At 48.0% G+C, this 57671-nt stretch carries 36 protein-coding genes (1 of these 36 running past the window's edge); 8 read left to right on the top strand and 28 right to left on the bottom strand.

The window, feature by feature from the left end; translation table 11 throughout:
• The 10 genes from ACTTKA_RS04580 to ACTTKA_RS04535 all read right to left on the bottom strand — a co-directional run.
• On the bottom strand, positions 1–223 hold the beginning of the coding sequence (locus tag ACTTKA_RS04580; RefSeq protein ID WP_442714242.1) for a glycerophosphodiester phosphodiesterase. Its footprint begins 605 nt before the window's first position; the window shows 223 of its 828 coding nt (coding positions 1–223); its start codon is at positions 221–223; its stop codon lies beyond the left edge, outside the window.
• An 11-nt stretch (positions 224–234) separates the two neighbouring features.
• Complete coding sequence (locus ACTTKA_RS04575) at positions 235–1836, bottom strand: GumC family protein (protein WP_442724143.1); 1602 nt, start codon at positions 1834–1836, stop codon at positions 235–237.
• Positions 1837–1844: 8 nt separating this feature from the next.
• On the bottom strand, positions 1845–2654 hold the full coding sequence (locus ACTTKA_RS04570) for a polysaccharide biosynthesis/export family protein (RefSeq protein WP_442724142.1): 810 nt from the start codon (positions 2652–2654) through the stop codon (positions 1845–1847).
• A gap of 312 nt (positions 2655–2966) precedes the next feature.
• The gene (locus ACTTKA_RS04565; protein WP_442714245.1) at positions 2967–3428 is read right to left on the bottom strand and encodes a V-type ATP synthase subunit K; all 462 of its coding nucleotides are present in this window, start codon (positions 3426–3428) and stop codon (positions 2967–2969) included.
• A gap of 42 nt (positions 3429–3470) precedes the next feature.
• The gene (locus ACTTKA_RS04560) at positions 3471–5354 is read right to left on the bottom strand and encodes a V-type ATP synthase subunit I (protein WP_442724141.1); all 1884 of its coding nucleotides are present in this window, start codon (positions 5352–5354) and stop codon (positions 3471–3473) included.
• Positions 5351–5971, bottom strand: a complete 621-nt coding sequence (locus ACTTKA_RS04555) for a V-type ATP synthase subunit D (RefSeq protein WP_046825207.1) — start codon at positions 5969–5971, stop codon at positions 5351–5353. Before ACTTKA_RS04555 ends, ACTTKA_RS04560 begins: the two co-directional genes overlap by 4 nt.
• A gap of 31 nt (positions 5972–6002) precedes the next feature.
• Positions 6003–7328, bottom strand: coding sequence for a V-type ATP synthase subunit B (locus ACTTKA_RS04550; protein ID WP_060827305.1), 1326 nt, complete (start codon positions 7326–7328; stop codon positions 6003–6005).
• Between the two features lie 6 nt (positions 7329–7334).
• The gene (locus tag ACTTKA_RS04545; RefSeq protein ID WP_442724140.1) at positions 7335–9092 is read right to left on the bottom strand and encodes a V-type ATP synthase subunit A; all 1758 of its coding nucleotides are present in this window, start codon (positions 9090–9092) and stop codon (positions 7335–7337) included.
• A 3-nt stretch (positions 9093–9095) separates the two neighbouring features.
• Positions 9096–9965, bottom strand: coding sequence for a DUF2764 family protein (locus tag ACTTKA_RS04540; protein ID WP_442724139.1), 870 nt, complete (start codon positions 9963–9965; stop codon positions 9096–9098).
• Complete coding sequence (locus tag ACTTKA_RS04535; RefSeq protein WP_097530792.1) at positions 9965–10555, bottom strand: hypothetical protein; 591 nt, start codon at positions 10553–10555, stop codon at positions 9965–9967. Before ACTTKA_RS04535 ends, ACTTKA_RS04540 begins: the two co-directional genes overlap by 1 nt.
• Before the next feature lie 632 nt (positions 10556–11187).
• On the opposite strand from ACTTKA_RS04535, the gene ACTTKA_RS04530 reads away from it, so the two are divergent.
• Together ACTTKA_RS04530 and ACTTKA_RS04525 are read left to right on the top strand one after the other, a co-directional pair.
• Positions 11188–14349, top strand: coding sequence for a ligand-binding sensor domain-containing protein (locus tag ACTTKA_RS04530; protein ID WP_442724138.1), 3162 nt, complete (start codon positions 11188–11190; stop codon positions 14347–14349).
• Positions 14350–14557: 208 nt separating this feature from the next.
• Positions 14558–15199, top strand: coding sequence for a response regulator (locus ACTTKA_RS04525; protein WP_442724137.1), 642 nt, complete (start codon positions 14558–14560; stop codon positions 15197–15199).
• 485 nt (positions 15200–15684) lie between these two features.
• Here ACTTKA_RS04525 and ACTTKA_RS04520 read toward each other — a convergent pair whose 3' ends face one another.
• The 18 genes from ACTTKA_RS04520 to ACTTKA_RS04435 form a co-directional block, all read right to left on the bottom strand.
• Complete coding sequence (locus ACTTKA_RS04520) at positions 15685–17688, bottom strand: fibronectin type III domain-containing protein (RefSeq protein ID WP_442724136.1); 2004 nt, start codon at positions 17686–17688, stop codon at positions 15685–15687.
• A gap of 36 nt (positions 17689–17724) precedes the next feature.
• On the bottom strand, positions 17725–18198 hold the full coding sequence (locus ACTTKA_RS04515) for an endonuclease domain-containing protein (RefSeq protein ID WP_081094361.1): 474 nt from the start codon (positions 18196–18198) through the stop codon (positions 17725–17727).
• 272 nt (positions 18199–18470) lie between these two features.
• On the bottom strand, positions 18471–27758 hold the full coding sequence (locus ACTTKA_RS04510) for a TANFOR domain-containing protein (RefSeq protein ID WP_442724135.1): 9288 nt from the start codon (positions 27756–27758) through the stop codon (positions 18471–18473).
• Positions 27759–27834: 76 nt separating this feature from the next.
• Positions 27835–29538 (bottom strand): hypothetical protein, encoded by a 1704-nt coding sequence (locus ACTTKA_RS04505; RefSeq protein ID WP_442724134.1) that lies wholly within the window; start codon positions 29536–29538, stop codon positions 27835–27837.
• A 948-nt stretch (positions 29539–30486) separates the two neighbouring features.
• Positions 30487–31431 carry a TapB family protein gene (locus ACTTKA_RS04500; protein ID WP_442724133.1) on the bottom strand — a complete coding sequence of 315 codons (945 nt, stop codon included), beginning with the start codon at positions 31429–31431 and terminating at the stop codon, positions 30487–30489.
• Positions 31432–31506: 75 nt separating this feature from the next.
• Complete coding sequence (locus ACTTKA_RS04495; protein ID WP_442724132.1) at positions 31507–31911, bottom strand: hypothetical protein; 405 nt, start codon at positions 31909–31911, stop codon at positions 31507–31509.
• Positions 31912–32358: 447 nt separating this feature from the next.
• Positions 32359–34155: a leucine-rich repeat protein gene (locus ACTTKA_RS04490; RefSeq protein ID WP_442724131.1), complete on the bottom strand. Its 1797-nt coding sequence runs from the start codon at positions 34153–34155 to the stop codon at positions 32359–32361.
• Between the two features lie 217 nt (positions 34156–34372).
• A complete protein-coding gene (locus ACTTKA_RS04485; RefSeq protein WP_385994818.1) occupies positions 34373–34951 on the bottom strand; it encodes a hypothetical protein in 579 nt (192 codons plus the stop codon).
• A 434-nt stretch (positions 34952–35385) separates the two neighbouring features.
• Positions 35386–37143 carry a RagB/SusD family nutrient uptake outer membrane protein gene (locus ACTTKA_RS04480; protein ID WP_442724130.1) on the bottom strand — a complete coding sequence of 586 codons (1758 nt, stop codon included), beginning with the start codon at positions 37141–37143 and terminating at the stop codon, positions 35386–35388.
• An 11-nt stretch (positions 37144–37154) separates the two neighbouring features.
• Positions 37155–40325: a SusC/RagA family TonB-linked outer membrane protein gene (locus ACTTKA_RS04475; protein WP_442724129.1), complete on the bottom strand. Its 3171-nt coding sequence runs from the start codon at positions 40323–40325 to the stop codon at positions 37155–37157.
• A 1093-nt stretch (positions 40326–41418) separates the two neighbouring features.
• Entirely contained in the window at positions 41419–41676 is a 258-nt protein-coding gene (locus tag ACTTKA_RS04470) for a hypothetical protein (protein ID WP_046825220.1), read from the bottom strand.
• Positions 41677–41696: 20 nt separating this feature from the next.
• A complete protein-coding gene (locus ACTTKA_RS04465) occupies positions 41697–42698 on the bottom strand; it encodes an SPFH domain-containing protein (RefSeq protein WP_442724128.1) in 1002 nt (333 codons plus the stop codon).
• 39 nt (positions 42699–42737) lie between these two features.
• Entirely contained in the window at positions 42738–44066 is a 1329-nt protein-coding gene (locus tag ACTTKA_RS04460; protein WP_442724127.1) for a hypothetical protein, read from the bottom strand.
• Positions 44067–44212: 146 nt separating this feature from the next.
• Positions 44213–44851, bottom strand: a complete 639-nt coding sequence (locus tag ACTTKA_RS04455; protein WP_314695129.1) for a TatD family hydrolase — start codon at positions 44849–44851, stop codon at positions 44213–44215.
• Between the two features lie 19 nt (positions 44852–44870).
• Entirely contained in the window at positions 44871–45095 is a 225-nt protein-coding gene (gene yidD / locus ACTTKA_RS04450; protein ID WP_442714522.1) for a membrane protein insertion efficiency factor YidD, read from the bottom strand.
• Entirely contained in the window at positions 45077–45490 is a 414-nt protein-coding gene (locus ACTTKA_RS04445) for a ribonuclease P protein component (protein ID WP_442714521.1), read from the bottom strand. Before ACTTKA_RS04445 ends, yidD begins: the two co-directional genes overlap by 19 nt.
• Positions 45477–46247: a uroporphyrinogen-III synthase gene (locus tag ACTTKA_RS04440; RefSeq protein WP_442714527.1), complete on the bottom strand. Its 771-nt coding sequence runs from the start codon at positions 46245–46247 to the stop codon at positions 45477–45479. The genes ACTTKA_RS04445 and ACTTKA_RS04440 overlap by 14 nt, the downstream gene beginning before the upstream one ends.
• Complete coding sequence (locus ACTTKA_RS04435) at positions 46244–46975, bottom strand: DUF4271 domain-containing protein (protein WP_442724126.1); 732 nt, start codon at positions 46973–46975, stop codon at positions 46244–46246. Before ACTTKA_RS04435 ends, ACTTKA_RS04440 begins: the two co-directional genes overlap by 4 nt.
• A 218-nt stretch (positions 46976–47193) precedes the next feature.
• Here ACTTKA_RS04435 and nadB point away from each other — a divergent pair, with 218 nt between their 5' ends.
• The 6 genes from nadB to ACTTKA_RS04405 all read left to right on the top strand — a co-directional run bounded on the left by nadB (position 47194) and on the right by ACTTKA_RS04405 (position 57498).
• Complete coding sequence (gene nadB / locus ACTTKA_RS04430; protein WP_442724125.1) at positions 47194–48762, top strand: L-aspartate oxidase; 1569 nt, start codon at positions 47194–47196, stop codon at positions 48760–48762.
• 28 nt (positions 48763–48790) lie between these two features.
• Positions 48791–49363: an RNA polymerase sigma-70 factor gene (locus ACTTKA_RS04425; RefSeq protein WP_442724124.1), complete on the top strand. Its 573-nt coding sequence runs from the start codon at positions 48791–48793 to the stop codon at positions 49361–49363.
• 92 nt (positions 49364–49455) lie between these two features.
• Complete coding sequence (locus ACTTKA_RS04420; protein WP_442724123.1) at positions 49456–50454, top strand: FecR family protein; 999 nt, start codon at positions 49456–49458, stop codon at positions 50452–50454.
• Positions 50455–50650: 196 nt separating this feature from the next.
• Positions 50651–53971: a TonB-dependent receptor gene (locus ACTTKA_RS04415; protein ID WP_442724122.1), complete on the top strand. Its 3321-nt coding sequence runs from the start codon at positions 50651–50653 to the stop codon at positions 53969–53971.
• A 41-nt stretch (positions 53972–54012) separates the two neighbouring features.
• Positions 54013–55704, top strand: a complete 1692-nt coding sequence (locus ACTTKA_RS04410; protein WP_442724121.1) for a RagB/SusD family nutrient uptake outer membrane protein — start codon at positions 54013–54015, stop codon at positions 55702–55704.
• A gap of 81 nt (positions 55705–55785) precedes the next feature.
• Entirely contained in the window at positions 55786–57498 is a 1713-nt protein-coding gene (locus tag ACTTKA_RS04405) for an FAD-dependent oxidoreductase (protein ID WP_442724120.1), read from the top strand.
• The last annotated feature ends 173 nt before the right edge of the window (positions 57499–57671 follow it).

The raw sequence follows: 57671 nt of genomic DNA, 5'->3' as shown, positions 1-57671 counted from the left end.
CCCCATCTTTCGACATTCGGATATCTATTTCCATCGCATCCACCCCGGCCCTAATCGAACCTTCAATTGCTTTCAGGCTGTTCGGCGGCCCATACGGCCCTCCCGCATGAGAAATCACGGCAATATGCGCCATCGATTGCTCAATATCGACATACGTCGTATGACAACTATTCAGAAGAAAGGCAGCAAATAAAAGCCCTACGAGCCCACCTCTTTGCTTCATCGCTCACACCCTCATTGATCCGTCTTGTCTCCACGCCGATATTCTTCCTTTATGGAAGCATATATGTCGCGGCACTCTATCCATACTACAGGGATGATCAAGGTCATTATAAATATTGCGATTACTGCATACAATTTGCGGGGCCCCACTGACTTCTGCAGCATATACGCCTTATCTACTACACGGGCACGCTCTGTTTGTTGTCCGATAGCCAATTCTATTTCCTCACGCTTTTGCAAAAGAATCAGATATACCCCCTGAAGAATTTCCTGTTGACGTTTAAAATCTACATATTCCCGCTCCAAGGCCGGTATACTGCGCATTTTATCAAGCAATTGTTTCTCTTTACCCTTCAAGTCCTGTAAGACGATCTGATAGCCTTTTTTCGAGTTGTCAATCATTTGATACACCCCTTCACGCAGTTTATCTACCTGATCGCTCACGCTCCGAAAGGCGGGGTTCTTTTCATTCGAATTCTTCAAGAGACGATTACGCTCCACGATGGCTTCATTATAAACGGAAATTGCTCCTCCTTTTTCACCATCAGCAGACAGCAGTGAAGGAATCACATTATACTTATTATTCGGATTTTTAATATAATCGTCCATCATCTTTATCACTTGCGACTCAGCCTCCACTTCGATGATCTTCACCTGTAATTCCCTCATCTGTTCGGCATAAAACATCACATCAGATTCCAGAAGCGTCATTCTGTTTTTCGTCTTATACCCTTCGATATTAGCTTCAACCTGTTGAAGTTCAGCCATGATATTATGAATCCGACCATCGATAAACGTCAGAAGTTTCATATTTTCCGTTTGCTTGAATGATCCGGCATCCTTATTGTATTCACGAATCAGGGTAGTCAACATGTCCTTTCCACGTTCTTTTTCATGATCCCGACAAGTAATCTCAATGATGTTCGAAGTCTTCGAATAATCTTCCACAAGGAATCCGTCGATCATTTCTTCGGCAAGCCAGCTGGGCGGCAGACAACGTATTTTCAAACCGAAAGACTCATTTTTTTCTTTCGCATTCTTATTGTAATCGAGCACAAAATGGCTTCTCCCGATCGTTATCTCGGCGGGTAATGATGTGAATGTAAACTTCCTGCTATCAGCATTACTTGCAGCTTTCACCTTAATCTTCCCGGGCTTGACCGACACCGAGAAACGGTATTCATCGTCCAGACCGGCCAACGTGGCTGAGTCGGGTGTAAGGATGAGCGGTGCATCTTGATACATCTTATAGAAAGAATATGGTTCCGTATATTCCACATATAGCCCCATGTCGAGAATCATTTTGCAGAAGAGCTGATTAGACGATAGAATCGACATCTCATCATCAATACTGATACTCCCGGCCGATCCTCCGCCGATACCGAACGATTTCATCAATCCGGCCGCTTCGCCCATAGCCAAACTCGCTCCGCCTAAAGATTGATCTTCCTGTATTTGAATACGTGTCTTAAATTCATAGGTACGAGGATAAAAAACCAAATACAATATTGCCGGGATAAAAGAAAGAATAAAGACGATCAGGAATAATTTCCAATGACGCAGATAACGTACAATGATTCCTTTTAATCCGATTACTTCATCGTTATTTTCCATAAGTTCATTCATTTTCTTCTAACAGCAACTACAATGGTGGTAATAACCGATACTGCGGTAAGTATGGTAGAAAACATCGTCAACGTATATTGTTGTGCCGAGCTGAAATTGGCATTCCGCTTCTTTGCTTTATTCGGCTCTACGTAAACAACATCATTTTGTTGCAGATAAAAATAAGGCGAAGCAAAAATATTCGGATCGGCAATATTCAAACGTACAATCTCTTTTTTACCGTCATTATCCCGAATCAGGAGAATATTTTCACGTCGGGCATTAATCGTTAAATCGCCGGCCATGGCAATCAAATCCAATATTGAAACCCGGTTATTCTTGATCATATAAATGTTGGTTCGGTTGACTTCTCCCATGATCGCCACCTTAAAATTCACGATCTGCACATTGACAAGTACCTCTGGGAGTCCTTCTCTGATCATCTCCTGCAACTTTTCGTTCGCTTCGTGAAGTGTCAAACCGGCCAGATGGACACGCCCCAACTCCGGAAAGATGATATATCCTTCCTTATCGACCAAATAGGTATATACGTTTTGTACGGTGGCAGTATTTACCTGCTGTTCTCCCTGCGTGTAATAGCTGTATGCAGGTGGATTATAAGGAGCTGCGACCGAAGGGTCTTTGGATGACACATTAATGGTCAGCAGATCATCTGCACAGATTCTCGGATTATACGTCTGCGTCATCAACTCCCGCTGTTTCGCCGTCAATTCATCTATCCCCTGAAAGTATGCGACATCCCGAGGCGTACTACATGCCCCCAACAGCACCATCAGGCTCAAAATCGATAAAAGTTTATAATTCATAGCTATTCTTCTTAACAAGGGCACAAAGATACAACATAAAGTTTATTCAAAAGAGGTTTCAGGCTTCATTCATTCGATTTCTTTTCGTATAAAAGCTCATATAGAATCATAAAAGATTTGTTCAACCTTAAATGTGCTTCTCAAGATTAGAAAAAGAAACCAAGTTGAAATATGGAAAGAAATAAATCAGAATGAGATGTACCATACATCAAAAGTCCTATGGCACACCTCATTCACATTGTTTAAAAGAGGGGCTATAAGTAGAACAAAAATAAGAGAATATACTCTTTTTGCTCTACTTTTTACTCAATGTTAAGCGATTGCACTACCCATCAGGTATACCCCGGCCAATGCCACAATCGCATATAACTCGGGGAATACCGCTAAGATCAACGTGTTTGTAAACACGTTATGTCCCTGTCCGATCGCGGCAATCCCATTGGCGCATACGCCTCCCTGACGCAATGCTGAGAATAAAGCAACAAATCCCAACGATAAGCTGGCTCCGAATACGGCTGCAGCCTGAAAAGCCGTGATCTGAGGAGTCAACACGCCGAAAATAGTTTGGAACATGAAATAACCGGCAAACCCGTACAGTCCCTGCGTACCGGGAAGAGCTGTCAGTACGATAAAGTTACCGAACGCCCCGTCATTTTTTTTCAATGCGCCCACAGCCGCATTTCCGGCAATGGTTACCCCATAGGCACTTCCGATTCCCGACAAGATAAGCATTACTGCGATGCCTACATAAGCTAATAATAAATTTGCTTCCATTACATTTTAAAGAATTAGTTATTTTAAAGAATTAGTTTTTATTTATTCGTTCACCATTTTTTTGAATGGCTTGTATTCCAATCCTCCTCCTTCATAGCCCGAATTTTTGAAAAATTCCACAAAGGTAAGACGCATCGGATGAACAAGCGCGCCCAATACATTCATGAAAATATTGATGGCATGTCCGATAACAAATATCAGCACCATCACTACCGGTCCGAACACAACATGATCCGGACTCATCCCGACAGCCAAGCTATTGAATACACCCGCCAAAATACCTCCCGACAATCCTAATGCAAATAAACGTACATAAGAAAGTACATCTCCGAGCAAGCCGGTGGCCATATTGTATGTATCCCATAATCCCAGCCCCACGTTGAGCAGAAGATTCTTTCCGGGCGAATTAACAAAAAAGATCAAGAGTCCCGACAGCCCCATAACGATCAAGTGAATCGTTCCGAACATCGGCATGACCTGTGGACATAAAAAGGCAACTCCCATACTGACCAACAGGATAATCCATCCAATGGTAGACAGACTGTAGACCACCCCAAACTGTTTGGCTTTGTTCACTGCCTTAAGACACATCCCGAAAATAATTTGGATAACCCCCAATATCAAGGATAAAGAGAACATCTTATTATTATCAAAATAAATCTTCTCTTTCAAGGTATCGAAAAGAGGAATGCCCCAATCATATAAATTAGCACCGAAGAACGTACCTGTCAGCAGTCCGCAGAGGAATGTAGCCATCCCCAACAACTGCACTAATGATAAGATTCCCTTCACGGACGGTTTCAATGTCTTCCCTTTTATCATCTTTACAGCTGTTGCTACAACAAGAAGAAACAAACCGTATCCGGAATCTCCCAGGCAGAGCCCGAAAAAGATCATAAAAAAAGGAGCGAAGAAAGGAGTTAAATCTAACTCATTATATTTAGGCAGCATATAAAGTCGGCTAATCGATTCAAACAACCGACTGAACCAATTATTTTCCAGGTCTATCGGAATATTGTCCTCAGGAGTGATATCCAATTTCCGGAAATAGTAGTTATTTCGATCCAGTTCATTCTCAAGGCTCTGCTCCTGTGCTGCCGGTATCCACCCTTCGAGAAGCATCAGTCGATCGTCGGCCTCACGGTTTGTCTGCACCTTGGCATTGCCCCATGCATATTCGTTCGACAGCAAACGGTCGTATGCCTCCAATGTCTTGTAGTCGTTGGTGGCGATTTGGAGCATCTCTTCGTTCAGTTCCACCTTTTCCTGTCGTTGTGCCAGAAGATCAGCCTGCAATTCTTTCAACCCTTTTTCCGGCATCTTCACTCGCTCAGCGTCGATCTCCAACACCGTTCCAACAGGTGTAATCGTGACAAAATACGCTACCGACTGTACCACGCTGATCGGAACAGCGTTATAGGCCTCTCTCCAATCTTCATCGTAGCGAGATGCCGGACATGAAAAGAATGTTACCTTATAGCCTGCATCGCGTAATCGATCGAGATTGGCATAGTCAAACTCGCCCCAAACCGCCATGGCAGCCATATCTTTTTCCACCGCTTGTTCAGCAGCTTGTGCCTTTTCGATACGGTTGCGCAAGTCTTCAATACGGTTTAGCAACGTACGCCCTTCCTCCACGGTTACGGGCCGCTCGGGTGCGATCTCCAGCTCCGGTTTCAGCTTGCTTTTCGTGCTCTTGGCCTCATCCTTGAGTTCCTTGAGCCAATCCTCCTGCACTCGCTTCAGATAACGCAGTTCATTCTGCAAACGTTTTCGTTCGGCCAGCAACTGTTGCAAACCGTCATCCTCTTTCTCCGAACGTTTTTCCTGAATATGCACCACGCCCATACCACGCAATCGCTCAAGAAATTCGTCGTATTCCTTATGATACACCATAAAGGCGTATTTGCTCATTTTTACGATCATGCTTCTACCTCCTTTTCTTTCTGCGCATTCCGCTTTTCCTGATTGTTACGCATGATTTTCTGTGATGATTTAGAGAGACTTTCCTCGTCTTCCATAAACCGTTTGACCTTCCGGATGGCATCTTTATAGCCGGGGATCTGTACCTTTTCGAACAAGTTGAGTTTCTGCGTCGTCTTACGCCGGGCTCGTTCGAGCATATTCAGTTTGAGGTAGGTAAACTCCACCTCGATACCGGTTGTAGCCAGCGTCTTTAATAATTCGATCCCGTCGGCAAACCACGATGGCATGTTAAACAGGCTGTATTGTGCCGTTTCGAACTCGATCCCGTCCAGCACCGGCACCAATACACCGGCGATTTTCTTGGAAGAGAGTCCGACGTTCTTCACCGAAATCAGTTCCGGTCTGAACTCGTTCCAAAGAGCCATCATGAAATCGTACGTACGGATTTCCTTTTCCAGCCGGTCTTCCTGCACCGCGATTTCATCCTTCGTCCGCTTCACCTCCATACGCAAGGCGCTCTCCTTACTTTTTATGGTAGGGAGCGCACGTTCACGCACTTTCAACTGTTTATTGAGCGTGTGAAGCGAAGTCTTGTTGTATTGAAATTTAATCGCCATATCGTTTTTCGTTCATCTCCTGCACAAGGCCTCAACGGGCATCGCGCCAATACTTATCTACCAGCTCCTGCTTGATGTTGACTTCCGTCTGTTTGAAGTGTTTCGCAAACAGCGTCCATGCCACATCCAACATTTCCGTCGTGTCGAGATTCACGTCAATCGCCAGCAATCTCTCCGAATAATCTTTGGCGAAAGCCAGCGCACGTTCGTCGTAATCGGTCAGATCGAACCCGTTCTCCATTTTCGTCTTGGCATCAGCTGCATCGGCATAGAGACGTACGGCGGCATTCATCACCTGCGGATGATCCTCGCGTGTCTTTTTACCGGTAACGAGCTGTTTCAGACGCGACAGTGAACGGAACGGATCGACGATAACCTTACCCACATCGCTGTCACGACGCAAGTAAAGCTGTCCTTCGGTGATGTATCCCGTATTGTCCGGCACAGCGTGAGTGATATCGCCTCCGGAAAGGGTTGTTACGGCAATGATCGTAATGGATCCGCCTTCGGGGAACTGCACCGCCTTTTCGTAAATTTTCGCCAGATCGGAGTAGAGCGATCCCGGCATGGAGTCTTTCGACGGAATCTGGTCCATACGGTTCGAGACGATGGAAAGCGCATCGGCATAGTTCGTCATGTCGGTGAGCAGCACCAAGACTTTCTCGTTCTTTTCGACTGCGAAATATTCGGCCGCCGTCAGTGCCATATCGGGTACCAGAATACGTTCTACCGAAGGGTCTTCCGTTGTGTTGATAAAGCTGACGATGCGATCGAGCGCTCCGGCATTGCTAAACGTATTTTTAAAGAACAAATAGTCGTCGTTTGTCATTCCCATGCCTCCCAATACGATTTTATCGGACTGAGCACGCAAGGCAACCATCGCCATCACCTGATTAAAGGGCTGGTCAGGATCGGCAAAGAACGGAATCTTCTGTCCGGTCACGAGTGTATTGTTCAGGTCAATACCGGCAATCCCCGTAGCGATCAGTTCCGACGGCTGTTTACGTCGTACAGGGTTCACCGAAGGGCCACCGATTTCAACCTCACGACCTTCGGGAACGGGACCACCGTCTACCGGATCTCCGTATGCGTTAAAAAAGCGTCCGGCCAACTGATCACCCACCTTCAGCGAAGGAGCTTTGCCCATAAATACGACCTCCGCATTGGTACGGATACCCTCGGTACCGGAAAACACCTGCAGGGTCACTTCATCGTCGACAATCTTTACAACTTGCGCCAATTTCCCGTCGACCGTAGCCAGTTCGTCATATCCTACGCCTGTGGCTTTCAGAGAGCAGGTAGCCTTGGTTATCTGTGTGATTTTCGTAAATATCTTTTGAAATGCTTTTGTTGCCATAATGGATTATTGTTTATTTTTTTCATCGACCAATGCTTCTATTTGCCTGTCATATTCGAAGAACTTATCGCTCTTGTACTCCGCATAGTTCATCTGCTTAAAGAGGTTAATCATCCGTTTGAAATATTCGGAGACTTGCAGGAAGTCTTCAAAAGCAAAGTCGGTGCGACAGATATTGATGACTCTTTTCAACATGTATTCCTGCCGTTCGAGCGGACAGACGGAGTCTATCGCATCGAAAGCATCCTGTTGCAGGATGACGAAGTCGATCAGCTCCGATTTCCAGAAAGTCACGTGATAATCGACCGGAACCCCATCGTCACCGAGAATATCGATTTGTTCCGAGATTTCTTTTCCGCGCAACATACGCGTTTTTACTTCATTGACCATGCCGATCCAGTCGTCCGAAATATGCTTTGAGATATATTCGCCGAACTCCGGATATTCGAGATATTTCGAGTAGCTGTCGATCGGATTGACGGCCGGATAACGTTTACGGTCAGCACGCGCCTGCTCAAGGGCGTAAAAGCAACGGGCTACTTTCTTCGTATTTTCCGTTACCGGCTCTTTCAGGTTTCCTCCGGCAGGCGATACGGTTCCGATAAAGGTTACGGAGCCGGTTTGGTGATTATTCAGCACCACCATCCCGGCACGAGCGTAGAAGTTGGCTACGATGGCAGACAAGTCCATCGGAAAAGCATCGGGTCCGGGAAGTTCTTCCAACCGGTTCGACATCTCACGCAACGCCTGCGCCCATCGCGACGTAGAGTCAGCCATAAGCAGCACTTTCAGTCCCATGCAACGGTAATATTCGGCGATCGTCATAGCCGTGTAAACGGATGCTTCACGTGCGGCGACAGGCATGTTCGACGTATTCGCGATAATAATCGTACGCTCCATTAACTTGCGTCCCGTATGCGGATCGATCAGCTCCGGAAATTCGACGAAGATTTCCACCACCTCGTTGGCACGTTCGCCACAAGCTGCAATAATCACGATATCGGCTTCGGCCTGCTTCGATATGGCGTGCTGCAACACGGTTTTTCCCGTACCGAACGGGCCGGGAATAAAGCCCGTCCCCCCTTCTACGATCGGATTCACCGTATCGATGATACGCACGCCTGTCTCAAGCAGCTTATAGGGGCGCGGCTTTTCTTTATAGCACACGATCGGCTTCTTCACCGGCCATTTCTGTATCATCGTAACGTCATGATCTTGCCCCGCCTCATCGGTCACGACAGCGATCGTATGCGTTACCCGATATTGTCCTTCGGGAACTACCGATTTTACTTTATATTTTCCTTCGAAAGTGAAGGGCACCATGATACGGTGCGGCTGCGAGTTTTCATCCACTTCGCCGAGCCACGAGCCGGCCTCTACCGTATCACCCGTATGTGCCAACGGTTTAAAATCCCAAAGCCGCTCGTCATTCAGCGGATACGTATATTCACCTCGTTTGAGGAACACCCCGGTCATCTTGTCGAGGTCGTTCTGCAATCCGTCATAGTTACGCGAGAGCATACCCGGTCCCAGCGTTACCTCGAGCATGTGCCCCATAAATTCGGCCTTATCGCCGACCTTCATACCGCGCGTGCTTTCAAACACCTGCACATACGCATTTTTTCCGATTACCTTAATTACCTCAGACATCAGTCTCACACCTCCGACGGTGATATAACAGATCTCATTCTGGGAAACAGCTCCTTCGACTTCGACAGTCACCAGGTTCGATACGATTCCCCTTACAATACCTTTCGTAGTCATATCTTATTTTGTATTATTTCTTTTAAATTCGTCCAGCACTCCGGCACTTTCTTGTTTCATGGTCCCCACCATTTGGCGGAAGGTCTTCTCGCCGGACACCTTATCAAGTGCCGTCCAGCGTTCGATCATCTCGATCCGCAACAGGTAAGCGAAGACGCTCTCGAAATCGAACGTCTTAAAAAATGTATGTTCTTCGAGCCAATTCCATTTCAGGAGGTCAATTTTTCTCTCACGCATAAGCAAATCCGTTTCTTCGGCTATGCGAAGCAACTCCGGAAGATAGTCGAGCGTCTCACTCAACCCGAAGTCGCGGGCATTGGAAGTACGCAGTGTCTCGGCTACTTCATTGTCGCCGACGAGAAACCATTTCCTGTCCAGGTCGTATTTACGACAGTTGATCGCGGCCAAGATATTGCCGATATTCAGGTTCAACTCGAACCATGCTGCCATAAAATCGTTTTTCACCTCCATGGCATACCGGTAATAACGGGCCGACAATCTGTCTTCCCAGGGGATATCGGACGTTTCGCCTTTCTCCATCGCCACTAGATATTCCTTTATAAAATCCCGGATGTATGCAGGAACAGCGGCATGCCGAGGTGGCGTTTCATCTTCTCTCAAGGCCTGATAAAGCTGCTCAATGGCCTCGTACGGGATATTTCCCCGTTCGTCCCACGGTATTTCTTTCTTCTGAAGAAACGACAACACATTCCGGTCATCATATCGGAGAAAAAAATAAGCAAACCGTTTTTGGTCGCCTGCCGACAATATCGGCATGACTTCGCGCTTGAAATCAGCTACCGTATACGTACGCTTACCATCATCGAGCGCGATATCGGGCAGTCCGGCGATTAAGTAGTAGTATTTGCTCATCAGAACAGGATGTCAATGAGTTGAGGGCGCAAAAACTCCTTGAAATAGGCGATAAATTCTTCTTCTCCAAAGCTGATCTTATACGAACCGTCGGCCGGAGCGATGGAGAAAGAGGCCTTCCGTCCGTTCACTTCTTCGATGGTGACACCTTTATTCAGCAGGTCGGAGGCATTGGCTTGGAAGTACGATGTCAGCTCTTTCGCATCGGATGTCTGAATCGAGATCGCCCCGTTCTTGGCCCATTCCCGTGCTATTTCGAGCATCATCTTTTTCATAAATTCCGCATCGGTCGATGCGGCTTTTACATTATCGGAAACGACTTTACCGGTGATCAGATTCGTGACTTCGCTCTTCAACGCTTCCACAGCCTGCGATGCAAACATTTTCAGCTCCGATTCTGTGTTTTTCTTCCATTCGGCCGCCTCTTTGCGGGCTTGGGCTACGATCTCTTCCGCCTCTTTGCGGGCATTGCGCAGCATATTCTGTTCTTCTGCCTTCGCTTCTGCAATAATACGGCCGGCCTCTTCGTTTCCTTTTTCCACGCCTTCCCGATAAATTTTGTCGGTCAGCTCCTGAATTTTAGCATCCATAGATATTGTGATTCATTTATTTAATTGTACGTTCAGGGTACAAAAATAACATTTTTCTTTTAATTCCTTAATAGTTTGCAGGAACGAAAGGCATAAAAAAGTACATTTGTCCCAGATTCCGCAATAGAAGAAATAAAAATGAATTTAATTCAGGCCTTCAGCCCTCCGCTGGGATATGAACATCGATACCCCACCCTTGCGGGATGGGGCTGAAATATGTCGGGCTTTCAGCCCTGCAGGGGTTGAGGGGTTGAATTGTTGAGATGTTTAGTTGTTGAGATGTTTAGTTGTTGAATTGTTTACTAACCGCTGTAAAAGCCCTGAAAGGGCAAGATCATTCAGCCCAATGCGAAGCGTTGGGGAAAAATGCATCGCATCTCGGCGGAGGGCTGAAAGCCTGATGTAACCATTGTCGTACATTCGCACGTCCATTATTAATGGTAAACGCCGAACAGGGTATCGCGTAATTTGGGTTTATAACTATGCGTATCTCAATAAATCCCTGCAAAACAAAATAGAAAAAAAAAATAGCTTATCTTTGCCACAAATATAACAAATACGCCGGAGAAACTGTCAGCCTCTCCATTTATCGGGTAAAGCGCTGTTTTTCGGGCAAGCTAAGAATTGAGCACATGCGATATCTTCTGCACATCTGCGCGTTTGTTATCGACGGAATCCGTTTCCGTCTCGTTCTTTGCATGTACACCGTTTTATGGTTCTTGTCTTTCTTCGTTTCTCCGGCTTTTGCTCAACCTGTTCCCTTACCCCTGAATCCCAAAACCGAAGAATATTTCTTCGAAGAGGTAAAATTGCCGGGCGGTACTCCTATTCGCGACGTGATAGCCCTGCAGGAAGATCGTCAAGGCTTTATCTGGATGGCCAGTAAACACGGCCTGTTCAGGTACGACGGACACGATTTCAAGATATTCCGCCATACGCCCGGCGACGACAAATCGATTGTCGACACCGAACTTTGGTCGCTTTACATGCTGGGTGACTCTTTGCTGTGTGTAGGGACTACCCACGGCGTCTCACTGATCGATATCCGGACAGATCACATTACCAACCTGCCGAACGACACGGAGGGCAATCCGGTCGGCTATGTCAGTTGTTTTTATCAGGATGAGGCGGGAATCCTGTGGATCGGGGGACTGGAAGGATTATACAGTATGAGGCCGGATTTGTCGGGCATCGTCAATCACCACCTTCTCTCCATGACAAAAGAGAAGTCTCATTTTGGCAATCGGGTTTACGATATCGTTTCTCATACGATCGACAGTAACCGGCTGATGTTGGCTACCTTCGCCGGATTGGTCAGTTTTAACAAAAAGAAGAACGCTTTTCACCAATTCCACCCTAATACACAAGCCACATTCCGGCACTCACAACCGGGAGTGTACAAGTTCGTAAAAGAAGGAAATTACCTGTGGGTATTGAGCTGGATATCCGGAATGCCCCGTTTCGACATGGCCACTGAACGATGGGAAAATCTGGCATATCCCAAGCCGGGCGACCGCCTCGAAACCACCTCGAACGTATGGGCGGTAAGTGATTTTATGGAGAAAAACGCAAACGAGTTCTGGATATGCGACTGGGATCGAGGACTTTTTATTTTCGATAAAAACGAAAAACAACTGAAACCACTTGAAGGCAGATCGAATTGTGAGGTCCTCAAGAACCCCCGCATGAGTATATTCATGCAGCGTGACAGTACATTATGGCTGGCCAACTACGATGGTCTGTGGAGGCAGAACCGGAAAAAAAATTGCTTCCGCCGTGTGAACGTTCCTTACAGCCATTCGTGGATCATGCCTGTATGGCATGACAAAACAACCGAGAATTACTATTTCGGGATGGTGCATAACAGCTATGGGATAGCTGATTGGAATCCACTGACTTGTTCATGGCATTTTTTGCAAACGGAAACCGACTGGCGGGAGGAGTTAAGTACCTACGATATTTTTAAGGACCATCGCGGAGATACCTGGATTGGGACATATAGACGGGGCTTGTGGTATGTAGATAAAGACAGCCGGCAACTGAAACGTTTTCTGTTGCCCGACGGCAAGCAACCGGAAGCCATTGGCCGGACAATATACAAGATTTTTGAAGATAGCCGGCACAACCTATGGATAGGGACCGGAAGAAGAGGGGTAGCACGTATTAATGCACAGCGTAACGAGATCTGTTGCTTCAGCCATGTACAGGGCGATTCGACTTCGCTGATAGACGGCACGCACTACAGGGCTATTGCCGAAGATTCATACGGACGGATCTGGATCGGAAACCATCGGGGATTTTGCACGTTCGATCCCCAAACCGGCACATTTTCGCAGGAGATTCCCCGCAAGCTGTATGCGACAGGTATCAAACCCAGTGATACTTATTCGATTGTAACAGATACCACCGGCACGATGTGGATGACCATCGTAGGACAGGGCTTGGTCCGAATCAGAGAAGAGCATAAAGGTATGTTCCGGTTCAAAACGTACCAGACCGACGACGGGCTGAAAGACCTCTCCGTACGGTACATGACCAAAGACAGGGAAGGCAACTTGTGGATCATAAACAACGGATTGCTCTATTTCAACCCCTACGACGAATCGTTTATGTTGACTGACACCCAAAACGGATTGATCGAAAACCTCGGAGGCGACGACCGGATTAGCATTGACAGTTATGGCAACGTCTTTGCCGACAATCAGGTTGGCATCGGATGGACGAAGGAGGCGCAGAGTTTGGCTCGGTCGAACGTGGTGAATCTGCTTATCGAACATGTTTTGGTCAACGGTGAATCGTTCGACCGGAAAATGGAGGACAAGGTGCCGCTCCAACTTTCGTCGATGGAAGACCAGCACAATCTCACCTTCCGCTACACTGCCATCTGCTTCAATGAATACGAGCAAGTACGCTACCGCTATCGCCTCGAGGGGCTGGAGTCGGAGTGGAATCCGCCGACGAAGAGTCTTGAAGCGCGCTACACCAACCTGCCTCCCGGGAAGTACCGCTTCATCGTCGACGTGGCGTACAAAGGCAACTGGCTCGGATACAACCGGACGGTCCGCTTCGAGATACGTCAGGCCTTTTGGGAAACACCCTGGTTTATCACCATGCTGATCCTCGCCGTAGCCGCTATCATAGCAGCTGTTTACCTGAACCGCCTTCGTCATCTGGAGAAACAAAGAAGAATCCGGCTCAAAATCGCCTCCGACCTGCACGACGACATCGGTTCCACTCTCAGCAGCATCTCCATCATGAGCACACTGTTACAGGCGCAACATCCCGATGATGGCAGCTACTCATATACCAGAGACATGCTCCACGAAATCGGGACGAACGCACAAAATATGCTCGAGTCGATGGACGATATCATCTGGTCGGTTCTCCCCGCCAACGACGAGTTTCGCAACCTCATCCTCCGTCTTCGCGAATATGCCATCCCGCTTTTCGAGTCGAAAGATATCCGTTTCAGCATTACGGCACCCGAAGCCCTGTATGCACAGACGATCGTCATGGACAAACGGCGAAATATTTTCCTGATCGCCAAAGAGTCCGTAAACAATCTCATCAAGTACTCCGAATGCACCGAAGCCTCGATCGAATTTGCCTTATCCCGTTCCGTTCTCCGCTTAATTATCAGCGATAACGGCAAGGGTTTCGATACTTCGAAAAAATATTACCGGGGCGGTCTGCCCAATATGAAGTTCCGTGCCGAGAAAATCGGAGGAAAATTGAGCATCCGCTCCGAAGCAGGAAAAGGAACGAGCATCAAACTCACGGTAAAAATAACGTAATGTTCTCTCAATAAATTCCGCCTGACTAATCAAACATCATAAAATTCACCAAATATGTCTACAAATCAACAAAATGGAAAATCAACAGAAACGTTTCACGCCATTCAAAAACAAACCGTTAAAAAAGCAAAAATCATATATTTATATGATTGACAAACGGCCCGAAATGATGTAATATTGCAGAAGCATATCATAATCCCCAAAAACGATGGAAAAGCAGATAAAAGTAGCCGTATACGAAGACAACTACGCATTGCGAGAAGGTCTGACATACCTGATAAAAGGTTCTGAAATGATGCAGTTTGCAGGAGCATGGGGCGATTGTCTTGATATCCTCAAAAACTGTGAGAACGAACGTCCCGATATCATCATCATGGATATTGACATGCCTTACCTCTCAGGCATCGAGGCGACACGATTGGTAAAGGACGCCTATCCCGAAATCAATGTTATGATGCTCACCGTGTTTGAAGACCGGGAAAAGATTTTCGATGCGCTGTGTGCAGGAGCGACCGGCTATCTGCTCAAGAAAATGTCGGCCGTACAAATCATCGAATCGATCATCGAATTAGCTAACGGCGGATCGCCCATGTCGAGCGAGATTGCCCGCAAAGTGCTCGAATTTTTCACACATCCCGGCAAGATGGAAAAAAACACCTACGATCTCTCCAAACGTGAACTCGACATACTCAAGCGACTGATCGCAGGAGACAGCTATAAGATGATTGCGAAAAGCTGTGACATCACCGTAGGCACGGTCTGTTCACATATTCACAGTATCTATAACAAACTGGCAGTAAGCTCCAAATCGGAAGCAATCATCAAAGCGATTAAAGAAAGACTGGTATAGCTGATCCCCCGTGAGATGCGGCGTTCGATAGCTTGAGCGGTCAGTTGCCAGTATTCAGCCGTCAGCTCTGCATTCCCTCTTCCGAAGGGATAACATCCCCTTTCGCTTCGCTCTTCCCCCTTTGAAGGGGGAGGGGGGATGTTCCTCTGCGTTCGGATACCGTGTACCCTGCATAACATAATTCAATTGTTAATGGTCAATTGTTAATTGTTATGCGTGGTACACGCCGAATCATGTACCTGAAAAATAACCATTAACCATTGACAATTAATTTGTCATTCAGAGCGAAGCGATGAATCTTTTCTTTTCCGGGGCGAGATTCCTCACTGTGTTCGGAATGACAAGAGGAGGTGTTCGGAATGACAAAGACTGTTATTTGCGTTGATTCGCGCCCATTTGCGAAATTTGCGTTCGGACAAACCCGACACCACACAAAAAAAGGGCGAACACAGAGGTTCGCCCCTACATTAACGGTCTTTACTTCATCAATTCGCACCCATCCATTGGACGACTTCGCTTTCGACGCCGTTCGTTCCCGTACAGGTGACAGTGTAGAGATAAATCACCTTGTCTTCCTTGACCGTATCGAAGTACGACGTTTCGTTCTTCTTCATCGTAGCCAGCAGTTGAGGCGGCTGGTTTTCCTGCACCCGATAGACCTTATAACTCTCGATGTTTTCCTGCTCTGTCTCTTCCCATGCCAGACGGTAGCCTCCCGTTGTTTTCTGCACTTGCAGCGAAGAGATGGAAAGCGGTTTGACGGCCGGAACAAGACAGCTCGATACGACCGACGGATCACTTTCGATACCGTGAGCTCCCTGCGAGAACAGCCGGTACTCGTACGTTACCCCTTCTTTCACATCGGCATCTTCGTAGTAGTTCATCAACGCATTCTCGGTGTGGACCGTCTCGAAGCGTTGTGTCGTATCCGCCTCGTTGGCCGGGGCGATGCGTCGTTCCAGCCGGTAGCCCATGACGTTCTGATCGAACTCCTCGACCGTGTCCCACGATACCAGCACCCGTCTGTCCGAGTACCGGGTCGCCAGATTCGGCGGTATGGTCAGGCGGACGTTACGCATCGGGGTCACATAGACCCGCTCGGAGAGCGGACTGAGGTTGCGGCTTGCGTTTTTGGAGCATACGGCATAGGTGAGCATCGTACTGTTGACGTTGTCCACCGAGTCGATATACGTCACGAGCACACTGTCGGAAAGAATCGCGTTGCCGATCTGTCGCAGGGTCGTGTCGCGCCCGACGGCACGCATGATGTAGTAAGCCTTCGTATCTTTGTCCGGCCGAGTCCATTTGAGTTCCACCACGCCCATGCGCACTTCGGCGCGCAAGTCGTGCGGCGCCGTCGCCGGATCGTCGCCGTAGTACCAGCCCATCGCGCTCAGGCTGAGCGGACTTTCGCCATAGGCGTTGTTGATCACGACTTTGTACGAATAGATCTCGGCTGAAACGACGTCTTTATCCAGATAACACGTATCCTCGGGCGAGACGCTGAGCAGATAACGATAGTCGATGCTGTCGCGGAAGCCGGTCGCCTTGTAGATGTCGATACTGCGCAGGAACTCCGGTTTGGGGAAGTTCCACGTCAGGCGGATACCCTCTTTATCCGGCCGCGCTTTCAGGCCCGCATAGTTCGTTTCGTCGAGGTCGGTCAGGTTGGTGATCCGTAGCGTATCCGACGGGCGTCCCGGATTGCCGTAGATGTCATACGGCTGCAGGCAGTAGAGGATGATGCCGCGGCGCATGGCTGTCGTGTCGGTTACGATAGCTTTGAGCGTATCGTTATCGTTCCGGAAACCCACATCGATCGACAGCGGGACGAGGTCCGATTGCAGGTAATAGCCGCGCAGCAGTTTGACGGCATACAAATCCTGTTGCCTGTCTATCAGGAAGCTCAGGTTGATATGGTTTTCCTTCACTTCATGTTCGCTCACCTTGATTCCGTAATCGCTTCGCGGGGTCAGCGGATAGGAGATGGCGGCTGTGACCTTCTCTTCGGGCTTACGGCCGGCCTGTTGCGTAACCACCTTATACTCGTACTTCTTCCCTTTCTCGGCCGTACCGTCGTACCACGTGACGCCCAGGGCCTCACGATACATCGGCAGGGCGCCGAAATATGGGATGGAGTCCGTAAACGCCGCCCGCTGCACGAATCTCCAGATAAACCCCTTGGTGCTGTCGCTAGGGAACCGATACACCGGATTATGCACGTTGGCCAGCGTCACCTTGTTAAAGAAGGCGTCGAAATGGTTTTCGCATGCTATCGTGGCCATCTCGTCCCACGTTTTGCTGCCTTTGGCGCGACGAAACACCTGATAGGCGAAGTCGCGCGGGATGCGATTGCCGCAATTCACATAGATTCCCTCCGGACCGGCTACGGCGTTAGGGTATTGTTCCTGTCCTGCCATCGAGGTCGCACCACACAGTACGACGACGAATAGGAGCATTATTTTCTTCATTTTCTTCATCTTCTTCATGTCTTTCTGTTTTTAAATTATTTCTTTATCTGTTTGTTATCTTTTGCGTAGAACATCCCCCGCCCTGTGGGCACCCCCTTCAAAGGGAGGATTGCCGGAGACCTTGTATTCCCCCTTTTGAAGGGGGGAAGGGGGGATGTCCTTTCTCTGCAATAACTCCTCGACTGTTTCTTGGAGTCTCCATAATACATTCGATATATCTTTCTTTATCTCTTCATTCGTAAAGCGTATAAACGTAACATCGTACCTCTCCATGCAGTGTTGCCGTTTCAAGTCTTCTTCCTCCTTGTACCGGTGGATGCTTCCGTCTACTTCGATGGCAAGGCGCAGCTCGTGACAATAGAAATCGACAATATATTCCAATATGGGTACCTGCCGGTGAAACTCGACGCCTAAAGCGCGTCTTCTGATATGCTTCCACAATACGAATTCGCATAGCGTATTTTTACCCCGTAATCTCCGAGCAAGCTCCTTTAATACCGGATTATATGGAATGATTTTGTTCGTCATCGTTTCGTCTTCTACGTTCTGTTATTTTATCTTTCCTTCATCTGTTTCGCACTACCCTACTTACCCGTCCTGCGGAGAGCAATTGGGAGGATAACATCCCCCGCCCTGTGGGCACCCCCTTCAAAGGGGGAATTGCCGGGTACCTTGTATTCCCCCTTTTGAAGGGGGGAAGGGGGGGATGTCTGTCCGAGAAATGTGCTTTCCGGCCGCCGCTGCGGCTTCGGGATGCAAGGTATAGACGCCCCACGGGGCGTCTATACCTCATGCTGCTTTCAATCGCACGGTGAGCCTTCCGTTTTTTTTACGATCGGGCAGTTCGCCTTCGAACCTCCACTGCACGGGCCCCAACCAAAACTAGGATTTAAATTGGGACTGGTCGGCTTCTTTAAATCAAGCGACGCTTCGATACCGGCATGAGCGGTTATACTCTTAGATATTTCACCCGTTAGTAAGCAATTCACTTTCAAACATCCTTTGGCTGTCAGTTCGCCGCATAATCCCAACGTCGCCGTGTAAGGATTGTAGAAGTCAATCATCGCATATCCTTTAATGGAGGCTTGAGCACCCACTCCAAACGTAACGCACGGAACCGTAACAGACGTTTTGATATTGGCATAGAGCATAGCCGAGACGCCTATTTGCGGTTTGTTTCCGAAGCTGCCCCAAAATGCCGCTTCGACTCCTACGTCGAACAGGAACTTATATCCGATGCCAAGGAAGCTTCCTCCTTCATCTATGGGTGAGAAAAGCGGAATGGCCATCGACCCCATGGCATAGAATCCTTTGAACGAATCGCCGGTAAAGCAGCACGGCACTTCTCCCTGGTGTGAATAACTCAATATACGTTCCCAGACGTCTTGCGGTATCTTCTGTTCGTAGTAGCCGAAAATCATGCCACCCTTTATGTTTCCTATCACGGGCACCGAGAATTTTCCCGCTCCCATAAAGTAGAAGCCCGGGCGCCCCACCACCATATGCAAATCGCCTGAGAATTTGGCGCCGGCGATTTTCTTCTCGGTGATGGTCATATCGCCTACCAGTTGCTGATTCGGATAGTCATATCGCAGCACGAAATCCATAAAGCCGTCTTGCGGAACACCTTCTTGCTGCGGATCACGATCGGTACCCACCATTTTGATCTGCTGCTTTTGGGGGTCAATCTCCGTATCCGTTCGCAGATCACCAGCCAGTACGAAGTAGAGAGGCGACGTGCCGAATCCGCTCTTATCGCCATAGGCTCCTGTCGGAACGAGTTTGAGACGCAGGAAATCCCATTTCTCCCCTCCGGGTTTGAGGACCATATCGGCTTTTTCGATAAGGAATTCGGCATCGCCCGATCCGGGGCTGCCTCCGCCGAGACAGATCGACTGTTTCAGCTTGTCCGGGTATTCCAGATCCATCCAGATATTGTAGTTACCGGGTGAGGTGCGCTTTTTCCAGACTACGACACGGATCGGGGCGAGCTTGCCCTGTTCTTCGATGGTACCGTGCAGTTCAACCTTTCCGTCTTCGATGATCTGTACATCTTTACGTTCCATCAGCGATTTGAATGTGCCGACGTTTTCGAATTGCAGGTTGCTGGGCAGCACATCGAGTTTGAGTCCCTTGCCCTTGGACTGCTTCGTGAACATCAATTTATAATTGACGCTGGTGGGGAATTCCGGGATGCCGAAGTCGATCGTACCGTCGAGGTTGAAACCGTCGTCGTACGAGTTGATGGTCAGCGGATGGAAGTCCACCACATCGTAGAGGCGCAGCGCCTTGCAATCGTGAGCGAAGCTGATAATGCTCTCGCCGTTGCTCAGGAGGCTGATCGTTTGGAATCCGAGCGGACGGTCGAAGCACGGCAGGTTTTTGATGCTGCCGGCCGGGTTGCCAATCAGACTCAGTTTCAAGTGAGCACTCCTGTCGCTGCCGCATCTCTCATCGGCGACGAGCTGGAATTCCACGCCGCTCGTAATGTCGATCTGCGACACATTCTTGTTCTTGCCGAGCGGAATCTTCTTCGGATCGAATCCTTCGAGTTTGAAGACATCCTTGTTGAGTACGAACGTCGTTGCCCAAAGGTCGAGCGTACCGGTCCGGATGACGGCTTTGTTCGAGGAGATTCCTCCTTTCGAGGCATCCACCACACAATTTTGCGCTTCGATGGTCCAGTTTTCGAACTTCACGTCGATCTTATCGAGATTCACATCGCCTTCTATCTTGCCGGGGGTGATGGCCACTTCGGGCAGATCGATCCGGATCGTATCGTTCCGATTGAACGGTTTGAACAGCGGATTGATCAACCACACATCGGGTTTGAGACGGATCACGCCGTCGGTTCCGAGGAGGCTCCGGTTGATGGGCGAGGTGGCGTTGAACGTAACGAATTCGAACCTCAGCGGCTGCAGGTTGGCATTGTGCAGCCTGTATTCCTGTTCGCTTTCCGCTTCCGCTTTCCACGCGTTCATCTTGTCTTCGCTCACGTAGCTCTTGAACGAGGTCACCAGTCCGTTCGGCTGTCCGTCCCCCGCTTCGCTGAGGTAGAACTGATCATTCTCGAACCTAAGGTTGGCGCCGGTAAATTTGAACGACTCCGGTTCGATCCGCGCTTTGGAGCGGATCAAGCCGCCCGTCAGGCCGTCTTTGGCGATATTCAGGTACGCGTCGCCGGCATTGACCAGTTGCACCCGATAGGTATGTTTGTCCCTTTTCAGCTCAACGTTCATCAGTTTCAGACCGATGCTGAAGGCTTCGCCCGGCACTTCAAAGTACGGGCGTCCCTTGGCGTCTTTTTCGGAGTTGTTGACCTTTACCTTCAGGTCTTTAAACTCCGGATTCTGACTTATCCCGCCTTCCTTTCCGAACTGTCCAGGCGTCTTGTCTAACTGGATGGTGCCGGTGATCCGGTAGTTATCGCCGCCGTCTTCCTGCACGTCGGTCACGGTCACTTTAAAGCCGTGCAGCGTGCTGATATTGGCTTTGTAGAAGATGTCGAGGTCGAAGTCGACGGTGGCCCGGCCGTCCATGGCGTCGAAGGCGGCCTCCGTATCTTTGCCGAGCAGGTTGGCATACTCCGCGTTATTCTCCGGCGCTCCGCAATGGATCGTAGCGTAATACTTCGCCCCGGTCGGCAGTTTGTTCCCGCCCGCGTTTGCTGACGCATTCTGCTGCTTGCGGGCGCTCTTCGAGCTGCTTGCGAACGCTTGTGCCGGACTGTTGCCCGAATCGCTGACGGGTTTGATGCCGCGCAGCGTATAGCGTCCGTCGTCGTCGGCCGTCACTTGCCGCTTATTGTCGCCGTTCATCACCCAGACTTTCGCGCCGGGCACCGGCTCACCGTTTGAAGTGACGCGACCGCTTACCGTAGCGCCTTTCTTCAGGAAGACCGGATAATTGACCATTTCCTTGCTCTCGTGATTGGTCAGCTCGCCCGAGGAAGCGATGTATTCCGAGTTTTCGGGCGGGATCAGTTCGTAGCGGAAGTTCTTACCCGTGTTTGTGAATTTGAATTCGGCAATGCCCTGGTCGTTCGTTACAACCGGCTCCTCATCCGGTGCGTAGATTTTGACGGTAATGCCCTGAAGGCCGGGCAACTTCCCTATGGGTGTCCCTCCGATCGGCAGCCCCCCTCTGGTCGACCCGAGTTCTTCTTGAGGATGCACGACGATCCGGATCCGGTGTCTCCGCTCTTTGACGACTCTCTTGCCCAGATCGAGCGTATTGCTTTGATCCGTTAAACCGGGCAGCGGAACGGTATCGGGATAATAATTCAGATCTCTCGGGAGAATGAAAAGCGTATCCGTATTGTCCCATTGCCCGGTCGGCACGCGTACCGTAAATTCTTCTTTGGAGTCTTTCTGTTTCGTCTCGATCAGCCGGCTGCGGGTGGAGCGCACGTTCGCTTGTTCGGGCCGCTCCGGTGTTCCATCAAGCCCTTCTTCGGCTACCACATACCCCGTAATCACGCCGTTGGGCTCCATCAGGATCTGCGGGAAGAACATCTGCTGCCCCATCTTCAGCGTAAAACCGCCTTCCGGGAACCACCAAACGCGACGATTGAGTTCGACATCCGCCGTATCCTTCAGCCCTTTCTGTTCTCTGGCTCTAAGCAATGAATAACCGGTTGCAGAAGGATAGAGTGCGTATTCGTTTTGAACTTCTTTTTTGACTGTTAATGCAGGAGTGTTCTCCTTACACTCTTGATCCAATTTCTTTATTCTATCTCCATACTCTTTCTCAACTTTATTCTTAGAGTGTTTGTAGCGCCTATTTATACTGGCTGTGCTCTCACGCTTCATACGATGATGTCTTCCGATACCACTAGATGTTATCCTAGGGTTTGAAATTTCTTTTTGACGCTCCTTCTCTAGTTCTTCCAATCGATCCTCTTTTTCCTTGGCTAATTGCTCTATCCTTATACGACAATCCTTCTTATGATCAGAATATTCCGGATTATCATATGTAATTTCTCTTGTAAGATTCAGATTGTCGAATACGAAATAGCCCTGGTTACTTGCAGAAGTCTCTCTCGAAGCAATCACATTCCCGAAAAAGCCTTTTTCAAAATATTTATCGTAATGTTTGGTTTCTTTTTCTCCTTTGTAATTGTAAGACTGAGTAACCAAATACACCGTTCCATCTACTCCTCTGCCGAGATTTTCGGAGTCGAGCAGGCGTCCGGAAACGATGGGGTTTTTGGGAGCCATAGCGATGGGTACTTCACAGACCGTCCTTTTGAAACTGCTGGTAAAATGATACAGGTCTATATGAGTATAGCCGTGCCAGGTCTCACTGCAAGCTCCTGTTGCTCTCTCATTCCAAAGAACTCTTCCTGACTCATGTTCTCTTTTGTAATACTCGTCCGGATAGAAGATTTTATCCGTTTTAAATGCATGCTCACCGCTGCTGTCGCTGGTGAAAGTCATAATATGCAAATCATTGATGATATATGGATCATGGCGAGGCACATTGAAGTCTACCCCTTCCTTATTCCTCACCTGCTTCCTTTCAATGACACTCTTACCCGCGGCTTCGGAGTCGTACGTCTTATCGCGCGCAATCTCCACCCAAGCGCCCTCTAACGTCAGACCTTGCATGTTGATATCATTTCTAGTGGGATCGCCGATAGGTTTTACCCTCAGGATATACGAATCGACATAGGCCTTCAGCTCGCCCACGTCCATCGTGCTGTTGGGCTGGATCTCGATATCTTTCGACGGGTTAAGCCACCGGTGCTTCATGGCGTTGTTTACCACCACACGCACCGTAGCCCGAAGCGTACCGTCGACTTTCACCCCTGTAAAAAATTTATTTCCGGCTATCTCTTCTTTGTAGGCCTCCTGAGTGAATGTCGAATCGATACGGGCAAAGTCCTTGAACTCGAAGTGGCCGTCGGCATCGGTACGGGTAACCGCCAATATCTTGTTCCGGTCTTTCAATTTATCCAGCATAAGTCTTATTGCATGGAGGCTGGGCTTCTCCCCTTCTTTCTCTGACGATACCGGAGAGTTTTCTCCACTTTTATTGTTTGCACCGCTTTCAATAATCTCTTCACAATTCATTACGACCTCATTTCCCTTTTTGTCTTTCACCAGATAGGTCACCACCAGGGCGATATCGGTATTGGCCATGGGCTTTCTCTGGCTTTCGTCCACACACGGGTCGGCAAAGACGAGTCGTCCTTTGACGGTGGAGCGTGGCGGCCGGTCGTCGAGCAGCACGGCTTGCCGCTTGACGAAGAAGTTGGAGTGATCGTCTTTCTCCGCTTGCATCTGCTCTGTTCCCGTAGGAACATATTTGAAGTCCAGATATTTTTCGGTACATGAAAACTCGTTCGTATAGTATGTTTTCTTTTTTCCGTTTTCTTCCAGCTTCTGCTCGATAAAAACATGATAATGATCGTTATGCTGGAAGTTGCAGATCAACCGGTCGAACGTGACGTAGGTATGCTCCTTGCCGTCGCTACCTTCGCGGATTTCTACTTTTCCTTCCGTAATCAGGTTTTTGCCGTATGGTCCCTTAGGCTGAGAGGGGAGTATATCGCCTTCGTAATAGGGCATATCCTCGTATCCTTCGAGTCCGAACATCACACGTTTGACCTGACCGTTGACGTTAGGCGGATTCAGTTCGCGATATGTTCCTGTCACCTTATTGTCGGATCCTTTATACCCTTTCGATACCTCTACTTCGAGGGTATAACTCCATACATTATAGGTGATTTCGCCCAGATCGACGGTTTTGTCGGAGAGATTGACCTCGGTTTTTGAAAGACGTTCCTCCTTTTTTCCAAGCGTATAGTAAGGCGAGTTAAGCTCGAGGTTGAAAAACTCGTACAGATCACCGCGCGCACCGGGCCCTGCTATTCCTGCTATCTCTTGATCTTTTTCTATAAGTCCTCCATCGGGACGGCCGTAGATCGTCGCTTCGAACGTACCGTCGTCGTTGATTTTGACGGGTACGCTGTGGCGGTCGTCGTTCGGCGTGGGCATCTTGGGGCATATCGGCGAAGGCTTTCCCGTTTTCGCATCGATCAGGCGCGTGTATCGCGTCAGCGTAGCGGTAGTCGTAGTCAGCGGATATTTTTCGGGATGATGCTCGAACTTGTACAGGAGCTTCCCTTTCACCGTATATTCCACCAGATCCGACACATCGTCGAGTTCCATATAGGTAAACTCGCACTGGCACGACGAGGCAAGCACATCGGGCTTCCCCTTCGCGTCGATGACGGCGGAGAACCCGTTGGGGGTCACTACGCCCCGCATGGCGGCGATATACAGCACGTACTTTTGTCCGTCGACAAACGGCAGGCCTTTTTTGGTCTGCTCATACGAATTGCGTTCCCACACGTCTTTCTCCCATACGAGGTGTTCAGAGGCGGCCTCGCGGATTTGCAGCCGGTAGATAATGCCTTCGCCGGGCTTGGGCTGCCGTTTGGCCAGCAGGCTGCTCTTATCTTCCCAGCGCAGGTAGAAGTTGCGGGCATTGTTCACCGCAATGGCATCGGCCGGTATCTCGATCTTCGTTCCCGAGCCGGAGGCAAGGGATGTACCGCCGAGGTCGGTCTTCGCGTCGCTATTTGCCGGTTTCCGGCCTTTCGGGTCGGCGCCGGCATTCGGGCCGCTCAGCAGGTTCGGATTCAGGGTATGACCCTGCAGATAGTACGTCGATCCGCCTTCGGGAACATTGTTTGTCAGTCCTTCGAAGTTCTCGTTGCAGTTACGGCATCCGGGTACGAAGATTTTCAGACCCTCTTCGCTCACGATCGGCGGCGTTTCTTTTTTCGGCGGTTCCACTTTCACCTCTTTGCTTTTCTTGAAGGTGAACACAGCCGGTTCACTGTAGCCGTCGTTCTTGAATGTGACACCCGGGACAATCGCTGCCGGCGTGTTGACGTTGTTTCCGATGGCTCGGACTACCCACGCGTACGTTTTGCCTTCCTTAAACGCGGGATTGGCAGGGGTATAGAGATACGTCGGCACGCTGCGAACCGTCGTCTCGAAGAACGCCGGATAGGAACTGTTGCGCAACATGTCGCGGTAGTTGGCGTAACGGTCGTTCAGCTCGATGATCTTGATCATGTATTGCGTTGTGGCGGGCGCGCCGGGAGGCATCGTCCACGTAAACTGCACGGTTTGCTTCTGCTCGGGCGGCAGTTCGCTGCCGTCGTAGGGCTGGATGAGCTGCGGCGGCTCAAGCGCGCTCTGCATGGGCGGAGTCAGCATAAACGGCGGACTGCATGCCTGACTGAGCAGCTGATTCCGCTTTGCATCGTAGACTTTGAAGCAGAGACGGTAGCTGCCGTCGGGCAGACCGTCGCGCAGCACCTGCTCGCGCGTGATGCCCTGATAATTCATCGGTTCTTTGAAGATGTCGCGCAGCTCGTTGTATGTTAACGTATAGGGGGTAAAGATCGTCTGGTTGCCGGAGGGCGTTCCTTTGATCTGTACCGAAGCCGCGTGTTGTGCGCTGCCGATGACGATTTTTCCGTCTATGCTTTCGAGCGTACCCTGTACGCGCAACGTGGCATAGTCGTCGGGGTATTGCGCGATGGTGATCACGTTGCGGATCTTGCCCGGCGACTCGAAGTAGTCGGACAGCTTATTCGTGTATGGCGGTATGACCATCACCGCCTGATTGACGATCGCGTTCTTTTTACGGATTTGGAACGGGGCGCTGCAATAGGTCCCGATCACGACGGTGGAATGAGATTTGCGCAGCCGGAAGCAGAGGCGATACGTCCCTTCGGGCAATCCGTCGCGCAGCACCTGTTCGCGGGTGATGCCCTGATAAACCATCGGCTCCCTGAACACGTTGCGATAGTCGTTGTGGGTGACCGTGTAGGGCGGGAAGATAACGTTGTTTCCCGACGGCGTACCTGTGATGCGTACGGAAGCCATGTTTTGCCCGCTGCCGATGCGTATGTTGCCGTCCACCTGCTCAAGCATACCCGTCATATCCAAATCCGCCTGATTGTCGGGGTACTGCGTGACGGTAATCATGCTCTGTATTTTGCCCGGCGACTCAAGGTAGTCGGACAGCTTGTTCGTGTAAGGCGGAAGTACCTGCACCGTCTGATTGACGATGGCTTCTTTCTTTTGAATACGGAACGGGGCGCTGCAATACGACCCGATCTCTTTGCCTGTACGGGCGTTGCTCAGCATGAAGCAAATGCGGTAATTGCCTTCGGGCAGTCCGTCACGCAGCACCTGATCGCGGCTGATGCCCTGATACACCATCGGTTCCCTGAACATCTCAGTGTAATTCGTATGGGTCAGCGTGTAAGGCGGGAAGACGACACCATTTCCCGACGGCGTACCGTCGATGCGTACGGACGTCTTGAACTGCCCGCTCCTGATGCGTATGTTGCCGTCCACCTGCTCAAGCCGTCCCGTCACGTTGAAGAGCGCCTGTTTCTCGGGGTACTGCATAACAGAGATCACGCTCTGTATCTTGCCCGGCGATTCGAAGTAGTCGGACAGCTTATTCGTGTAAGGAGGTAATACCTGCACTGTCTGATTAATTACAGGATCTTTCTCCTCTATCCGGAACGTGGGACTGCAATACGTCCTGAGTTGTTCCACATTGTTCCAACCTCCGGGATGGACGAATAACGTCATACATATCTGATAGCTTCCGGCGGGCAATCCCTCACGCATAATCTGTTCGCGGGTAAAACCGACGTATTCCAGATTCTGTTCGCGCACGGCCTCCGCAATATCGCTCTGTGTAAGCATCGTAGTGACGGGAATCTGTGCCAACATGATATCACGGGGACGGGCAGGTTTGAAACTCCGTCTTGTCCTGACCATGTTTTCCGTCTCCATGTTGACGATCGCCACATGCACATAGAACGAAAGAGATGTGGCATGAATATCCTGTTTAACGATCATGGTTCCTCCTATTCTGCCGGGTGTCGAGAAATAATCCGACAACTTGTTGGTATAAGGAGGAGCCACCGGATTGACGGTTAAGGATATACGGTTATTCAGAAAATCCTGCTGCGCCTTCGCACTGCTCCATGCGGCGATGGCCGCAATGACTGCAATAAACAGCAGTCGGAATCGAAACGTTTTCAATAATCCGGAGGTAACGGTTTTACCTGTCCGGAATATTGCCGGGACCGGAAAACGATCCCTGCCATAGTCTTGTTTTTTAGAATGTGAACACATAACTTATATCTCCTCTAATTTCGTGATACGATGGAACGGCCGCCTCGTTGGCAAACCGGTTATTGATAAAATTAAAATTCATGGATACCGCATGCTGGGGATGAAACCGGTAAGCGGCGTTAAGCGCCGAGTTAACAATCAATCCGCTGTCGTCGTTGATCTTATTACTCATAACGTTGTTGCTCCAGTTCAGCGACAGCTTGTCGTCGAGGAGCGTTTTCGATACATTCAGGTTACCACCTATCATGACGTTTTCAAAGTTCTTATTCGTCATCATGGTATAATTGGCTCCGGTCGAGATGTTGAGCCGAAGCGCCGGTAGCCCGAAGTTATACATCAGCATGGCCATATACGTATCCGTATCGGTCATGTCGGATGTTTTTTTGTTCCGGTCGTCGAGCGTCGTATAGTTCAGGTTGAGCATCACCATGTGCGAGGCCGTGGCCGTGGATTTCATAAAGCGAGGCATCAGCATGAAGGTGCGGTTCACTTGATAGATCTGCAGCGAATCGCTCCCCACCGTCTTATAGGCGCGCTGGTTCGTGGAATAGTTATTGAACGAAGCGTCGACCGCCCAGTTTTCATTGACCGTATAGTTGCCCGAGAGCGAGCCGATGACGCGATGGGCCGTATTGGCCTTCGATCCGTCGAGGTTGTCGTTCTGAATCCCGAGCGAGCCGTTCAGGTTCAGCTTGCCGTCCATTAGCCCGACGGTTTGGTTGAAGGTGATGTGCTGCACGTCGTTGTTGAAGAAATAGCTTCCCATCGAGTGGAACCCGGGGTCGATACGCCGGTATTCGATGCCGGTGACGATGGACGGGGTGAAATGATAGCTCAGACTCGTTTTGAAGGCCTTGAAGTACGATGTCGTTCCGTTGACCGTGATAAAGTTATCGGCCAGTCGCAGCCAGCCGTCGCTGATGGAGTCGGGCGCGGGAGACATCCGGTCTTTGGTGTAGAAACTGTAAGACCCGTCGAAGGTGAACATCAGCTCCGGAGTGATGGCAAAGCGCGAAGTCAGCCCGAAAGCGATATTTTGCTCGGGCGTCGGCATGCCGGGCTTGACGATGGAGAGCGAGTCGAAGTCTTTCGTGCTGTCGCCGATGCGTACAACCGAAAAGTCGACAAAGCGGTTCTCCGTTCCGTAGCCCACCTTGGCGGCCCAGCCGGTGCGGGTCATCTTGGGCATCGAGTCGGCCATGGCCAGGTCGTACGTCGAGTTCTGATTGAACTTACCGTACACCGCACCTAACCTGAACTTGCCCGGACGCGCTTCGACAGCGGCCCCGAGGAAGGTGTATCCGTTGAGCGTAAACTCCGAGAAGGAGAGGTTACGGTAGCCCAGATGCAACGTCAGCCATTTGTAGGTCGGGCTGATGCCGAACTGATTGAACGGCTGACTGAAGTTTCCCTTCTTGTCGTTGTCGTACCACGTGAACGAAAACGGCATCGAGATGCCGTAGACCGTCAGCGTGGCATTGGCATTGATCCCGTAAGCAAACGGGGCCTGCCGCTCCGGGATGCCGGAGACGGAGTAGAAAGAGGAATTTAATCCGATGCTCCCGCTGATGTCGAAAGGCTTGACATTCTTCAGGTCGGACAACTCCTGCGCCTGCAACGCACAGACCGCAAACAAGCAGATAGGCGTAGCAAACATCATTTTCATATAAGTATTCATTTTCATCATATATTATTTAGTTACATATTTCACTATTCGATTGTCAGCCGTCAGTTCAATAACTCAACAATCATTTATTCAGGCTTTTAGCCCTCCTCCGAGGGGGTTGCCCTGTTTCCCAACGCCGTGCATTGGGCTGAATTAACACGCCCTTTCAGGGCTCTTACAGCCGTCAGCATTCAGCCGTCAGCTCCTGCATTTCCCCTTTGAAGGGGTAACATCCTCCTTCACTTCGCTCTTCCCCCTTTGAAGGGGGACTGGGGGGATGTTCATATCGGCGTTATGACGGACGAACACAGAGGTTCGCCCCTACATTAACTACCTTTTCCCCTACCCTGTCATTCAGAGCGTCAGCGAAGAATCTCTTTCCTTTTCCCGGCGGGATTCCTCACTGCGTTCGGAATAACATGAAGAAGCGTTCGTAATTCGTAATTTGGCATTCGTACTTCTTTACTTCTTTAACTGCTTTTGATCACTCTTGACTGCCTTTGCTGTTTTTTTATCATTCCAATAAGCAGAGTGGGCATCGGGAGGATGTATATACGGTAAAGCTATGGGTTTGCTTCGACAGCTCCCCCGATACCCAACTCAAAAGAATGAAAAGAATGAAAACAAAAATGACTAATAGCTAAAAACTAAAAGCGCATTACTAAAAGCAAAAAACGAACTACAACCCATATTTTTCTTCCGAACTAATTCTTATAGACAAATCCTTTCGTTATTTAGATATTTTTTAGCGGTCAGCAATCAGTCCATAATCAAACATTTAAACAATCATTCATTCAGGCTTTCCGCCCTCCGCTGAGGGATTGCCCTGTTTCCCAACGCCGCGCATTGGGCTGAATTAACGCGCCCCCACGGGGCTTTTTATTCATTGTTATTCATAATTTACTACTTTGGCTTCCTTATAATAAGTAGGTTATCATTTTATTTCGATATCGTGTTTAATGTTACGGATTACAGGGGTGCCGCGTCCTGCTCCAATTTTGTGAGCAGCATTCGGCTTTGCAGTTTCCCTTTCTTATCATACGTCTCTGTTTTAATGACACCCAGTCCCTTCCCTATCCAAGTAATTGACGTGGAAAGCTGTTTGCCGATGAGAGGATAATCGGCTTCCACGGTTTGGACAATCTTAAAGCAGATGTATTTCCCCATGGGCGTTTCCACGCTTTCGGCTTGTAGCGCGCGGCGGTTGAAAACGCGAAAAGTCAATGGAGGCATATCGAACGCCGCATCACCGGATTTCACCTTCATCTTGAATGTAGCCTGGGCGTCAGGCAATGTTTGCCCGGGCTCAAGTTTGCCGGGAACAATCATATCCCGCCCCGAAGCCTCCGCCTCCACGTCAATACCTTGCATCTCTTTGGGCTGCATGATACCGAGCAAATCCACGTGGAAATTGCCGTTTTTGTAGTGCAACGAGACGGTGGCATCGCTTTGTACCTTACCTTTCCGGTCTGTTTGTGTGCTGGAAACTACCGCATCCACGCTGTTTGACGCATGGGTTATCTCCAGTACTTTCTGATTGTTGTATCCCGTTACATTACCTTTGCCATCGTAGAAAGTATAGACGATTTTGGTCCCTTTTTTCAGGGCCTGATAAGGCTCGCCGTCGTCCCAGTCACGCGGGTCCCGGGCCGGAGCGCCATTGTCGGGCGGCTCAACGATGGAGGTGTTGGAGTCGGTTTTTTGAGGTTTTTTCCGTGTACTTTCTTCCGCTTTATCGAAAGCCTTATCCACCGTTTTATCCACTTTCTCATCCATCTTGCGCTCCACTTTGCGTTTAGCGGATTCTTCGGCTCTTTTTCCCAAACGTTCGAGCCAGCTCTGAGCTGCTGCATCGGTAATATTCCCTGCTGCAAACAGCAGAATAAAAAACAGTATTCGTTTTATTGTTTTCATTGTTTTTACTGTTAGATGTTTATAGGTCAGATTTCAGACGGTCTCAACTCTTTTGTCCGAATGTTATTTGCTCAATTATGGTTTCAGAAACATTTTTTTAAAAACGCCTACCACCTTCAACGGCCCTTTTACTTTTATGGTAATGGTTGGGGGAGTACCGGACGGGGGATTGGCGCCGGTGACTTCCCACTTTTCAAGTATCATTCCTGACGCTATTCCGGCGTAGGCCGTGAAAACAATCTCCCGGCCTTCTTCCACTTCATCGCCCGATTTGATCTCCTTACCGTCAATTTGGGCTGTTACATAGTAGTTTTTATCCAAGGCGAGGTTAGGGCTGGGGGAAAGAATACCTCCTGAAGATTTAACAGGGCTGAACTCCACCTTGTGTTTCTTAAGGATTTCACTTTCTCTTTTGCTGCATGAGTCTAGTAGCAGCGCAGCCAATGCCAGCAATGCGAAAATTTTAATTGTTGTTTTCATTATTCTTTTATTATCCATTATCAAATGTTTAACATTCCGATATCAAGACATTGGTTCTCCGAATGTCATTGATATTTTCATCTCGTTGGCGATCAGTCCTCCTTCGGAGGTTTGGACTACGGTCAATATTCAACTGTTTCTTGTTATTTTCCGGCTATGTACGGGTGGGCGAACACTGAGGTTCGCCCCTATCCCCATACTTAACCAATCAACAATTAAACGATTAAAACATCTCACACCCTTAAGGGCTTCACTTTTCACTATTCGTTTCTCACTCTTCACTTCTTTTGTCATTCAGAGCGAAGCGAAGAATCTCTTTCCCTTTCGGGGCCGGATTCCTCACTGCGTTCGGAATGACAAATTAATTGTCAATGGTTAATTGTTATAGGAAAACGAAAAGTCCTTCGGGTATTCATTTTTCACTCTTCACTTTTCGTTTTTCACTTTTTACTTCACCATCACCTTCGTTACGCGTTCTCCAACGCGCACCACATACACGCCTGACGGCAGCGGCAGAACATGGTCGCCGGCAGGGAGGACAAGTGTTCTCACGAGGGAACCTTCTACATTATATATATGTACTGTCTCGGTCTTGGGCAGGGCGAGGCGCAGCGCACCGTCGGCAACGTAGATGCGCAGACCGTCGATCGTTTCGTTGGCTACGGTGCGGATCACGTCGAAGAGGCACGAGGCCGAGACGCCGCTACCGTCGTTGGCCTTGGCGGTGACCGTCGCTTTGCCTTTCTTGCGAATCGTCACTAATCCGGCTCCGTCGACCGAAGCTACCGACGCGTCACTGCTCGTCCACGTGAGCGATTGGTCCGTAGCCGTGGCGGGAGCGACCGTAGCGATAAGCTGCACCCGTTCCAGATCGCCGTTGACGGTGATCGAGGCATAGTTAAGCGTGATACCCGTTACTTTGACGGCCGGTGCTGCGGCCTCTTTGACCGTTACGGCGCAGGTGGCCGTCTTGCCGCCGTCGGCCGTTTTGACGGTGATGGTGGCGGTGCCGGTGGCTATACCCTTGACCGTTCCCGAAGCATCGACCGTAGCGATGGCGGGGGCGCTGCTTGTCCACGTTACCGCTTTGTTCGTAGCCGTGGCGGGGGCGACCGTAGCCGTCAGCGCGCCGGTCTGTCCCACTTCCAGCGTCAGCGCGGCCGGAGCGACCGTAACACCCGAGACAGCAACCGTGGCCGAAGCAAGTTTTACGTTTTCCTCATTATACCAGGCGCTGCTGCCGGCTTCGTCTATCACTTCTACGTTGACATCGTATCCTTTATCCAAAGCTGGATTGATAATGGTTATGCCACCGCCGAGGCCCGTTATCGTATACGAGGCTTTGTCCGTAAGCGTAGCTTTCAAATCTGTCGGTTTAAATAAGAGTAAACCGCCTCCCCCTTTGCAATACACCTTGTATATCAGATTTTTCTGTGGTGTTTCAACGTCGGTAGCCTTCTCCCAGCTGACGGTAAAGCCATTGCCGGTGATATTGCTGATGGTTAGCTTTCCGCCGTTGCCCGGCGCGGGGGGGCTGTTGATCTTAAAGCTTTTCCAGACAGGGGCCGCCTGATACTCTGCCTCTCTGCCTTTGGGAACCTTTAGTGGCACGTTGGCGGTATTGACACCCCAGAAGGTCTTGTCCGGCACGGCAAGCGGCGTATCCCATGCTACGGTTACTTGCTGAAGCGCGTTGCAAAAGGCAAAGGCATACTCTCCGATTGTGGTAACGCTGGCCGGAAGGGTGATGCTTTGCAACACCACGCAATCGGAAAAGGCTCCCTCTCCGATTGTGGTAAGTCCGTCGGAAAAGGAGACGTTTTGCAGCACCCTGCAATTGAGAAAGGCATGCTTTCCGATTGTGGTAACGCTGGCCGGAAAGGAGATGCTTTGCAGCGCCTGGCAAGTACCAAAGGCAGAGACTTCGATTGTCTGCACACGGCTTCCGAGCGTTACGTTTTGCAGTGCATTGCAAGCGGCAAAGGCATGCTCTCCGATTGTGGTAACGTTATCCCCGATAATTACGGTTTTGATTCCGCTTTGGAAAGCTTTCCAAGGCTGATCGTTTGTAGATGCATAGTTCGGCATGGCGCCTGTTCCGGTGATGGAAAGGGTATTGGTACCGGCATTGTATTCCCATCGGAGCGGTCCGGTGTTGCCGCTGTTTTGCGCCGCAGCACCGAGGGCCGTAATCAGCCCCATGAGGGCAATGAGCCAAATGGAAATCTGTTTAATTCGTGTCATAATCATTTATTAATTTTATTCTTTTATTAATTGTCATTCTTTACTATTTTATTTCCTTCTTTTGTCATTCAGAGCGAAGTGATGAATCTTTTTCCTTCTCCAAGTGAGATTCCTCACGGTGTTCGGAATGACAAAGAGGAGGCATTCATAATTCGTCATTCTAATATGCATTCAGCGAATAATCAAACAACTCAACATGCAAACGCCCTTGGGACTTTTATTTAATCAAACTCACCTTGGCTTTGTAGTCCATGACGAGCTTGAGACGTACAACGACATTGGGCCGGATACCGGTGAGGATCACGTGCAACTTGTCATCTTTGAGCTTGTCGAGGAGTTCACCGTTGATAATGGTAAATCGTACCTTTCGCGCGGCAGTGTCTACCACGTCGGCCTTAGCGACCAGGGCCGTTCGATTATCGAAATAGAGTTTGGCCGTCCGGAACGTATTCAGATCAAACCCTTGCGGGGTAACGAGTTCGAGAGTTCCCTGCGTGATAATAAACGACTTGAGGTTCTCGAACGAAAGTCCGTTTTTTTCCAGTTCGGCAGCTACGTTCACATTCAGTATGCCGTCGTAGAGAACCTCTTCCGTCGCGCCTGCAAGTAACTCCGGAACGTCTTGCCCATCGGCATCGGTCTGAGAGAGCGCCGAAGGTTGTACATCGAACACTATTTCGCGGTTCTTGACGGAAATGTCTTTACCGAGCGCATTTTGAAGCGTCTCTTTGCATGATCCGGTCGCCAATATGATCCCTAACAGACAACCGAACGAAATCCATTTTGCTTTCTTCATAATCTGTTTTTTTACCTTGTTAATACATACCATCGCTGACAAAATTAAACAAGTAAACGACACGTGTCAATCATATAAATATATGATTTTTGCATTGCTAAAGCTTCAAAATATATTATAAAAAATAATTTATTTTAGATTCATATAAAGCTTTAAATCAATAAATTGTAAAAAATCTTCTTAAAAAATAGGAGAAAAATGAATGTTTTTGGTTTAAATATGAAATGTTTTTTCACATATAAAATCATATAAATATATGATTTTTCATTTTAGGCCGATTCCGAGAAAAGCAAAGAAAAGGGTATTTTCACGGCTTTGCCGGATTGGAAAGCGATGTGTTTTTACGGATGAGGGAAGGGATACAAAAAGAGGGGGTGCCCAAACATTGCGTTTAAACACACCCTCTCTCCGGTCAAGTCCCTATGCGAAAAGGATTACCAGCCCGGGTTTTGTTTTAGAGCAGGATTCATAACCAGATCATTGGCAGGAATAGGATGAAAATAAAGTTTATCATTCCATGTGCGCTTCTGATCTTTCATGAAGACGATGGTATGTCCGTCGTCGGCGAGCTGGGTATTGTTATTGGCTCCGTTTTCGAGCGTTTTCCCGACGTAGAGGTAATATACGCCGGGCACTTTCTGAGGCTTGGGGTTGAGCGTGAAGCATACATCAAGTTTGCCGTCGCCATTCATGTCGTAAGGCACATCGAGCTCAGGGATATAAATCCCGTCCCATACTTTCGTGGCGGCATCGCCCGCCTTCCAGCGGCAGATATCGGCCCACGAGAATCCTTCGAACGAAAGTTCGATGGCACGTTCACGGCGTATCTCGAGAATCTCCGGATTCGAAACGGAGGGAAAGAACCGGCTTTGCAGGTACGGATCGGGCGTGGTCGGTTTCTTATCCAGTCCTCCGGTGATACCGGCACGGGCGCGCAACGTCCCGATCGTCGTTTTCCAATCCTCGTCGGTAAGCGTTCCCTGCTCGGCTTTGGCTTCGGCATAGTTGAGCAACACCTCGGCATAGCGGAAGAGCGGCACGTTGTTGTCGCAGATATCGACATTGTCGTACTGCGTATCGTCGAGTGTAAACTTACACGTATGATATCCGGTGATGGCATAAGCATAATCGGGCGCGGTCTGCACCGCCTCACCTCCGCTGATACGCGTGAACCCTGGCGTGCGGATGGTCTGCGCCAAACGGGTGTCGCGGTCTTTGCATTCTTCGATGAAGGATGTTGTTTGATAACCGGCTCTGGCGGTGAAGGGGGTACCGTCACGCATCAGGTAGGTATGAACGAAGGAGCGCGTCAAGCTGGGACATAGCCCGAAGGTGACGGACGTCCATCCCCTGTTGCCGGAATGCGACACCCCCAGCTTACCATCGAAAGTAACGGCGTACAACACCTCATCAGACACGGGCTTTTGCGTCACGAAGAGCTTGCGGTAGGAACGCTCTACGCCGTCGGCGGTGTAGACGCGATATCCCGCTTTCATCACGAGGCGAGCGGCTTCTTCAGCCTCTTTGAGCCATGCGCCGGCCGATGCCGTCAAACCCGCCTCGGTATGATACTTACGAAACGTGCCTTCCCACAGACAGACGCGCGACTTAAACGCGGCAGCGACGGTTCGCGTAATGGTGGAACACGTCTCGTCACGCTCCTTCAGGATGTGTGCGATCGCAAAATCAAGATCGGCCTTGATGGAGTCGGCAATCAGAGTACGGCTGTCGCGTCCGGCATACAAACGCTCGTCGTTTACTTCGAGAGGACGGTTGATCCACGGCAGGTCGCCGAAGCGTTGCATCATCCCGAAGTAGAAATACGCACGGAAGAAACGCGCGATCCCGAGGTAATGATTGCGCGTACGGGCCGGTACGGCGGGACTGTTACAGTTTACAATGAAATAGTTGATGTTGCGCAACGTACCCCAATCCCATCCGGAGCTCTCTTCGGCGCTGAATCCGTTTTCGGTCAGATATTTGACGACTTCGTTTGTCGCAATGTAGTACGAAGTGGTGTAGCGCACCGTATAAGCGGGAAATTGATTGTAGAAAGAGTTCGTGTACATTTTCAGACCCGTCTCTGTCCGGAACACCGGCTCTTTCGAAACAGTCGCCTTCGGAAGTTCTTCCATATCGCAGGCCCATAAAAAGGCGAGCGAGCACATGATTGCATATCTTATTTGTTTCATCGTTCGTTTATTTAAAAGGTGACAGATAAACCTAAACTTACACTTTTGAGCAGGGGATAGCTGTACGACTTTCCACCTCCCTGAATGATGGAGTTTGTACCTCCGGCAGCGTTAACCATATCTTTCGCCTCGACGTCTTCGCCGTAGATCGTAGCCACGTCGAAGTTTTTCGTACGTTTGTAGAGAGGCGACCAGGTCCAGAGATTCTCGGCCGAGAGGTAGATTCTTGCCTGTTGCATCCTGACTTTCCCGGTCAGACGTTTGGGAAAGTTATACCCGATCTGCACATTCTTCAGGCGCAGATAAGCGACGTTCTGCAAATAACGCGTTTGTACGACAGACAACTCACGTGTGCCCTGCAACGCCGTATATCCGCGATAACGCGGGAAATAAGTGTTCGGATTCTCTTCCGACCAGATCTCGCCGAGCATCGACCGGGGAATATTGTTGTACGGACGGTTGTATTGTCCCCAAAACAGGGCGTTGTCAGTACCGGGCCACCAGTCCTGTTTGCCTACGCCCTGAAAGAAGGCAGAGACGAAAAGACCGTTCCAGTCGGCTCCCAAATGAATACTGTACGTATAACGCGGCGTAGTATTACCGATTACCTTGCGGTCGCCGGGATCATCGACTTTGTTCGTGCCGTAATTGATCACGCCATCGTTGTTCAAATCCTTGAATTTGATGTCACCGGGCAGCCATTTCTTCGAGTTCGAGGCATAGTAGAGCGATTGGTCGGCATGCGATTTCACGTCTTCCGGGGAAGTGAAGAACCCTTCCGTGACGTAGCCCCATACTTCGCCAACGGTCATACCCTCGTAATAATCCCAAAGATGCTTCTGTTGATTGTTGTACCGGTCGATAGTCGAGGTATAATCGGCGAGTGTCAGGCGCACATCGTACGAGAACGGTTTGCCGGCCAGCGTCAAGTGGTCGTTCCAGTTGAGAGTCAGTTCCCATCCCCGGGTGGTCATATCGGCGTAGTTACCCTTCGGCGTAGCGGCTCCGAACACAGCGGGAAGCGTGGTACCGACAGTGTACATATCTTTCGTCTTACGCACATAGTAGTCACCCGAGAAACGCATCCGTCCGTCGAGCAGGCTGAAGTCCAGGCCGGCATTAGCCGTCGTAGCCGTTTCCCATGTTAATTCGTTCGGGATGATGGACGGGTGCGAAGTAGCCTGATTAAGCTTCCCCTCAATCAAACGCGACATGCGGTAGATATGGAACAGCTCGCGATACGCATACGAACGGATGTTACCGTTGCCCAGCGAACCGTACGAAGCACGTATCTTCACATCGGAAAGGGCTTTTTTACTCACCTTCCAAAACGGTTCTTCCGAGAGTCTCCACCCGGCCGATACGGAAGGAAAGAACCCCCATTGCTGGTCGGTTGGGAACTTCGACGATCCGTCGAGCCGACCGTTCACCTCAAGCAGATAACGGTCTTTGAGAGAATAGTTGAAACGGAAGAATCCGCCTGCGATACGCCATTTCTCGTAGTCGCTGGAGAGCGTGATGCCTTCGCCGTTGGCCATATTCATATTGTCGGCATCTTCAAAAATCAGCCCGTTACGCCTTGTGTACAACGAATTGTAAACGGATTGCTCGTAGTTGTAACCCAGCATGCCTTTCAGGTAGTGAAGGTCGTTCCACTTCTTCTCATACTCGGCATAAATATTGGCCGCGAGATATTTCTTCGTCGAATGCACTTTTTGATAGTCGTTCGTCGACGATCCGAGGTACGAAATCACCCCTTGTTTCGAGCTGTAGGGCACCGGTACACGCTTTGTCTTGCTGGTGTTGTCGGTGTTTCGGTATGTTAAATCGCCCTTGACACGTAACGAATTATCAAGGAACGATGCGATGAACGAAGTAGTATTGCGCAAGATACGGTTGTCGTAATCCGTTCCGTTCTTACCGTAGTAAAAATCGCCGACACTATAAGCCGCCGCCATTGTCAGGGTACCGTCGGGATTGAACATCGGACTCATCGGTTCTGCTTCGCTCTCCAGGCCGTACCAGACGTTTCCGTCAGCTACCGTCAGCGGATTATGATACGCCATCTGCGAAAATTCCATGTTATTCTCCACCTTCAGCCACTTGAATATCTGCGCAGATCCTTTCGCTCTCACGTTCATGATACTGTAATCGTCACTGTTATAGCGGAACAACCCGTCTTGTCCGTAGTAATGCCCCGACACCATAAAATCCGCCTTGTCGTTTCCACCCTGCACTGTCACGTTGTGATCTTGTGCATAAAACTGCTTTTTATACAGGAGATCATACCAGTCCGTATTTCCATAGTACAGATAATTCCCGGCGGCATCCGTCTCTACTTCGGGCATACCCGACCCCGGACGATGCTTGGCCATTTCCCTATACCAATCGTCCGTATATTTCACGGCTTTGTGGAATTTCGAAGGCATCCGGGCATAATCATACCATGCCGAATAGGCCTCGATAAAGCGCGTGGCATACTCGTAAGTATCGGTCAGCATATCGGGTACCACAGTCGGCGACTTGACGGAGAAGTTGCCCGAATAAGTAACGGAAGTACGTTCCCTGTTCGGGTTCTTCGTTGTGATAAGTACCACGCCGAAAGCCCCGCGGGCTCCATAAATGGCTGCCGAAGCTGCATCTTTCAATACGGAAACGCTGGCGATATCGTTCGGGTTAAGCATCGCAGGATCTCCCTCGACACCATCGATCAGGATGAGCGCTGCGCCTCCCTGCCCGATCGAAGTCGTACCGCGCACGTTAAAGCTCGAGCTGCGCATCGGCTTGCCGTCAGCCAGTGTGATGTTCAGGTTCGGAACGGCTCCCTGCAAACCTTGTGTCACATTCGTCATCGGACGGTTGTCAAATACTTCGCTCGTCACCTGCTCCACCGCTCCTGTGAGATTGATGCGCCGCTGCGTACCGTAACCGACAACCACAACTTCTTCCAGCCCCTGGGTATCTTCTTTCAAGACGACATTTAACGAGGTTCTTCCCTTTACGGAAACGGTTTGTGTCACGTACCCGATGAACGAAACTTCCAACACCGCATCGGAAGGTATGCGAATCGAAAAACGGCCATCCACATCGGTACTCGTACCGTTCGTGCTGCCCTGTTCCACTACATTAGCTCCGGTCACCGGCTCACCTTTCTCATCGCGAACGACGCCGGAAACCATCATGGTTGTTTGCTGTGAGACCTGCTCACTTCCCGGAGAAGGAAGAAGAGACGCTGCGTAGAAGTCAGCAGGAGATAGCATTATCACTCCTGCAACGCATAAGTTTGAAATAAAATGTTTGTACTTTGTATATTTTTCCATGATACATCATAAATGATTAATAAAAAACGCACTTTTCATGTCGGAGAATTGATCTCTCTCTGTTTCATTTTTCTTTTTTCATTGGCATTGTATTTTAAATATTATTTGTAAAACGAGACGAAGATATATATTTTTTACACAAACCCATCCTGTTTTCCAGGATTATTTTTATATTTTTATTTGAATAAACCCAAATTACGCGATACCCTGTTCGGCGTTTACCATTAATAATGGATGTGCGAATGTACGACAATGGTTACGTCAGGCTTACAGCCCTCCTAACGGGGATATTGCTTTTTCCCCAACGCTTCGCTTCCGCTCCGCATTGGGCAGAATTATCTCGCCCTTTCAGGGTTGTTTTTCAATGGTTAATTGTCAATGGTTATTTGTCGGGTATATGATTCGGCGTGTACCACGCATAACCATTAACCATTGTCCGAAAGGGCTGAAGGCCCGAATTATTTCAGCCCCATCCCGCAAGGGGAGGGGCATCGACATCCGGACCTTGTTCGGAGGACTGAAGGCCTGAATGAAATTCATTCTTATTTCTTCTATCGCGGAATCCGGGATAAAAGAGATGAAACACATATTCGATCCTTTTATTTTTGTTTTCGTTCCGCAAAGTTGCGGGAAGCGTATTACACGGAAATGAAAGGAATGTTACATTCGGGTGACTTTATTGCAACGGATAAATCTCTAAAAAACAATGATATATTTTCGCCTGTAATAAAACATTAATTTTGCTATATTGCTGATTATTAAACGGCTGATTTTTTTTGGTGTTTTTATATATACCTATATCTTTTGATAATCAGATGTCAACCGTTGCAACAAAGTCGTTTGCAAATACAAAAATATACCAATAACTCCCTACTGTTCAATGCTGTTGCAACAAAGTCCTTCTTATTAGATATAATGCTATGACAGGACGAGACACGCAGATGAGTACGAAGCGCTATTGTTTTCCCTGCTCTATTTTCGGTTTGGCTACATTCCCCTTCGTTCGATCATACCCTCTCCCGTTGTTTTTGAAAAAGAAAGGGATGACGATAAGCAATAAGATCGATGTTATCCCGATAATTATTACTGTTTTCAACCCTTTTTGGAGTTGAGCAAGAGTAACGGGATTTTCAATACCCCAAAGATCTAAGGTAAAAAAGGCGGCCGTACAAAGGATTAATGCTACAGCAATCGTTCCGATAATATATTTCATTCTTTGATAATTTATTTATTTCACCACTGGTTTAACAGTTCCCGCTTTTTTGCATCGTAATCTTCCTGTGTGATAATTTTTTCGTCTAACAGGATTTTGAGTTTACGTAGTTTTTCGGTTACGGCGGTGTTGCCGGCCGACAGAAAGCTGTCGGTTTGTTCGTTGATTTTTTTTCCTATTTCCATACCGACACCAAGCTGCAGCCCGGCACCGGCTAATCCCCCTTCGTTGCGGGCGGCATCCCGTAAAGCACGCAATTTTTCAAGTTCGACATAGCTCAATCCTGCCTGTTCGGCGGCTTTCACATCGGCCGAAATGTCTGCCATACGGGCGATTCTCGCCTGCGTCTGTTCGTCGAATTGGGTGCCTTCAATCCGGAAATCGGTAAGTTGCAGCCCGAGAAGACCGTATTCTTCATTGATTTTCCCGGCCACTTCGTTTGCCATATCATCGATATGCCCATCGATTTCGATATATGAATATTTTTTCTCGTGAATGACGTTCGCAATGAGTTGCAGAATGCGTTCCGTAATGATCCTGCTCATTTCCCCGGTTTGAAGTTCATCGCGACTGCCTGTTATCTCCGTGAAAAAGAATTTCGGATTCGTTATCCGGTACGAAAAATTACCGTTTAAACCCAATTCCACCGGGATTTTATACTCGTTGTCGATAAATTTAATCGGAGAGGGAGTTCCCCAAGGCTGGTTGAGTGTTTGAGCTTTACGATAAAAATAAATCGCCAGTTTATGTTCGCTTTCGAAATTTTGCCGGAGTTTCGAGAGGGTTGTAATGAAAGGATGGTTGTCCGTTTCGAGATTGAATATCCCTTCGTTCTCGATGATATCGGCCAATTTCCCTTCATACACCAGTAAACACCCCTGCCCGGGGGCTACGATAAGTTTGCTCGCATTGATGATCTCATCCCGTTTATGCGGATATTTATACCAAAGAATTCCGGGATTCGAATTTTCCCACCGGATGACTCTTGAAAGTTGATTGTTGAAAATTCTTAAAAAGCTCATATCTATTTTTTTACAACCTGCATCATTGATATTATCGGATTAATTATCGAATTCCCACTTGATATATACGCCCTCTTTGTTTTGCGTATTGAATAACCAGGATTCTTTATTCGCTGTAAACAGATACCCTCCTTTCACCTTAACGACATCTTTACTGAGCAGATAGTCCATATCCGCCGGCTTTGTCCATTTAATGGCTGCTGTCTCAGCATCAAGCAGCTGTACAATACTGTTTCCCGAGAGGGTCGGTTGGAATGAAATCAACACTCCGCTGTCATCACAGGCCCAAACCGTTCCCGAGATATAATCGCGGTCGGGAGTAAAGTCACGGTATGAAATCAATCGTGACATTTCCGCGATATAAGGTAATACGAGTACCTTCCGATAGGGAGAACTTTCGGTAAAAATTCCCGATCCTCCGAAGTCTTTCGTCCATGCAAAACGGGGTATATCGGTAGGATATCCGATTTGTTGCCAATAATCATACCGAATCAATTGTATTTTCTCGTCGGGAAAGAAGTCGGAGGTGTGCGAAAATTGAAATGCGACCTTTTTTCGGGCATCGGATGTTTTCCTGGGTAGCATCTTATAAAGCATCTCTTTCCCAAGAACTTTATTGATTATGGGAAAATAATACAGCTCTTTGCCCAATTCATTCACCACCTTGAACCCATCCCCCTCGTATGCAAATTTAATTTCATAAACCCCTTTGGCCAATTCGGGAAAATTCAGCGTTTCAAAGATCATTTCTTCAAGTTCATACGTCGCGCGATTCAATTTAAAAAGTTTCTTTTTGTTGATAATGGCATAAATATCCCCGTTTTCAAACAATTTTATGTCTGTGCCGGATATTTCAATTTCTCTCAGGCTTTTCATTGGCTGAATCGAGATTTCTTTTTCGTCGACAGCCTGATAAATCCCGTAAAATAATTGTTTTTTATCAGAGAAGGAATATCCCTTTTTCAATCCTCTGGTGCCGATAACAAGTATCATACCTTCATCCATCGCATTGGCAAATCCCCTGAATTCGTATATCCTGTCCCAGGAAACAACTTCTTTTTCTTCTATTTTGACCGGAAGACTCGGAGGTGCATAATCAAAGGACGATTTCTGTAAAGAGACATTGGTGAAAACTCCAAAGAAAATAAAAATAGAGGCTACAATAGCTATGCCTGCGAGTATACGTTTGGTGTTTATTTTATTTAAATCACCAAAAGGACTGTCGTACTTATGCAGAATATTGATATCATCACTGTCAATAAAAAACTCCGTATAACAGCTCTTACATTGATAATAATCGGTGCGTAACTCTTTTGCCTTCGTACTGCCACATTGTGGGCATTTTATCACCTTAATTCGCTTGGCCATCTTCGATATAAATATTTCGTGCAAACTTACAAAAAAAAATTTATATGTTTTGGAGGCCAATAAATACACACTGGCATAACATGGCTGTCTCATCTCTCAAGAAAACCGTTCAAATGCGCAGGAGATGCTGATGAGTCCGGCAAACTCTATGGTATCGGAGAAGTAATCAAGGGAATGAAGATGCTTCCTACCGTTTGAGAAAGAAGCGCTTCCGTGATCTGAAGTTCTTCGGAGACACGTCGGTAGAGGCCGCCGATATGGATGGGGCTGTCGTCGGTTTCGAGCAGAAGACGGCCTGCCGTCCATGCAGCCTGGAGCGCTTCGGGATGGTAGCGTGCTCCGAAAGAAAGATAAAAACCTCTTCCCAAGAGTTGTTCGGCTAATTGTTTTTTACCGCGAAACCCATGAATAATCCATGGCATAACAGGATGTGTGATGCGACAGACGCGGAGCAACTCATCCCACGCCTTGACACAATGAATGATGAGAGGCTTGCCTGCTTCTTCCGAGAGCTCTATCTGCCGGATGAAAAGTTCTTCCTGAATATCGGGAGGCGTGAGCGCCAACCGATCCAATCCGGCTTCGCCAACGAGAACAATCCGGGGATGCGATATCCATTTCTTCAAGACTTCCCACTGCTTGTAATCAGCATACCAAGGGTGTATACCCGCAGAGTAGAGCCGGTCAGGATGAAGTTCGAACGGTACCCGTAAATCGAGGCTGAAGACAGTGCTCTCGTTCTGCTCTTGAGAAATTCGGTGCGTATGGATATCGAAATACCTCATCACGAAAAGATCTGGATGGCTAAGGAACCGGGTCGTATCCGCTCCCCCCCCAAGGGTGACAACGGAAGATCCGCTTCAAGGCAAGCCACAGCCCTTTGAATGGACCGTATTTCTTGAGCGCCTGAACAGTATATTCGGAGCAGGTAGGCGTGTAGCGACAACTGCTCGGTGTCAGAGGTGAAATACAATACCGGTAGAAGTAGACCGGGATAAGCAGCAGATTCGTCAGCAAACGCCGGAACATATCTCTTTTTTTCGGATCATATCCAAGGCTTTTCTGACCGCCTTTTCCATATCCGTATATGTACAAATGTCGTTGCTTACGTACATGAAAGCAATGTGTACGTATTTTCCGGATTGCCTGCAAGCATCAAAAAGCGCTCCTTTATTCAGACGATACGCCTCACGTATAAGGCGCTTAATTCGATTGCGCGACGTAGCCTGCCTGATTCGTTTTTTAGGTGCGCCCGCCAAAATAGACATGCCCGGCACGGTATCGTTCTGCACCGTGCCTGACACGTAAACGACCCTCAGGGGGTATGCCATAAAAGTCTGTCCTTTTTCAAAAAGCTGCTCGATGTCGTTTCGCAGCGTCAGACGTTCGCTTTTGAAAAATCGCTTTTTTTCAGCGACTTGCATTCTTTTTGCCGTTTCCCAGTTCCTTCTTCAGATATTGTTCGAGGGCGGCTGTCATGGAAGGTGCTTCGGGAGTAGGCGCTTCAACATCGAGCCGAAGCCCTGCTTCGACAGCGGCTTTAGCAGTCGTCGGCCCAAAGCATCCGATACGGATATTCTTCTGTTTGAACTTCGGGAAATTCTTCATCAGCGACGTGATACCCGAAGGACTGAAAAATACGAGCATATCGTAATCGAATTTTTCGTCTTTGTCGAATTCGTTGCTGACGGTCCGATACATCACCGCCGTTTTATAGGCAATTTTTTTCGTATCAAGCACTGTCGTCAAATCATCTTTATGAATATCGGACACGGGTAACAAATATTTCTCTTTGGAGTGCTTGCCGATGATGGTAATCAAATCATCCATTTTACCGCTCTGACCATAGAAAACCTTGCGTTTCCGATAAATAATGTATTTTTGGAGGTACACAGCAATCGTCTCGGTCATGCAAAAATATTTCATCGTTTCCGGAACGGTGATTCTCATCTCTTTGCAAAGACGGAAGAAATGATCAATGGCTGTACGTGCCGTAAAAATCACTGCGCTGTAATCGAGTATCGCGACTCGTTGTTGTCTGAACTCTTTTGCTGTCAACGGCTCTACTTTGATAAACGGACGAAAATCAATGTCGACTCCATATTTTTCAGCAATGTCGAAGTAAGGAGATTTTTCCGACGTGGGTTTAGGTTGCGAGACCAGAAGCTTCTTAATACTCAATGCCATAAAGTACTTGTATCAATATTGTTATGCAAATAATTCAAACCTTCGTATACGAATAACAAGGGTATAATTTCTTGGGCGCAAAGGTACGAACTTAAAAATAAAAACCCTGTATTTTTATTATAAAAGATACGAATAGTTGTGTAAGCAAAAGCAATACGATAGAGGATGTAAAGCGCACAATAGAGCATCAAGATGTAGGGAATATGCTGCGGGTCAAAGAGCAACCAGCACGTAGGAAAATAGAGCAAAATGCCCCATATATAGGACAGAGAATGATAACCATTCCGCCAAAGGCTATACTTATCATCTTGGCTAAATGCCTGTCCATAGAGCGCATAGAGGCCCTGTTTAATCAGGTAGTACACATAGATCGCCACGAGCAGAGCTCCCATCAGCACGAGTGCCGCACCGAGATGATTGACTTGCATATATCCTCCCTCCAAAATGAGCAAGTAAAAGAAGATCGTACACAAAAGCAACATCTGAAACTTCATGAAAGCTTTGAAAAAAAGATTTTTTTTCATGGACGTTTCGAACAGATTCTGTCGCTCTCTGACAGATAACAGGCTTCGGATGATCTTCCGGATAAGCGGATAGAATATGCGAAAAATGACCGAGAAGATCGCAATAAGCCCCAACATCATCATGAATATGATGTCGTGTATATGTCGGCTATAATCGAATCCGACCCCGATATATCCTTCAAAAAGCTCGTTCTCCATCTGTTTTCATCTCTGTCCTCTTGTCTTTGTGCGGACAAAGGTAGTAATTCCGTTCTTATTACGCCTGCCTTTTCCTTTGCCGAATCCGCATAACGATGTTTTTAGCGGTATGAAACATAAGAAACCAGATCAAGACATATCGCTTGAAATGAGTAAAAGACAACCGGTAAAAAATCGAAACAGTTTCTTACCTTTGTCGGTCGAAAACCGTATATAAAATGGTAAAGAAATATGATTTTTTGGTGATCGGCGCAGGGATAGCCGGTATGAGCTTTGCGCTGAAAGTTGCTCCGAGAGGCAAGGTGGCTCTGGTGTGTAAGTCGGGGCTGGAAGAGACGAACACGTTTTTCGCACAAGGCGGGGTGGCATCGGTGACGAACCTGCTGGTCGATAACTTTGAGAAACATATCGAAGATACGATGATCGCAGGCGATTTCATGAGCGACCGTTCAGCCGTCGAAAAGGTGGTGCGTGAAGCGCCTGCTCAAATCGAAGAGCTGATCAGCTGGGGCGTAGATTTCGACAAAGACGAAAAAGGGAATTTCGACCTGCACAAGGAGGGCGGCCATTCGGAATCACGTATCCTGCACCATAAAGACAGTACCGGAGCGGAGATTCAAGCCAGCTTGATCCGTGCGGTAAAACGCCATCCGAACATTACGGTCTACGAACATCATTTTGCGATCGAGATCCTGACACAGCACCATTTGGGCGTGACAGTGACACGCCAGACACCGGACATCGCCTGCTACGGCGCCTATATCATGGATATGGCTACGGGACGGATCGACACTTTCCTGTCGAAAGTGACGCTGATGGCTACCGGAGGCATCGGTGCGGTGTATCAGACCACGACAAACCCGCTCGTGGCCACGGGCGACGGCATCGCGATGGTCTACCGCGCGAAAGGCACAGTCAAGGATATGGAGTTCGTTCAGTTCCATCCGACGGCCTTCTATCATCCGGGCGATCGCCCGTCGTTCCTGATCACGGAAGCCATGCGCGGCTACGGCGCTGTCCTGCGTACCCTCGACGGGAAGGAATTCATGGAACGTTACGACTCGCGTCTGTCGCTCGCCCCGCGCGATATCGTAGCGCGGGCAATCGACAACGAAATGAAAAACCGTGGCGATGAGCATGTCTACCTCGATGTTACCCACAAGGATGCGGAAACCACGAAAAAACATTTTCCAAACATCTACGAGCGGTGCAAAGGACTGGGTATCGACATCACAAAAGAGTATATTCCGGTGGCTCCGGCAGCCCATTATCTCTGCGGCGGCATTCAGGTAGATCAAAATGCCTGCTCTTCCATCGAGCGCCTATATGCGGTAGGGGAGTGCGCCTGTACCGGCCTGCACGGAGGCAATCGGTTGGCATCCAACTCCTTGATTGAGGCCGTCGTCTATGCCGACGCGGCTGCGAAGCATTCCATCAGGCAGATTGCATCACTTGATCATCAGGAAAATATTCCGGACTGGAATGACGAAGGCGTCCGGTCACCCGAAGAGATGGTTTTGATTACACAGAACCTGAAGGAAGTGGGGCAAATTATGTCGACCTACGTCGGGATTGTCCGCTCCAACCTGCGCTTGAAGAGAGCATGGACACGGTTGGATATTCTTTATGAAGAGACGGAAAGTCTTTTCAAACGCTCCGTTGCTTCACGCGATATCTGTGAACTGCGAAACATGATTAATGTGGGATATCTTATTATGCGCCAGGCAATGGAACGCAAGGAGAGCCGGGGGCTGCATTATAATATCGATTACCCTCCGAAGCAATAGACCGGAAGGCTGCTTCCTATGATATGCCATGAAAACACAAAGGCCGAAAATCGATATCGAGAAAGTGAGGCAGGGAGATCCCGATGCCTTCCGCGATTTTTTCGCCTTTCTCTACCCGCAACTCAAGGCGCTGGCATGCCGGTTCGTCGACGAGGAGACGGCCGAAGACCTGACACAGGATGTATTCACTTCGTATTGGGAGCGAAAGCATTTGATACAAGCGGAGAACATTTATTCGTTTCTTTTCAAATGGTTGCAAAATGACTGTCTGAACCGGCTGCGTCATCAGACAGTCGTCGAAGCATACGAAGAACAGATGCGCCTGGCCGAAGCGCGCAAAACCTACTGGGATCGTCAGCTGGAGACGAATGATCTGTTGCGTCGGTTGATAGACAAAGATTTGCTCGAAACGATTGAGTTGGCTGTAAAAAAACTGCCACCCAAACGCGCTGAAGCTTTTCGGCTATGTTATTACCGGAATATGAGCTATAAGGAGGTGGCCGCAATGCTGCAGATCTCGCCACGCACAGTCGAAGGCCATATTCATGCGGCACTGACTTTTCTCCGCAGTAAACTGCGGCACGTGCTGACCTTCCTGTAGATGTTTTACAACATGTTTTGATTTTTCCCGCGTTTTCGAACACGTAGTTCGGAGTCGTTCGGTTGTCTTCTTTTTACAAGCGTAGAAAACAAATGATGAACGAACAACTGCTGATACGGTTTTTGATGAAGCAATGCTCGGCCGAAGATATAAAGAGCATGGACCGGTGGGTTTCGGCCGATCCTTCCCATGCTGACTGGCTGTATGAGATGGAGCATATATGGAGTCTGAAAGACGAGTTGCGTTTTTCGGACAAACAACAAATTAAGAAGTCGTATCACCGCTTCCTGTCGGGGATTAGCCGTCGCCCGATACCCGCTACCCAAGATAAACGATGGAAAATTACCGCTTTTTTGAGATATGCAGTTGCGATTCTGCTTGTGGGATTGTTGGCCGTAAACGGATATTATTTGTTACGGAGCAAGAAGCCATCCCTCGCAATGAATACCATAGAAGTGCCCGTCGGGCAACGTGCCTCACTGCTTCTTTCGGATGGGACGAAAGTCTGGTTGAATGCGGGAAGCACATTGTCCTACCCGTCGGCCTTTGGAGAAAAAAAACGACTGGTTTCTCTCATCGGAGAAGCGTTCTTCGAGGTAGCCCATGATACCGACAAGCCCTTTGTGGTACAGTCTGACCGGATGTACGTAGAAGTGAAAGGTACGAAATTCTGTATGAAGACTTACCCCGAAGAGAAGGCCGTAGTCACTCTGGCGGAAGGAAGCGTACAAGTCTCGTCGATAGACGCGGGCTATCGGGCGATGTTGAAGCCGAACGAGCAAATCTCGTATTCCGAACAGGAAGGATGGATACTGACTGAAAATGTAGATACGGAGCTGACGCGGTCATGGATACACGGCGAACTGTACTTCGTGGAACAACCGCTTTCGGAGATCACGAAGAGTCTGGAGCGTCGTTTTGGTGTACGGATACAAATACGTAATCCGCTGTCGACCAATGATACATACACTTGTCATTTCCGTGAGACGGATTCGCTGGAGCAAGTATTGTTTCTGCTAAAAGAAACGCGGCAACTAGATTACAGGAAACTGAACGATGGAATCATCGAAATACTAACCATAAAAAAATGATGTGCCTATGAGAAAAACGGAAGCATAAAAGAAACCGGAAATGCGGCAACATCTCCGGTTCCGATTCATTAAATAACATTGTTGACAAGCAAAATATTATTCATTAATCAATTACAAATGTATGAACTTTTACACGAAAAACAATACGGGCAATGAACAAAAAACAACTTCATGGCCCCGAAAGAGTCTGATGATCATGAGATGTATAATACTTTTTTGGCTACTCGGCACGTTACAGGTCATGGCGAATCTTTCGTATTCGCAGTCGGTACGGCTGTCGTTGGAAATGAAAGATGCGACCGTGCGAGAAGTCCTGTCCGTAATCGAACGGAAAAGTGATTTTTACTTCACGTATAGCTCGACACAAATCGAGGCCGCAAGGAAAATCTCTGTTAATGTCAAGAATCGTCTGATAACCGATGTGCTTGATGAAATATTTGCCGGACAAAACGTGAATTATACAATTAACGACAAACACATCGTATTGTACAAGGCCAACACGCCTCCTTCCGATGCGGTTACAAGGCCACAACCGACAAAACACATCACGGGAAAAGTATCGGACCTGCAGGGCGAACCGATTATCGGAGCTAATGTGGTCGAGAAAGCAAACCCAGCGAACGGAACCATCACCGATGCGGAAGGTAAATTCGCGTTAGATGTTGCTGAAAAAGCCGTCTTAGTTGTTTCTTTTATCGGCTATCATACGCGCGAAATCGCGATAAACAGTCAGTCGGTATTTAATATCACCCTTTCGGAAGATATGCAAGCTCTCGAAGAAGTGGTGGTGGTAGGATATGGAACGCAAAAGAAAGTGAATTTGACCGGTGCCGTATCGAGTGTGTCATTAGCAGAAATGGATAAACGTACCGTAGCACAAACATCTTTGGCTTTACAAGGATTAGTTCCGGGCTTAACTGTAATTCAACGCAGTGGGAAACCGGGAGGTGACGGTGGCATTATCCGCCTTCGTGGCAACACGACTATTGGGAATAATGACCCTTTGGTGCTGATCGACGGTGTAGAATCGAGCATCAACTCTATTAATCCGGAGAGTATCGAGTCGATATCTATTCTTAAAGATGCAGCTTCTTCGGCCATTTATGGTAACCGTGCAGCCAATGGCGTCATTCTTATCGCAACAAAACGTGCCGAGAAAGGAAAGGTTTATGTCTCTTATAACGGCTATGTAGCCAAGGGTACTCCTACAAATGTCCCCAAATATGTAGGAGCGGTAGATTTCATGAAATATATTTCTATTGCCAAGCGTGCTGTGGGCATGACCCCGGAATATTCTGAAGAATACATCAAAGAATATGAAGCAGGAGTTGCAAGACAAGATCCAAATTATCCGGATGTGGATTGGTTCGATGCTACTGCAACCAACAATGGTTTAATGACGAGTCATATCGTCACAATCAGTCTGGGAACCCCACTTCTCAGATCTCTCACACAAGCAGGTTATTTATCACAGAATGGGATTACGGAGAATACAAACTTCAGAAGATATTCTTTGAGGTCGAACAACGACTATCAAATATCATCGAAATTTACTCTCAGCTCTGACATATCGTTTATTTATGCAGAGACAAAAGAGCCTTCCAAACTCAGTTCGGGCTTTAACTTTGTCGGACGAATCCCGGCGAATCAGGCAGCATACTTGGCAGACGGGCGTTATGGTCCGGGATGGTCGGGTATTAATCCTGTTGCTTATTACAAAGATGGGGGAGTTATTTCACGCACAGACCCATCAGCCGTGATGAACTTCACCGCTTTGTTTAAGCCGTTAGAAAACGTTGAATTACAAGCACAATATGCACTAAATTACTGGGAAGACCATACCAAAGATTGGAACAAGCGGGTACAATTGTATCTCAACGACGGCACTCCAGATCCTCAGAGTCAATCAAAATCTACTCTGACCGAAATCACAGGCCGTAGTTTGCGTAATCTCTTAAGCGGGCGTGCTACCTATACGCAAACGTTATTTAATGCCCACCACATTAAGCTAATGGCCGGATACCAACAGGAGGCTTTTTGGAATAAATGGCATTCAGGCTACCGAGAAGTATTTCCTTTTCCGGACTATCCAGTCTTAAATGCGGGCGGGGCAGAGAATCAAAAATCGAGAGGGTCGGCTTCCGACTATGCTCTACAGGCTTTCTTCGGAAGAATCAATTACGATTTCAAGGGGAAATATCTGTTTGAAGCGAATTTGCGATATGATGGTTCTTCTCGTTTTGCAGAAGGATACAGGTGGGGAGTGTTTCCATCCATTTCGGGAGGATGGAGGATTAGTGAAGAACGATTTTGGGATAATCTAAGGGACATCGCCCCCAACGTCAAACTTCGCGTATCTTGGGGACAGTTGGGCAACCAAAACACGCTCAACGGATTCTATCCGGCACAATCGATCGTCGGCTTAGGAACAAACTATATTTTTGATAAAAACATCGTTTCAGGAGCTTCCATCACGACAATGGCAAATTCTCAAATAAGCTGGGAAACAACGACGATGAGTAACATTGCAGTAGAATTTAATTTATTTAAAAAGCTCGATATCACGGCAGAGTATTATTACAGGGAAACTAAAGATATTCTGTTGACTCTTGATATTCCATTAATTATTGGATTGTCGGCTCCTTCTCAAAATGCAGGGAGGCTTGAAAATAGAGGATGGGAAATCGGTGCAACTTATAAAGACCATTGGGGGGATTTCCATTTCAGAGCAGCTCTCAATCTCTCGGATGTTAAAAATAAGATACTTGATTTAAAGGGAATCAATGAAACATGGCTTACAGTGAATCGTGAAGGTTATCCCATGGGATCGATTTACGGATATGAAGCCGTCGGTTATATTGTTCCCGAAGACTATGATACCGCAGGGAAATATAAAGGAGCAACACAAATGGGCAATTTTGGACCGGGAGACATCAAGTATAAAGATCAATTAACGGTTGATACGAATAACGACGGAATCCCGGATAAAGCTGACGGAGTTATCAATACCTCAGACCTTGTAATTCTCGGTAGCACGATCCCTCGTTATACATTCGGCTTGAATTTATACGGAGAGTATAAAGGTATAGATCTCAATATTATGTTACAGGGAGTTGGTAAAGCTGACGGTTATGTTTGGGGACACTCGATCGGTTCATTCTACGAAGGGGGATCCATGCCGGAAATCGGCAAAGATTACTGGACACCTGAAAATAGAAATGCCAAATTTCCCAGATTAGCCTTCAATAACAGCAACAACCAGCAAAATTCTTCTTTCTGGTTGAAAGATGCGTCTTATCTGCGTTTGAAAAATATCCAGTTAGGATACACAATCCCCAGACAATATTCGTCTAAAATAGGAATATCCGACCTAAGGTTATATATAAGCACGGATAATGTATTTACAATTTCTAAATTCTGGAAATATTTTGATGTCGAGTCACCGATACTGCACGGTTATGGGAGCTTCTATCCCATTATGCGTACAACCACATTCGGAATCGATGTGAAGTTTTAATTTTTTTAGTTACTTATGTTATGAAAAAGTTTTTATGTTTAATGATAACGATAGGATTATGTTCTTCGTGCAATGATTTTCTGGATAAGGCTCCGTTAGATTCTCCTTCGGATAAGACCTTTCTGGCAAATAAAAAAGAAATTGAGATGGCCATAACAGGATGCTATACAAATCTGTGGACAGGATGGGAAGGTATGGCATTCTTTTTGGCTTTTGAAGAATTATCTGACAATGGATGGGATCGTAATACAAATGATGTACAGAAGCTATCACAAGGTGCTAATGATGCTCAAAGCTCATTTGTCAGAGCAGTCTGGAGCACTTGTTATAGTGGCATAAGCCGATGTAATTATCTAATCAATAAAACGAATCATACCAAAGGAGTAGATCCTGATTTTATTGCTCAAGCACAAGCGCAAGCTAAATTTCTGAGAGCTTACTATTATTCGTACTTGATTGATCTTTACGGTGATGTACCATTAATTCTGGAAACACTCTCACTGAACAACGCTCAAGTTTCTCGTTCACCGAAAGAAGAAGTATTGAATCAGATTTTTAAAGACTTCGATGAGGCGGCTGCTATACTTACAACGCGTAACAAAGCGATTTCGGGTCGTCCCTCTCGTCAGGCAGCTCTTGCCCTGAAAGCAAGGATAGCCCTTTATAATGAGAAGTGGGATGTGGCTATCGCCGCAGCAACAGAGGTAATGAAATTAGAAGGAACGGAAGTGATGCTTGAGCCTAATTTCCCCAAACTATTCACTTATGAAGGACAGGACTCGAAAGAGATTCTTTTTTCTATCCAATATTTGGTCGGCTATCAGGTACATCCTATTTTCAGACTTTTCGGTAGCCGAAATGGAGGCGGGCACGCCAATAAAGTGCCTTCATATCAGCTCATCGATTCATACGAGTGTACGGATGGACTTCCGATCGATAAATCTCCGTTGTATAATCCGGCCAAACCTTGGGACAATCGAGACCCGCGTCTGGCATGGACCTTTGCTCTTCCGTCTTCGGGTTATTCGAACTGGAAGAATGAGCCGGGTTGTATCTTTCAAGGTTTTCAATACGAAACGCACCGCGACAGTATCAAATGCTGGAACTACCATACCTCGCCACATTCTTACGTCGATAATCAGGATGCGTTGAATGCGTATGCGTCTTTTACCGGTATCAATTGGCGAAAATACGTAAATGATACCAACTATGGAGACATCAATAACTGTGATAATAATATTATCGTTATTCGCTATGCAGAAGTCTTATTAACGTATGCCGAGGCCAAAGTGAAAGCAGGTCAAGTTGACCAATCCGTGTATGAAGCGTTAAATAAAATCAGGAAACGTGTAGGCATGCCGATTATAGCCCAAATGAAAGCCGATGAACTTTTTTATGCGATCGCAAGAGAACGAAGACATGAATTAGCGGGTGAAGGACAAAGACTTTCCGACATCAGGCGTTGGAGAATTGCTGAAAATGTAATGAATGGATTCGTACTGGGCAGAATGCAGAAATCCTATCCGCTTAAAGCGCCTGCCATTGATCTGTGGGGGACTCCGAATTATCAAATAGCCGGAATTCCCATCGCCTCCGATGTAAATCATCCGAACACTTCTATGCGGACAGTTGACAAGCGTGTGTTTAAGGCTGAGAAAGATTATCTCTGGCCTATTCCTTATATCGAAAGAAAGACGAATCCGAATCTGACCCAAAACCCGAATTGGGAATGATCGTTTTTCATACAGGCACAGATTACGAAGAACTCATTTCTCCGTAATCTTCCTGTATGAACTTAATAAAAAATATGAATCATGATATCCAAAGAAAAAATAACGTTCTTAGTGGTCTGTCTGGCCTTTATAAGTCCGACTTTATCAAAGGCTTCCGAGGGAGAAAGGAGTTACGATGTAGTCATTTACGGTGGAACTTCTGCGGGAATTGCTTCAGCTATTCAAGTATCGAGAATGGGAAAATCTGTCATACTCATCGAGCCGACCGAACGCATTGGAGGCTTAACCACGGGAGGACTGGGACAGACCGACATAGGGAATAAACAAGTAATAGGAGGCATTGCCCGAGAATTTTACCGAAATATCCGTCAATACTACGATCGTCCCGATAGCTGGAAGTGGCAGAAAAAAGAAGAGTATATGGATTTCGGACAAACAAGAACAGAGAAGGATGAAGAGGTCATGTGGACTTTTGAACCATCTGCAGCACTGAGCGTGTATCAAAAAATGCTGAATGATGAGAAGATAGGCATTGTTTATGGTCAGAGACTGAACAGGAAAACAGGGGTAAAAAAACAGAACGACCGGATTCTTTTGATTGAAATGGAGGACGGATCAAGATATACAGGTAAAATGTTTATTGATGCTACATACGAAGGAGACTTGATGGCTGCTGCCGGAGTTTCTTACAGCATCGGAAGGGAGTCGAACGAGGTGTATGGAGAGACATTAAATGGCGTGCAAGCCAACCGGCTCAACAACACGTTAAGTTGGACCATCTCAAAAAACGGATACAATCACAACTTTTCCGATGGGGTTGATCCATATATCGCGAAAGGCGATCCAACCAGCGGCTTGCTCCCTTATATCACCGAAGGAGGGCGTCCGGGAATCGATGGGCACAGCGATCCCAAAATACAAGCGTATTGTTTCCGTATGACGCTTACAGACCATCCCGAGAATAAAATTCCTTTTCAAAAGCCGAGCAATTATAACGAACTGAATTACGAGCTCCTTTTCAGGAATTATGAAGCGGAAAACGGGTCAGAGCAGGATCAGTTGCCTTGGATTAATTCACCAATGCCGAACAGGAAAACAGACACCAACAACCGGAGAGGTTTTTCGACCGATTTTATCGGACAGAACTATACGTATCCCGAAGCCGATTACGAGGAACGCGAAAAGATTATACAAGCTCATCGCGATTACCAGCAGGGATTGATGTGGACATTAGCTTCTCATCCACGCATCCCGCAGAATATAAGAAACGAAGTTTCGAGATGGGGAACATGCAAAGATGAATACGAAAAAGGTAGTAACGGATGGCAGCAACAGCTCTATATTAGAGAGGCAAGACGCATGAAAAGCGATTATGTGATGACCCAGAAAAACTGTGAACGCATCGAAATCGTTGACGACCCAGTCGGGATGGGAGCATACGGGATGGATTCACATCATGTGCAGCGATATGTGGATGCCAATGGATTCGTGCAGAATGAAGGCAACGTGGAAGCACCTGTTTCCGCTCCTTATCCAATCAGCTACCGCTCCATCGTGCCTAAAAAGGGCGAATGCCGGAACTTGCTTGTTCCCATATGTGTAAGCTCTACACACATTGCATTTGGATCCATTCGCATGGAACCAGTCTTCATGGTGTTGGGACAATCAGCTGCAACAGCAGCTTGTCAAGCCATCGATTCGGAAAAGGCTGTTCAGGATATAGACTATTTTTTATTAAGGAAGAAGCTATTGGAAGACAAACAAGTTTTAGAATTAATCATACAAGAAGAATAATGAAAAAGATCTATTGGTGTCCGGTAAACTTCTGACTGTCCCAATTTGCCCCTCCGCAATGCCCATAAACAGGTGTTGCGGATCGTTTTTGCGAAAAGTAAGTCCTCTACTAGTGTTTTGTAAATTTTGACATGACGTATATTATTTGTAAGTTTGTCTCAAAAAGTCATGAT

The sequence above is a fragment of the Tannerella sp. genome (genome assembly GCF_052170195.1).
Classification (GTDB): domain Bacteria; phylum Bacteroidota; class Bacteroidia; order Bacteroidales; family Tannerellaceae; genus Tannerella.
The sequence above is the reverse complement of the archived record's forward strand: the minus strand, read 5'-3'. Positions and strand labels throughout refer to the sequence as shown.

Coding starts and splice junctions, on each gene's coding strand:
- ACTTKA_RS04575 (WP_442724143.1), bottom strand. CDS start 1,836: ATGGAAAATAACGATGAAGTAATCGGATTAAAAGGAATCATTGTACGT.
- ACTTKA_RS04570 (WP_442724142.1), bottom strand. CDS start 2,654: ATGAATTATAAACTTTTATCGATTTTGAGCCTGATGGTGCTGTTGGGG.
- ACTTKA_RS04565 (WP_442714245.1), bottom strand. CDS start 3,428: ATGGAAGCAAATTTATTATTAGCTTATGTAGGCATCGCAGTAATGCTT.
- ACTTKA_RS04560 (WP_442724141.1), bottom strand. CDS start 5,354: ATGATCGTAAAAATGAGCAAATACGCCTTTATGGTGTATCATAAGGAA.
- ACTTKA_RS04555 (WP_046825207.1), bottom strand. CDS start 5,971: ATGGCGATTAAATTTCAATACAACAAGACTTCGCTTCACACGCTCAAT.
- ACTTKA_RS04550 (WP_060827305.1), bottom strand. CDS start 7,328: ATGGCAACAAAAGCATTTCAAAAGATATTTACGAAAATCACACAGATA.
- ACTTKA_RS04545 (WP_442724140.1), bottom strand. CDS start 9,092: ATGACTACGAAAGGTATTGTAAGGGGAATCGTATCGAACCTGGTGACT.
- ACTTKA_RS04540 (WP_442724139.1), bottom strand. CDS start 9,965: ATGAGCAAATACTACTACTTAATCGCCGGACTGCCCGATATCGCGCTC.
- ACTTKA_RS04535 (WP_097530792.1), bottom strand. CDS start 10,555: ATGGATGCTAAAATTCAGGAGCTGACCGACAAAATTTATCGGGAAGGC.
- ACTTKA_RS04530 (WP_442724138.1), top strand. CDS start 11,188: ATGCGATATCTTCTGCACATCTGCGCGTTTGTTATCGACGGAATCCGT.
- ACTTKA_RS04525 (WP_442724137.1), top strand. CDS start 14,558: ATGGAAAAGCAGATAAAAGTAGCCGTATACGAAGACAACTACGCATTG.
- ACTTKA_RS04520 (WP_442724136.1), bottom strand. CDS start 17,688: ATGAAGAAGATGAAGAAAATGAAGAAAATAATGCTCCTATTCGTCGTC.
- ACTTKA_RS04515 (WP_081094361.1), bottom strand. CDS start 18,198: ATGACGAACAAAATCATTCCATATAATCCGGTATTAAAGGAGCTTGCT.
- ACTTKA_RS04505 (WP_442724134.1), bottom strand. CDS start 29,538: ATGATGAAAATGAATACTTATATGAAAATGATGTTTGCTACGCCTATC.
- ACTTKA_RS04500 (WP_442724133.1), bottom strand. CDS start 31,431: ATGAAAACAATAAAACGAATACTGTTTTTTATTCTGCTGTTTGCAGCA.
- ACTTKA_RS04495 (WP_442724132.1), bottom strand. CDS start 31,911: ATGAAAACAACAATTAAAATTTTCGCATTGCTGGCATTGGCTGCGCTG.
- ACTTKA_RS04490 (WP_442724131.1), bottom strand. CDS start 34,155: ATGACACGAATTAAACAGATTTCCATTTGGCTCATTGCCCTCATGGGG.
- ACTTKA_RS04485 (WP_385994818.1), bottom strand. CDS start 34,951: ATGAAGAAAGCAAAATGGATTTCGTTCGGTTGTCTGTTAGGGATCATA.
- ACTTKA_RS04480 (WP_442724130.1), bottom strand. CDS start 37,143: ATGAAACAAATAAGATATGCAATCATGTGCTCGCTCGCCTTTTTATGG.
- ACTTKA_RS04475 (WP_442724129.1), bottom strand. CDS start 40,325: ATGATGGTTTCCGGCGTCGTTCGCGATGAGAAAGGTGAGCCGGTGACC.
- ACTTKA_RS04470 (WP_046825220.1), bottom strand. CDS start 41,676: ATGAAATATATTATCGGAACGATTGCTGTAGCATTAATCCTTTGTACG.
- ACTTKA_RS04465 (WP_442724128.1), bottom strand. CDS start 42,698: ATGAGCTTTTTAAGAATTTTCAACAATCAACTTTCAAGAGTCATCCGG.
- ACTTKA_RS04460 (WP_442724127.1), bottom strand. CDS start 44,066: ATGGCCAAGCGAATTAAGGTGATAAAATGCCCACAATGTGGCAGTACG.
- ACTTKA_RS04455 (WP_314695129.1), bottom strand. CDS start 44,851: ATGAGGTATTTCGATATCCATACGCACCGAATTTCTCAAGAGCAGAAC.
- yidD (WP_442714522.1), bottom strand. CDS start 45,095: ATGTTCCGGCGTTTGCTGACGAATCTGCTGCTTATCCCGGTCTACTTC.
- ACTTKA_RS04445 (WP_442714521.1), bottom strand. CDS start 45,490: ATGCAAGTCGCTGAAAAAAAGCGATTTTTCAAAAGCGAACGTCTGACG.
- ACTTKA_RS04435 (WP_442724126.1), bottom strand. CDS start 46,975: ATGGAGAACGAGCTTTTTGAAGGATATATCGGGGTCGGATTCGATTAT.
- nadB (WP_442724125.1), top strand. CDS start 47,194: ATGGTAAAGAAATATGATTTTTTGGTGATCGGCGCAGGGATAGCCGGT.
- ACTTKA_RS04425 (WP_442724124.1), top strand. CDS start 48,791: ATGAAAACACAAAGGCCGAAAATCGATATCGAGAAAGTGAGGCAGGGA.
- ACTTKA_RS04420 (WP_442724123.1), top strand. CDS start 49,456: ATGATGAACGAACAACTGCTGATACGGTTTTTGATGAAGCAATGCTCG.
- ACTTKA_RS04415 (WP_442724122.1), top strand. CDS start 50,651: ATGAGATGTATAATACTTTTTTGGCTACTCGGCACGTTACAGGTCATG.
- ACTTKA_RS04410 (WP_442724121.1), top strand. CDS start 54,013: ATGATAACGATAGGATTATGTTCTTCGTGCAATGATTTTCTGGATAAG.
- ACTTKA_RS04405 (WP_442724120.1), top strand. CDS start 55,786: ATGATATCCAAAGAAAAAATAACGTTCTTAGTGGTCTGTCTGGCCTTT.